Raw genomic sequence first — 53,250 nt, 5'->3', positions numbered from 1 at the left:
TTTTGATATTACCGGTAAAAACGAAGAAGAATTGCGTGCAGCTTGTAAAGATTTAGGAATAGAGGTAGATGATTCCATGGGGAAAGGAAAATTGATTGATGAGATTTTTGGAGAAAAATGTGAAGGAAACTATATTCAGCCAACATTCATTACAGATTACCCTAAGGAGATGTCTCCATTGTGTAAGGAGCACAGAGACAATCCTGAATTAACAGAACGTTTTGAGTTGATGATTTGTGGTAAAGAAGTAGCCAACGCTTATTCTGAATTAAATGACCCTATTGATCAAAGAGAACGTTTTGAAGCACAATTAAAATTAGCCGAAAGAGGAGATGATGAAGCATCGAACTTTATTGATGAAGACTTTTTAAGAGCTTTAGAATACGGAATGCCACCAACCTCTGGTTTAGGAATAGGAATGGATCGTTTGGTGATGTATTTAACCAACAATCAATCTATACAAGAAGTATTGTTCTTTCCGCAAATGAGACCAGAGAAAAAAGCTCCAACTGTAGAATTAAATGAAGATGAAAAAGCGGTGTTTGAGTTACTTCAAAAAGCAGAAAAAATTGCTTTGGCAGATTTAAAAACACAATCTGGTTTGTCTAATAAAAAGTGGGACAAAACGATTAAAGGACTTACAGGTAAAGATTTGGCTAATGTAAACAAAACTGATGAAGGTTTGTTTGTAACATTGGCATAATTCCATTACTTATATAAATAACAAGCAGGCTATATTTTTGTAGCCTGTTTTTTTGTGTCTAAACTTTTGTGTTTTCAAAAAAATAGCAATATAATAAACAAGAGCCCGTTGCTTTATATACAGCAATGCCTATCTTTAAATTAAGAAAAAAACAAAATCGATTTATGAAAAAAATAATCAAAATTACAGGAATTACTTTGGCAGTGCTTTTGTTGCTGCTATTGCTGATTCCGATGTTATTTCAAGGAAAAATAGAAGAAATAGTTAAAGCTCAAATCAACAAAAATGTCAATGCTACTGTTAATTTTGATGCGGTTTCCGTTTCTTTATTCCGAAGTTTTCCGAATGTTTCTGTAGATGTACAAAAACTATCGGTAGTAAACAAAGCTCCTTTTTTAGGCGATACTTTAGCTTCGGTAGGGCATACGTACATCAACCTTAGTTTGATGAGTTTGCTAAAAACGCCCAAGGTAAACAGCATTAAAGTTTCGGAGGTGTATGCCAACATCAAAATAAATAAAGACAGCGTAGCGAACTACGATATTGCCATTCCTTCAGAAACCAAAATTACTAAGGAAACAAGTTCAGAAACTGCTCCATTTTCGATGGCTATTCAAGATTATAGTTTGGAAAACATCAACATAACTTATGTAGATGAAACAGGAAATATGAGTGCAAAGGTGGTAGATTTTAACCATACAGGGTCTGGAGACTTGTCTAAAAATGTATTGCAGCTAGATACTCATACAAAAGCCAAAGCAATTTCGTTAATGATGAATGAAGTTGCGTATTTAAAAGATTTGCAACTTAAATACGATGCAAAAGTTGGGGTTGATTATAGCAAAGATTTACAACTAACATTTAAAGACAATGTGTTGCATATAAACGATTTACATTTGTTGTTCGATGGTGTTTTTACGCTGTTAGAAAACCAGTACGATTTAGATGTTACGTTTGCTTCGGAACAATCAAAGTTTAAAAGTTTATTGTCTTTAATACCCAATGCTTACACAACAGACTTTCCTAAGGTAAGCACCACGGGAGCTTTAGATTTAAAAGGAAAAGTAAAAGGAGTTTACTCCAACAAAACCATTCCAACATTAGATCTTGTGGTTAAAACACAAAATGCTAGTGTTAAATATCCAGATTTGCCCAACACCATCCAAAACATCAATTTAGACACTCATATAACCAATACAACAGGAAAGCTTGATGATACCAAGGTAGAAATAAAAGATTTTGGTTTTCAGATTTTAAAAGATGTTTTTAAGGCAAATTTAACAGTAACACAATTGGAATCTAACCCTAAAATTAAAGCCAATATAAAAGGGCAGATAGATTTGGCAAACGTAAAAAATGCTTATCCAATACCACCTTTGGAGTATGAGTTAAAGGGAGTTGTAAATGCAGCAATTGCCACCTCTTTTGATTTGAATTCTATAGAAAAAGAACAGTTTCAAAATGTACAAAGTAATGGAGTATTGGTCTTAAAAAAATTAATGTTAGGGTCTGACTTTACTCCAAATCCTATTTCTATAGAAAAGACCAAATTAACTTTTAACACCAAAAACGTTTCTTTGGATGAAACCTTAGTAAAAACAGGAACTTCGGATATAAGTTTGCAAGGAACTTTAGATAATTTATATGGCTATTTATTTTCTGATTCAAGCCTAAAAGGAAAGATGTCTGTACAATCAACCATGTTTAAGGTGAGTGATTTTTACCAAGCTGATACTACAGCTGTTGCAACAAAAGAAGACAAGAGTTCGCAACCAACAAAAGAGTCTGAGAAGACTACACAAATAAAATTTCCAAAAAATATAGAAGCAGAAGCAACAGTGGCTGCTAAGAAAGTAGTTTACGACAATATGGAGCTAACCAATTTTAAAGGAAAAGCCATACTAAAAAATCAAAAAATTACGTTTACTAAAGCCGATGCAAATGTATTTGGTGGAAGCATTGCAATAGATGGATCGGTAGATACCAAGCCTAGCAAAACTGCATACGATTTTGATATGCAATTAAAACAAGTAGACATAGCAAGTGCTTTTAGAGGCATGGGAATGTTGCAAAAAATAGCTCCAGTTATAGGAGCATTTAACGGACGATTTGATACCAAATTGGATATTAACGGAATACTAGGAAATGATTTTATGCCCGATTTGTCTAAGCTAACAGGAGATGCTTTTGCCAATTTACAAGTAGACAAAATAGATGCAAGTCAGAATAAGTTTTTGTCTTTGGCTGAAAATAAAATGAACTTTTTAGACTTTGATAAGTTTGATTTAAAAGATTTACAAACCAAAGTTACTTTTAAAAACAGCAAAGTAAACATACAGCCATTTACGTTTAAAATAAAAGATATTCCTGTTACAATAGATGGATCTCATAGCTTTGATAATCAGATGAATTATAACTTAAAGTTAGATCTTCCGGCTAAGTATTTAGGAAATCAAGCTGCTAGTATTGTAAGCAAATTATCGGGAGCGGAGCAAGATCAGTTACGAGTTCCCTTAAACGTTTCTGTAGGAGGAACAATTGGAAAACCAACGGTAGTACCCGATATGAAATCGGCAGTAACTTCATTAACAAAAGCAGCTTTAAACAATCAAAAAGAGCAGCTAAAAGAAAAAGCTGCAGATAAGATTAAAGATTTTTTGGGAGGTTCAACTAAAAAAGAGACAGACACTACAGCAAACGAAAAATCGTCTAAAGACAATTTAAAAAAAGCAGGAAAAAAAATATTAGAAGGATTGTTTGGAAACTAATTTTTCTTTGTATCCTCGGGCGAATTTAAAGGAACAGCTATATGTATGGTTGTTCCTTTATTTTTTTCAGAGCTAATTCTTAGTTTACCACCAATAAATCCCATGCGTTCTTTCATAAACCTAAGTCCGTTTCCAGTTCCTTTGAAGCTATCGCTAGAAGCATTGGGGTCAAATCCTGTTCCATGATCTTCAATCTTAATTTTTAGGTAAGATTCTGTGTGGCTTATAGCAATTAGAATATGATCAGAATTGGCATATTTAAGAGCGTTGTTTAAGGCTTCTTGTACAATTCTGTAAATGTTTACTTCCACATTTTTTTTCAAACGTTTGTCAAAACCTGTAGTATTATCAAAAATTACATTTTGTCCTGTAAAATTTCCTACCATTAAGGCTAGTTTTTTAATGGCAGAAGTTACCCCATGATCTGAAAGTTCAGGAGGGGCAAGGTTAAAGGTAACCGTTCTTACATCTTTTATTAGCTGACCAAATACTTCTTTTAAGGCATCTAAGCTTTGTTCTGCTCTTTGCTGATCGGATAAATCTATACTATCAATGTTAAAGCGAAGGGCAGTTAGCATTTGTCCAATTCCATCATGAATATCTTTAGCAATACGCTTGCGTTCATCTTCTTGTGCTGTCATAATTTGTTGTGAAAGATCTTTTTGTGATTGTACTTCGGCAACAAACTTGTTTCTGTTGGCTTTTTGGATTTCTAGTCCAGCTACTTTTCTCTGGGTAATGTCATGACAAACAATTAATCTACGTTTAGAATTTCGAATATTATCCATATTGATAATAGACATTTCCATCCAAATAACTTCTCCTTGATGATTGGTAAGTCGCAATTCTTTATTTACCAATTCTCCTTTAGCACTATTAAGAATTTTACGAATTCTGTGATGTTGGTTGTGTTTGTATGTAAGGACTTCTTCAAATTTTCTAAAGGTTAAATCTTCTTTGTGTCCCAGGTATTCTTCAAATTTTTTACTAATGTAAGCAATCCTGTTTTCATCAGTAATGGTAGCATATAAGACAGCATTGTTTACTGCAAAATTCAGTTCTCTAAAACGCAGCAATGTGTTTTCTCTAGAAGAAAGTGGTCGGTCTGTGTTGTGAATGTTATTTTTAATGGCCAATAAATCGGTAATCAAATCTAGATAGGTAATGTAAGTGGGTTTTATCAAACGGAATAAAATCCATCCTAAATAACCTAAAATAAATGAAGAAAAAATCCCCAAATAAATTTTTAGTTTTTTGATGTCATCTTGGGTCATTAAAACAGTATTCTCTTCAGAAAGTTGGTCATTGATAATATAACTTAACACAATAACAATAGCAAATAGTAAGAAAAAAGCTCCTCCTATTTTAGATCTTCTTTTTTGCAAAAGAGAACGTTCTCTGTCTGATAAATACGTGTCTAATAAACCCATAATTTATGCCAGTGCTTTTTGAATCAAGGCAAGTCCAGTTTCAGAAAAAGGCAGTTGCAAAGCAGCTTGATGACCTTTTTCAGACATTTTTGCCCAAGTTTTTTGAACAATATCTACTATTTTTTCTTCGCTGTGTTTTTCAGCAAAATCATCAAAATAGAACTCTAAAAATACCAAGCAAATTACATCTTCTAAGGCCTGAGTAAGTTCGTTCTTTTTTAGTTGCTTCTTTAATAACAAAAACTGGACTTCATCAATTATTTCTTGTTCGTATCCCACAGAATTCAAAATTTCTGAAGCCTTGCTAGCATGTAGTTTTTTTAACTCATTACGCCATTTTAGATAACCTACACGATCCATAGGATAGCTGTCTCTGGGAATTTCCCATCTACAAATATGTTGACATCTGGCAGCTAATTTTAAAGACTCTGGAGCATCGGGCATAAAATCTGCTAGTTTTTCGCTCATTCTAAGACCGTACAAATATTCTTTAGGAAAAACCTGTTCTTTGTATTTTTCTTGATTAGGATCCTTTTTGTTTTGGGCATCCATCAATGCTATGGCTTGATTGTATTTCATGCTAGTATAAGTTGTTTGCGAAAAAGCAAAGTTCGTTAAAACAATGTTGAATAAAAAAAGAATTGATACAGACTTCTAAAAAATTACGTATTTTTTGTTGTAGATTTACGTATATTCGTCGTAAATTTACGTATATTTTTTTAGTCACTGTTTTTTAGTACCCTAAGCAAAATTAAAATGAGTCAAATTAACATATTATTAGTAGATGATCACCTGTTGGTAAGAAATGGATTGCGTTCTCTTTTAGAAAGTGAACCAAATTTTACCGTAGTAGGTGAAGGAACTAATGGTCAAGAAGGTGTTGATATGACGCTAAGCTTAAAGCCTGATATTTTAATTATAGATGTCCGCATGCCTGTAATGAATGGAATTGATGCTGTTTCTGAATTAACCAAATTAAGCACAGAAACAAAATCCATTATCCTGTCAATGCACGATTCTGAAGAGTATATTCTAAAAGCGATTTCTGCAGGGGCTAGTGGTTATTTATTAAAAGATACCAATAAAGAAGAATTTGTAAAAGCAATTACAAGTGTATACAATGGAGGGAAATACTTTAGTGGAGATACGACCGATGCCATTGTAAAGAGTTTAATTAACGGAGGTGCTACTGTACCACAAAGACCCACACCTGTTTCTAGAAATGAAGTGTCTAAATTAACCAAAAAAGAAACTGAGATTTTAGAATTTATTTTAAACGGAAACACCAATCTAGAAATAGCCGAAAAGCTAGGAAAAAGCAAGCGTACCATAGAAACACATCGTTTTAATTTAATGAAGAAATTGGATGTGAAAAACTTGGTAGAACTATCTAAAAAAGCACAAGAGCTAGGGTTTTAATGTTTTTTTGATAACTAACATTTTTTAATATCTTTAAAAGATAAAGAAAATTGTTATGTTAGAAAAAGTATATGCTGCTGCCTTTTTGGGGGTAGATGCAACCGTTATTACCATTGAGGTAAATATAGATCAAGGAGTTGGATATCACTTGGTAGGACTGCCAGATAATGCTGTAAAAGAAAGTAATTTTAGAATACACGCAGCTCTAAAAAACAATCAATTTCACTTTCCTGGAAAAAAAATTACCATTAACATGGCACCCGCAGACATGCGAAAAGAAGGAACTGCTTACGATGTTTCCTTGGCAGTGGGGGTTTTAGCAGCTTCCAAGCAAGTTAATGCTAACAAACTGCAAGATTTTATTGTGATGGGAGAATTGTCTCTAGACGGAAGTTTACAGCCTATTAAAGGGGTGTTGCCTATTGCTATAGAAGCAAAGAAACAAGGGTTTAAAGGAATAGTACTTCCAGAAGAAAATGCAAAAGAAGCAGCATTGATTGATGGATTTGAAGTCTATGGTTTAAAAAATATTGTAGAGGTAATTGATTTTTTAGCTGGTAATAGAGAATTTCAGCCGTTAGTTTTCGATACACAAAAGTATTTAGATGAAATAGACAATCAGTTTTCGTTTGATTTTACGGATGTAAAAGGGCAAGAGTCTGTAAAGAGAGCTTTAGAAATTGCTGCTTCGGGAGGTCATAATATATTGTTGATTGGTCCACCAGGCTCAGGAAAAACAATGTTAGCTAAGAGGCTTCCAAGTATCTTACCTTCAATGACTTTAAACGAAGCAATTGAAACTACCAAAATCCATTCGGTAGCAGGAAATACAAAAAACAAAGAAGGACTTATTTTAGAAAGACCATTTAGAGCCCCACATCATACGGTTTCAGATGTTGCTTTGGTTGGAGGAGGACAATATCCCCAGCCAGGAGAAATATCTTTGGCTCATAACGGAGTTCTTTTTTTAGATGAACTTCCGGAGTTTAAAAGAAGTGTTTTAGAAGTAATGCGACAACCTTTAGAAGATAGAGAAGTTACCATATCTAGAGCCAAGTTTACCATTACTTATCCTAGTAGTTTTATGCTAATTGCAAGTATGAATCCATCACCTAGCGGAGACTTTATTAATGATGAAAATAAGATCCAATCTTCGTCGTTAGAGGTAAAAAAGTATTTAAATAAAATTTCGGGACCGTTATTAGATCGGATTGATTTGCATATAGAAGTTACTCCAGTTCCTTTTGATAAGCTTAGCAATGAAATACCAGCTGAAAGTAGTAAGTCAATCAAAAAAAGGGTGCAAAAGGCAAGAGACATTCAAGTCAAAAGATTTGAAAAAGATACCATCCACTACAATGCTCAGATGGATGTAAAACACATCAAGCTGCATTGTAAATTGCATCAAGAGACCAAAGAGTTGTTAAAAAAAGCAATGGAGTCTTTAAATTTATCTGCTAGGGCATATGACAGAATTTTAAAAGTTGCCAGAACAATTGCTGATTTAGAGCAGTCTAAGGATGTTAAGTCTCATCATATAGCAGAAGCCATCCAGTATCGTAGTTTGGATAGAGAACATTGGATTTGACAATATCATTCCTTTTTAGTAATTTAAAGAGGTACTTTTAAAAAAATAATAACCTTATGAAATACTTTAGAACCGAAATAAGAAATAGTCCTAAACGTCAAACAATAAAAGTATACGTACATGACATCAAGTGTGATGTAGAATGTAAGGAGTTGCTAGAACAATTATGTGGTGTTGATTTTGTAGAGATTCAAGAGTCGTTAAGCCGAGATCGAGTAAAAGAAAACGTAACCGTTTTTGTAAAAGACGATGCTGATGTAAATCGTGTTCAGCAATTGGTAGAAAACAAATTAGATGAACATTTTGCTTTTGATTGATTTGTTCTTTATTTATAAAAAAAAGCACCAAATCTGTACAGATTTGGTGCTTTTTTATGTGTATAGTGTTGTTTTATTGGTACACTTCTTTTACAAATTCTTCGTAAGTAACTTCTTTCTCATCAAAAGAAATTTTTTCTTTAAATAAGTCTAGCATTTTAGAGCTAATTAATTGAGATTGTAATCTTCTTGCTTCGTCTTGATTCTGTAAAACTTTCATGGCAATTTCTTCCAACTCTTTGTCTTCAGGGTTGGTTTGTCCGTATTGTGCCATTTGTTGCCTTATAAATCCAATTGCGTAATCTTTTAATTCTTGAAAATCAACTTTAATGTCATTTTCTTGCATTAATTTACCTTCTATCAATTGGTAACGCAATCCTTTTTCAGACTTGTCATACTCAGCAGTTGCTTCTTCTTCGTTCATTGGTTTTTCACCAGCAGTTCCTAACCATTTAATTAAAAACTCTTTTGGTAAGTCAAACGATGTGTTTTCAATTAAGTTTTCTGTAACTGCGTTTAGTAAGTGTTGGTCTGCTTGTTGTGCAAATTGCCCTTCTGCATCTGCTTTAATTCGGTCTCTTAATTCGCTAGCTGTAGCAACAACACCTTCTCCAAAAATTTTATCAAAAAGTTCTTGATCTAATTCGGCAGGTTCTGTATAACTGATTTCTTCTACTTTAAATGTCAAAGGAAAAGCATCTTCATTTTCTACTTCTTCTAACTTTAGCCCTAAAGAGCTAGCTAGCTTTATGTCTTCGTTAAATAGATTTTTAGATTTTAATTCTAAAACATCCCCTACTTTAGCACCTACAAACTTTTTGTTGTTCATTTTACCTTTAATGTCCTCTAAAGTAAAAGTTGCTTTGTTTTCAATTGCTTTTTCTTCGTTAGTAAAAACACCTTTAATGGTAGAGTTTTCTGCAATTTCTTCTTGGTTAATTACTTCACCAAAACGGTTTTGTAAGTTTTCTACCTCTTTGTCAATCAACTCATCGTTGGCAACAATATTGTATTTGGTAATTTTTGATTTAGATAAATCAACATTGATTTCAGGAGCCAATCCTAGTTCAAATTCAAAAGAGAAGTTTTCAGCATCCCAGTTAAAGTTTTCGTCCATTTTTGGAAGAGGATTTCCTAAAATATCTAATTTTTCTTCAACCAAATAGTTGTTTAAAGACTCTTGTAACAATTTGTTTACTTCATCTACCATTACTGATTTTCCGTACTGCTTCTTCACCAACCCCATTGGCACTTGTCCTGGTCTAAATCCTGGGATATTTGCCTTCTTACGATAATCTTTTAATACAGAAGTAACTTTATCTTGATAATCCTCTGCTGTAATATCAACCTTAACTACTGCATTTAATGCATCGATATTCTCTTTAGTAATGTTCATTTGACTTAATTTAATTTAAAATCTCTAAAAAATTGGGTGCAAAAATAGGCTTTTTTTTACGAATCAACAAAACTATAATCAATTCATGCTCAATGTCTTTGTTACAAGCTGTTGCTTATTTTAGAAAAGCAATCAGTTTGTTGTAAAAATCGGTCGGGTTTTCTGCATGTAACCAGTGTCCGGCATTGGGGACGGTTTCTAGTTTTGCTTTTTCAAAATGTGCTTGAATCAAAGCCATATCATTGTCTAAAATATAGTTAGATTTAGCACCTCTTATAAATAATGTTTCTCCGGAATATGTAGTAAAAGAAGGAAGTGCGGCTCCAACTTCTGGGTTGTTGTCTGTTAAGCTTTTTAGGTTGAATCTAAAGTCCATTTGGGTCTTTGTTTTTCGGTATACATTTTTAAGCAAAAACTGACGAACTCCTTCTTCTGAAATACTTTCTTTTAAAATATCATCTACCTCTGAACGGAGTTCTAGCTGGGAGAAATCTACAGTATTTAATGCATTAATAATGGTATCGTGATGCGGAGGATAATACTTTGGAGCAATATCTACAACAATAAGTTTTTCTACTAATTCTGGGTATTCTACGGCAAATAACATGGCTGTTTTTCCACCCATGGAATGTCCTAAAACAATGGCTTTTTTTAGTTGCTTTTGTTCAAAGTAAAAGTGTAAATCTTCTACCATTAATTCGTAGTTAAAGGCTTCCGAATGAAAACTACGTCCATGATTTCGTTGGTCTACTAAGTGAACTTCAAAATCTTCGGATAGCTTGTTAGCATGAGATTTCCAGTTGTCTCCCATACCAAAATATCCGTGTAATATAATCAAAGGTGTTCCGATTCCTTGAATTTTAGAGTGTAGTAATTCCATAGTTATAGTACGTCTTGAAGTTTGTATTGATACATTGTAATCACATTTTGCAAACCATAGTATAAGGCCTCGGCAATAAGGGCGTGGCCAATAGAAACTTCGCTTAATTCTGGAATGTTTTTGGCAAAAAAGTTAATGTTTTTTAAGCTCAAATCATGCCCAGCATTTACTTGCATTCCTAGTTTTTTTGCCAGTTGAGCCGCTTGTGCATATTCGGTTATAACTCTTGTGTTTCCTTTTTGGTATTCTACAGCGTATTTTTCGGTATACAGCTCAACCCTATCTGCTCCTGTAGTTGCTGCTGCTTCAATCAAATCAGGATTTCCTGTGTCTATAAAAATAGAAGTTCTTATTCCTGCTTCTTTAAATTCTGCAATCACATCTTTTAAAAAAGATTGATGGGTAATGGTGTCCCAACCCGCATTAGAAGTAATGTTGTCTATAGCATCAGGGACTAAGGTTACTTGATGAGGAACTACATCTAAAACCAGTTGTTTAAATTTAGGAATAGGATTTCCTTCAATATTTAATTCTGTAGTAACAATTTCTTTTAAGTCGTAAGCATCTTGATAACGTATGTGTCTTTCATCGGGTCTAGGATGTATGGTAATTCCTTGTGCTCCAAATTCCTCAATATCTTTAGCAACTTGTACTAAGTTGGGCACGTCTCCACCCCTAGAATTTCTTAGTGTTGCAATTTTATTCACATTTACGCTTAATACGGCCATATTCTGTATTTTTATGATGGCAAAAATATTTAAAATAGACCGAACTATATATAAAATTTAGTATTTTGAGTTTATGGAATTAATGGATTACATATCAACAGATCATATTACAATTTCTTTACAAGAAACGGTAGCACAAACTCTGGCTGTTTTTGAAGAAATCCCTTACTCACACATTCCGGTAGTAGTAGGACAAAAATTGTTGGGGAATATTCCCAAAGAGGACCTAAAAACAATAGAAGACAAAGAGCTAACTATTGAAGAAGTAGCCTATCTTTTTGAGTACTTTTTTGCTAAAGAAGAGGATATTTTACTAGAAGTATTCTCAAATTTTGCTGTAAACAATACAAGTATGTTGCCTATTGTAAACAAGGACAAGCAGTACATAGGTTATTTAGATTTAAATGACACGTTAGATTATTTTTCGGATACAGACTTTTTAAATACCGAAGGAAATATTTTGTTGTTAGAAAAAAAGACAACAGAATATACCATGTCCGAAATTTGTCAAATAGTAGAGTCTAACAATAATATGGTGCTGGGGTGCTTTATTTCTAAAAGAGAAGAGGAACACACTTTAATTACCTTAAAAGTAAAATCTATCAACATCAATCAGTTAATCCAGTCCTTTAGAAGGTATGACTATTATATTATCAATAATTTAACAGAAGATTCATATTTGGAAGGATTAAAAAAACGTTCAGAATACTTTATAAAATATTTAAACATTTAACTTCGCAGCCTAAAAGTAATCCGAATGAAAAAAGTAGCCATCTATGGGCAGGCCTATCATCAAGAGCATGAAAAATATGTAATTCAGTTGTTTGAAATTTTAGAACAAGCGAATGCAAGTGTTTGTGTTTTTGGTACTTATGCAGAAGAATTAAAACAAGCAGGATTGTCCGTTACAAATGGGTTACCTGTTTACGATGATGAAAACACATTAGACGCTTCTTTCCAAACACTAATTTCTTTAGGGGGTGATGGAACAATCTTAAGAGCATTGGACCAAATAAAACACTTACCAATTCCTGTTTTAGGAATCAACCTGGGAAGGTTGGGTTTTTTGGCCACAGTACAGAAAAATGAAATTCCACAAGCAATGAAAGCTTTTTTTAGTGGAGATTATAGAGTCGAGGAGCGAGTAATGTTAAATGTAAAAAGTAATGAAAACTCTAAAGAATTTGTAAGCATAGGATGTGCGTTGAATGATTTAACCATTGCCAAAAAAGACACAACTTCTATGATAGGAGTAGAGGCTTACTTAAACGGAGAGTATTTAACCACTTATTACGCAGATGGCTTAATTATTTCTACCCCTACAGGATCTACAGGATATTCTCTAAGCTGCCAAGGTCCAGTAATTATGCCAAACACAGACAATTTTTTAATCACACCTGTGGCACCGCATAACCTAAACGCAAGACCTATTGTTATTTCGCACAATACCGAAATTAAACTAAAAGTTTTGAGGAGAGAAGATCAATTTTTAGCATCTTTGGACTCAAGAGTCACCACGATTGATGTAGAAACAGAATTGATTGTAACCAAAGCAGATTTTACAGCCAAGATCGTTGCCTTAAAGAACCATGCTTTTATCAATACGTTAAGAGATAAGTTATTGTGGGGACAGGATACAAGAAATAAGTTTTCAATAAAATGAAAATAGAATCCTAATAATTTTATTGATCAATTAATTATATTTGACACGTTTAAACATTGAATATGAAAAAACTAATCTACCTACTCATCTTTATTTCTTTTCAAAACAGTTTTTCCCAAATCTATGAAGCTGGTTTTACTTTGAATATGCCAAACATCTTAACCGATAATAGCACTACTATGGATTTACTAAAACCAAAAATATCGCCAACAAGTATCGGTTTTGCTATTAAAAAAAATGCAAACCCCAGAATTGCATATCGTTTAACAGCCAATAGATTAAAACACGATAACATAAGTATTCTAGAAGGAACATTAGGTGTTGATTTCAATTTCTCAAAATACAACCTATTGCGTTTTAGAGAAGGTGAAAGAGGAACACCCTATTTTATTTTAGAAGCAGCAGCCCTTATTTACAATAACGGAGCTGGTTATAAACCCATGATAGCTTTGCCAGTTGGAATTGGATATAAAAGAGCAATTAATAGAGATTTCTTATTTTCATTAGAAGCAAAGGGAAGAGTTGCATTAACAGACGACTTGGACGGAATGGCTACTAATGGAAGTACTTATGATGCTTATTACTTTTTAGGAGGTAGTATTTATTATACTTTTGGATGGCCAAAAGATTATAAGACAAGAAGTAAGTTCTAAATAAAAAATACAATTTGTTAGATCAATTAAAAGAAAATAAGATTCCTAGACACATTGCAATTATCATGGATGGTAATGGTAGGTGGGCAAAAAAACAAGGAATGGCTAGGATTTTTGGTCACAGAAATGCGTTAACAGCAGTTCGAGAATCTGTGATAGCCGCCTCAGAAATAGGAGCAGAGGCAATTACTCTATATGCATTCTCTACAGAAAACTGGAAAAGACCTAAACTAGAAGTAGATGCATTGATGACTTTGCTAACCAAGTCTTTAAAAAAAGAAGTCCCTGATTTTATGAAAAACGGGGTAAAGGTTAATGCCATTGGTAAATTAAACGACTTGCCAGACAATGCGCAACAAACTCTAAAAGAAGTTATTAAAACCACCGAAAATAATTCAAAAATTATTTTAACCTTTGCACTTAGCTACGGAAGTAGAGAAGAAATTACTTCTTGTATCAAAAAAATAGCAGAAAAAGTAGAAAATAAAGAATTAAGTATTAACGAGATCAACGACTGCCAAATACAGCAGCATTTGTACACGCACAACTTGCCCGATGTAGATTTAATGATCCGAACTAGTGGCGAACAGAGACTTAGCAATTACCTTTTATGGCAAATGGCTTATGCAGAATTGTATTTTACCGATGTACTTTGGCCTGATTTTAGAAGAGAGGACTTGTACAAAGCAGTTGAAACGTATCAAAACAGAGAAAGAAGGTTTGGAAAAACCAGCGAACAATTAGACGGAGAACATGAACAAGTTACTTAAGAAATATATTTCTATCCTTTTTTTATTTATTAGCAATCTTATTTTTTCACAAGAAACCGAACCTGATTTAACAACTTCCAAACGATACTTGTTAGGAGGAATTACAGTTACGGGTACCAATCAGTTTTCTGAGGCTTCAGTAATTTCTTATTCAGGATTAAAAACAGGACAAGAGATTAAAATCCCAGGAGATAAGCTAACAAGTGCTATCAAAAAATTACACAAAACGGACAAGTTTAGCAATGTAGAAGTATACGCAACCAAATTAGAGGGGAATACAATTTATTTAGAATTTGCGATTCAAGAATTACCTCAGTTAGATAGAATTACTTATATAGGTGTTAGTAAATCCAAAGCCAAAAAATTTAGAGAAGATACCGATTTTGTAAAAGGTAAAATGCTTACAGAAAATTTGGTAAAATCAACAGAAAATTACATCAAACAATTTTACATAGATAAAGGATATTTAAATGCCAAAGTACGCATTAAAACCAATACTCCAGAAAATCCAAATTTAAGAAATGCTGTAGTTAGAATTGACAAAGGAAAGTTAGTTAAGATTGATGAAATCGTAATTGCTGGAAACGAACAGTTTGATGACAGAGATGTAAGAAAAGCCTTAAAAGATACCAAACAAAAATTTTGGGGAAGATTTTGGAAACGCTCTAAATACGTAGAAGATGCTTTTGAAGAAGACAAACAAAAACTGATTGAAAAGTATAGAAGAAAAGGGTTTAGAGATGCCAGAATTCTATCAGATAGTATAAGTTGGAACAAAGACGGAAAAACCATCGACCTGCACTTAAGTCTTGAGGAAGGAAAAAAATACTTTTATAAAGACATCTTGTTCTTAGGAAATAAAACCTATGCAAGTGATCAACTTCAAAAAATCTTAAAAATAGACAAAGGTGATGTATACGACTCCAAAACCTTAGAAGAACGTGTAAAAGGAGATGGAACACCAGATTCTGAAGATATCTCTACCTTGTACCAAAACAATGGATATTTGTTTTCTCAAATAAATTTGGTAGAAACCAAAGTAGAGAACGATTCTATCACTGTAGAAATCAGAATTCACGAAGACGATCCGGCAACTATTAGTCATGTTTCTGTAATAGGAAACGAAAGAACTAACGATCACGTAATCTTTAGAGAGTTAAGAACAAGACCAGGAGATTTGTATAGCAAAGACAATATCATCCGTTCCATTCGCGAGTTGGGGCAAATGGGATTTTTTGATGCAGAAAACATCACACCAGACCTAAAGCCAAATTACGCAGACAAAACCGTAGCGGTAGAATATAGTCTAGAAGAAAAAGGTTCTAGCCAAATAGAACTGCAAGGTGGATATGGTGGAGGATCTTTTATTGGTACATTAGGGCTTTCGTTTAACAACTTTTCTATTAGAAACATTTTTAATAAAAAAGAATACAAGCCATTACCTTTAGGAGACGGGCAACAATTGTCTTTAAGGTTACAAGCCAGTAGATTTAATACCTCTAATAGCATCTCTTTTACCGAACCTTGGTTGGGAGGTAAAAAACCAAGATCTTTTACCTTTTCTATTTACAATCAAAGACAATACGGATACGAAACCAATAGTTTGGGACAAATTACTTCGTACAACAATGTAGATAAAGATCAGTTGTTAAATATTTTTGGAGTTTCTGTAGGTATTGGAGAAAGATTAAAATGGCCAGACGATTACTTTACCATTAGCAATGCCATTAGTTACAGAAGATACGAGGCCAAAGATTTTAATTTTGGATCTTTAACTTTTGACAACGGAAGAGGAACTTCTCACAACCTATCTTACAACGTAACTTTACAAAGAAACTCAGCAGGACCAAGCTTAATTTTCCCAAGATACGGTTCTACATTTAGTGTAGAAGGTAAATTTACACCTCCTTACTCTATGTTTACTTCAGAAAGATTTGAAAGCAACAACGAACGTTTCAAATGGTTAGAGTATTACAAAGTAAACATCAAAGCAAAATGGTACACCGCTTTGGTTGATAAATTTGTATTAATGACCAACCTGCAATTTGGATACCTAGGACAATACAACAACAGAAAAGGAGAAATTCCTTTTGAGCGTTATTTCGTAGGAGGAGACGGATTAAATACCAACAATTTTGATGGTAGAGAAGTAATAGGATTAAGAGGATATCCAAACAGTTCTTTATCTGATGGAGCTGCAGGAGAATTTTTTGGAGCAACCGTATACGATAAAATGTCTATGGAACTACGTTACCCAATTACCTTAAAACCATCGGCATCAATTTATGCACTTGGATTTGTAGAGGCAGGAAACGCTTACAGCGGAATGGATAACTTTAATCCTTTTGATGTAAAAAAATCAGCAGGACTAGGAATCCGTATATTTATGCCAGCATTTGGTTTGTTAGGAATAGATTTTGGTCATGGATTTGACAATGTTCCAGGAGAAATACAAAAGTCAGGATGGCAAACCCACTTTATCATAGGACAACAATTTTAAAAACATGGCATGATTATTTCTAGATACATATCCAAACCCAAACATTTTTTTGTAACAATTTTTGTTTTTACAGTGCTAACCGTAACGGCACAACAAAGAGAACAATCTGTACAAAGAATAGGATTTGTAGATATGGAATACATCTTAGAACAAATTCCATCTTATGCCCAAGCACAGTCTAAGCTAGACTCTGAAACAACGCTTTGGAAAAGAAATTTAGACAAGATGTATCTAAAGCTAGAAACCATGAAAAAAGAGTTTCTAAATGAAAAACCCTTGTTAACAGAGGATTTAATCAGAGAAAGAGAAACAGAAATAGAATTGTACGAACGTGAAATATTAACCACAGAGAATACCTATTTTGGAGTTGAAGGAAAATTATATGACCTAAGAAAAAAATTAGTAACTCCTTACCAAGATTTAGTATTCAATGCGGTACAAGTGGTAGCTAAATTGCGTAAATTCGACATGATTTTTGAAAAATCTTCGTCCATCGTTATGCTCTATACCAATAACAATTACGATATTAGCGACCTAGTTTTAAAGTACATTCAAAAATCAGAGAAAGAAATAAAAGAAGAAGAGGCTGCTCTTAAAAGAGAAGAAGCCAGAAAAGCAAGAGAAGCTAGAATAGCAGAACAAAGAAAAAAACGAGAAGAAGCCCTTAAAAAAAGGCGAGAAGAAAGACAAAAACGATTAAACAAGAAAAACGATGAAACAAATTAAAACCACATTTTTAATTGCAATTATTGCACTAGGATTTACACAGTTTGCAAACGCTCAAAAAATTGCACATATCAACTTAGACGAAGTGGTAGCTTCTATGCCAGAAGCCAAAGCGATGCAAGCAGATATGGAAAAATTAGGAAAAACGTACGAATCTGAAATCAAAACAGCTTCAACTGCATTAAAAGCTAAGTTTGATAGATACACAGCAGAAGAGAAGTCTAAAACTCCTGAAGAAAATCAACAAAGAGCTGTAGAAGTACAACAAGAACAAGCTAAAATTCAACAATTACAAGCTGCTGCTCAACAAGAGTTACAAAAAAAACAAAACGAATTGTTGGCTCCAATCGTAAAGAAAGCTCAAGATGCTATCAAAGCATACGCTAAAGAAAAAGGAATCCAGTACATCTTAGATGCTAGAACCTTAATCTATTCTGAAGGTGGTGAAGACATCTCAGCAGCAATCAAAGCTAAGTTAGGAGTAAAATAAAATAGAAATACAAACACACAACTTAAAGCATTCCTTACAAGGAATGCTTTTTTTATATCTTTAATTTTTATTTGATTTTGTGCCATGACAACCAATCGTACAGCAAGTCCAATCGGAATTTTTGATTCAGGGGTAGGAGGAACTTCTATCTGGAAAGAAATTATCAAAAGATTACCCAACGAAGATACCATCTATTTTGCAGATAGTAGCAACGCTCCGTATGGCGAAAAATCCAAAGAAGAAATTATAGCAATCTGTATCAAAAATACCCAGTATCTAATAGACAAAGGTGCAAAAATAATTGTCGTAGCCTGCAATACCGCCACAACCAACGCAATCCATATTCTTAGAGATAAGTTTCAAATTCCCTTTATAGGTATAGAACCTGCCATTAAACCTGCTGCATTGGCCACTCAAACCAAAGCTGTAGGAATTTTAGCTACCAAAGGAACACTAAGCAGTGCGTTGTTTCATCATACGACACAAAAATTTGCAGCAAACATTACTGTGGTAGAGCAAGAGGGTACGGGCTTGGTACCTTTAATAGAAGCAGACAAAATAAATAGCCCCGAACTAGAACAACTGCTAACAAAGTATTTGCAACCTATGATGCAACACCAAATAGATTATTTAGTCTTGGGTTGTTCTCATTATCCTTATTTAATTCCTAAAATTAAACAGTTGCTAGGTACAACAGTTACCGTAATAGATTCAGGCTTTGCAGTTGCCAAACAAACAGAACGTATATTGGCAGAACATCATTTGCAAAATCCAAAAACAACAGCTGCAAAACACTTACTTATCAGTAATGGTAATTTAGCTATCTTACAAAAACTTACACAAGATGTAGCGCTGCATCAAAATGTTGTGTTTGCAAATCAATCGGCAATATAATGCTTTCAATAGTGTATTTATAGTTGCTTTTCTTTAGAATCTGCTTCTATATTTAGATTTCTAAAATCTAAAAAAATGAAAACAATACTTCGTCTTGCATTTGTAGTACTTACCTTTTTTTCTTGTTCTGCCAATAGCAATCCAATAGAAAAGCAATCTGATAAAGAAACAGAAGAAACCACAAAGCATTCACAAACCAAAGTAAATCCTGGAAACGTTTCAGATAGTAGTATGTATCCTGCTACTCCTTACAGTCAAGACGGAGCAGGTTACCAAGGCAAAGATTTTAAAGAACTTCCTCAAAATAGAATGCTAACATTTACTGCCGGAGAAAACGATACAGATCGATTGAATCAACTAATTACAGACCTAAATCAAAAAGGCGGAGGAACCATTCTCATCAAAAAAGGTGCGTATACCATTAAAGATGTTTGTCTAAAATCTAACATTCACATCACCATAGAACAAGGTACTACCTTTACCATGGATCATGATAAATGGCACAAAGGCATCAAAAATTTTTTGTTCAATATAGGAATGAAAGAAGGCAAGTCTTTAGTACAAAACGTAAAGATTACAGGTCTGGGCACTATAAACTCAAGACCAAAATGCATACTAACCCGACCCAAAAACACCTTTTACCGTGCCATTGCCATAGGTTATGTAAAAAATGTTCTTATCCAAAATCTTACCATACAAGATCATCTTACCAAAGGGGCAGCCATCGCTTTTAACCCTGTTAAGGTTAGCAACCAACATGCAAACATTGCCCAAAACGTTACCATTGCCAATATAGAACTTACCGGGGGTTCTATTGGTTATGGTTTGGCTCAAACCAATGTGGGTAAAAATATTTTGCTAAAAAACTTAGTCAGTCATGGGGGAATGACGTGCAGAATCGAAGCACACACAGGTAGGCAATACAATCTTGGGGTTTCTAACATTGTAATAAAAAACGTAGCAAGCATTCACGGAAAAGCAGCAGTACTTTTGCAACCCCATTCAGTAGTAAACGGAAGAATTTTGGTAGATGGAGCTAAATCCCAAGGAAGTACATGGACCTTATTTCTAAGAAGAGGTTTTGTGGCCAAAGATTCTAAAAGAAAAGCCAGAGGAAGCTTCTCTCAAAATTCTCAATTCAAAAACATCAGTCTAGCAGCTACAGATCATACAGCAACATTGTCATATAAAAACTTTGTGTACGTTCCAAAAGCACTACATCCTTTGTATAAAAATCCAGATTTTAACCCTGTGCTAAACGATGCCAATTATACGTTGGTAGATGGCGGGGGGTATGGCAAAGAAAGTGCCGTATTAGGGGCCTCTGTAGCCGTGGTGTTTACAGATGCAGATTACCCAATGCAACTACCCACAGAAAACCAATTGGTGCTTACAGGCAAAACAGAGGGCAGAATAAAAATAATGGACAAAAAATAAAACAAAAGCTCAGACCCAAAGTCTGGGCTTTCTTATTTTTTATACCAACTAGCGTATGTTAAATAACTCTCGGCAATCCTTTCTACTTCGCCTTTCAAAAGTGCTTCACTCAAATCTTTTATTTTCTTAGCAGGCGTACCAGCATACACACTGCCCGATGCAACTCTAGTTCCCTTAGTAACAACCGCACCCGCAGCAATAATACAGTTAGATTCCAACACACAGTCGTCCATTACAATAGCACCCATCCCCACCAAAACATTATCATAAATAGTGCATCCGTGCACAATGGCATTGTGGCCTACAGAAACAGAATTTCCAATTACCGTTGGGTGTTTTTTATACGTAGCATGTACCACAGCTCCATCTTGTATGTTTACCTTATTTCCCATCTTTATGCTATGCACATCACCTCTAATCACCGCATTGTACCATACGCTGCAATCATTACCCATTACCACATCACCAATCACAACACAGTTCTCTGCCAAAAAACAATCGTCACCAAACTGGGGTGTTTTTCCATTTAATTCTTTTATAATCATCCTCTATATTTTTACATAAAATTAAACCATTCAAACCAAACAAAAACATTCTCAACCACAAAGTTTATCATGCTTTACTTCCTTAGTTCCTCGTTTTAACAATCCGTCAAAAAGCCTATCTTTGCAGTTCACAAATTTGCAACCATGATCAAAATCAAAACCTTAGAAGAAATAGAGCTAATGAGAGAAAGTGCCCTAATCGTTTCTAAAACCTTAGGAATGCTTGCCAAAGAAGTAAAACCAGGGGTTACCACCTTGCAGTTAGATGCCTTGGCCGAAACTTTTATTAGAGATCATGGTGCAGAACCAAGTTTCTTAGGTTTGTATGATTTTCCCAACAGTTTGTGTATGAGTCCCAACGCTCAAGTCGTTCACGGAATCCCAAACAACGACCCTTTACAAGAAGGAGACATTATTTCTATCGATTGCGGTGCATACAAAAACGGATTTCACGGAGACCACGCCTACACTTTTCAAGTCGGAGAGGTAAGCGATGAAATCAAAAAACTATTAGAAGTAACCAAACAAAGCTTGTACCAAGGTATTGCCCAGTTCAAAGCAGGAAACAGAGTGGGAGACGTAGCGTACGCCATTCAAAAATATACCGAAGACCACGGTTACGGTGTCGTAAGAGAGCTCGTAGGTCATGGGCTAGGTAAAGTAATGCACGAAGACCCACAAATGCCCAACTACGGAAAAAGAGGTAGAGGTAAAAAATTTGTCGATGGAATGGTAGTAGCCATAGAACCCATGACCAACATGGGAACCAAAGAAATCATTCAGTTAAACGACGGATGGACCATACTAACCAAAGACGGAAAACCCTCAGCTCATTTCGAACACGATGTAGCCATTGTCAACGGAAAACCCGAAATTTTATCAACCTTCAAATACGTAAACGAAGCTCTAGGCATTCAAACCAACGTCGAAGATCAGTTCAGAGCAAAACCTTACGGTGCATAAATGGGCTTGTTCAAAACCATACTCAACACAGTACCCAGACCCTGGCTAATCAAAGCCAGTTATCTTGCCAAACCTTTGCTAAACCTATGGTACAAAGGAGCTACTTTCATAGACCCCATCAACCAAAAGTCCTACAGAAAGTTTTTACCTTACGGATACCAAAATCAAAGAGAAAACGTATTAGCTCCCGGAACCCTTTCTTTAGAAAGACACAGGCTCATGTGGCTTTACCTAACCCAAAACACCCATTTCTTTAACCAATCACTAAAAGTTTTGCACGTAGCTCCCGAACAGTGCTTCTACAAAAAATTTCGCAAACAAAACAACTTAGACTATACCACAACAGACCTAGAATCTCCTTTGGCCGATGTAAAAGCAGATATTTGCAATTTACCCTTTAAAGACAATACGTACGATGTCGTATTCTGCAACCACGTACTAGAACACATTCCCAACGATGCCAAAGCCATGTCAGAACTACACCGAGTGCTAAAACCTGGCGGATGGGGAATTTTTCAAGTACCTCAGAACACGGAATTAGAAACAACGTATGAAGATCATACCATCACCCAACCAGAAGACAGAAAAAAACACTTTGGCCAGTACGACCATGTACGCATCTACGGATTAGACTACTTTACCCGTCTAAAAAACGCAGGCTTCACCGTTCAACAATTCAAAGTCTCAGAAAACTTTACCCCAAAACAAATACAACAATACAGCCTTATGGCAAACGAAATCTTGCCTGTATGTTTTAAAAAGTAGCCCACACCCAAAAAACTTCTAAAACACAATTACCAACAGCAATCAATCAAACATACTGTTACCAAACACCCCAATCAACTCTTTCTTTTTTAGGTTGATGAGTTTCAAACACCACAAAACAACCAAAACAAAATAATTACAAATCTGTTACTCAGAACTCTATACATAATCACTTAGATTAACATATGATAATTAATTACTATATTAATCCTTATTAATTAATAAAATTGTTAGAATATGAGTCATCAATACGAAACAGGAAACGCAATCAATGTAGCAAACTTTCAAAAATTAATTCAGCAAATTAGCACCTATCCAGAATACAACCCTTCGGTAAACAATCTTCAACTTACCAACCTAGACACTCTGTACACCAAAGCCAACAATTGCATCAATCAAACCATACAATCAAAAACAGACAATAAAAATGCAATACATCAAAGACGATTAAACTTTCAAAACCTAAAAAAATTATGCACCAGAATTAGCAATTATTTAGGCATTCTAGAACTTTCTAACGGAGCATTAGACCAAGCAAAATCCATCAACCGAAGCATACAAGGCAACAAACGAAAAAGACAAACAACCCCCCAAAATACCACCAAAACCATCTCTACCTCCAGACAATCTTTTACCCAATTAACAGAAAACTTTACAAGACTTATAGAGTTTGTTAGCACCATACCCTCCTACAACCCCAATACCGAAGACCTAAAAATTGCCAGCCTAAACAACTACAAACAAACGCTTATAAACAGTACCATAACAGTAGACCAAACCGAAGCAATCTTAAACATAAAGCTAATAGAACGCAACAACGTGCTCTATGCTCCAAAAACAGGTTTGTATACCATTGCTCAAAATGTCAAAAAGTACATCAAAAGTCTCTATGGTCCCACCTCCGAAGAATATACCAAAATTGCAAGAATCAAATTCAGAAACAATTCTTAGCAATTAAACAAGGCAAACACAAATACCCAAAGCATTAAAAGCAAAACTTTTAATGCTTTTTTAAATAATCAAAAAATCTAACAAAAACACAAACAGCGTTATGTATAAAGCAAATACATCCAAAACAAGAATCCAAATACTATTTATAAAAAACAAAAGGTAAAATACAATACAGCAAAAACACTAAGCGGTTTTAGCAATGTAATTTGTAAAAACAACAAGTACATACATATACTTTCTAAAGTAAAACCCAAATATATAATTGTAAAAAAAGAAACCAATAACAACAACTACAAATAGGATGAGGTAACTAGTAAATTTTTAAAAGGATCTTAAGAATTTGCAAATGCAACATGCATATGTCTGTATCGCTAAAATAAAAAAAGGATGTGCTTAGTACATCCTTTTAAAGTTTTTACAGGTTTTTAAAACGTTTATTTTATAAACGTTAAGCCCTTGCTAGCATAAGTCTTAACCTCGTTATTATCTAAATAAATAAAAAACACTTTTAGCTCTGGGTGTTTTGCAACTACAGAGGTTGCTTTTTCATATCCCATAGACATCAATCCAGTTGCATAAGCATCGGCCTCAGCACAAGACCCATTGGTAATTACAGACACGCTTAACAAGTCTGTTTCCGATGGCGATCCCGTTTTTGGATTCAACGTATGTGCTATCTTTTTCCCCGTATTTGGGTCTACCCTAAACTTTCTATAATTCCCAGAAGTGGCAATAGCTTCATTCTGCAAACGGGTAACTTTTTGCAGGCTTCTTGTACCATCAAAATTAGGCTCTTCTATACCTATAGACCAAAATTGTCCTTTATCGTTCGTTCCTCTTGCTCTTACCTCTCCACCAATCTCTACCATATAATCCTGAATCCCTAATCCTTCTAACAAAACCCCTACAGCATCTACCCCATACCCTTTGGCAACTGCATTAAAGTTTAGGTAAATCTCCTTGTTCTCTTTTAGCAATACATTGTTTTCTACATGCACCTTGTCAAACCCAACGTATTGCAACAAGCTGTCTATTTCGTTCTGTGTAGGCTCTTGGGTAATTTTTTTTGCTCCAAAGCCCCAAACACTAGCCGTTTTTCCTATAGTAGGATCAAAATATCCATCCGTATCTAAGTAAACTTTTTTAGAAACCTCCATTACTTTTAAAAAATGTTCGTCTATGGTTACAGACGCTAAAGGTTGGTTATTCAACTGGCTAATAACCGACTCTTTGTGGTACGTAGATAAAGAGTGATTAATTTTTTCAAACAATTGGGCAATATCTTCCTCAATGTTGCGTTCTATAGTCTCAGCATACTTAATGTGAAATGTAGTTCCAAAAACATTTCCTTGTAGCGTTTTGTATACATTTTGTTTAGAATTACATCCGGTAGTTAAAAAAAATATACAAAAACTATAAAAAAGTGTTTTTAGCGTACTGATATAGTTAGATATATGCATAATCATTAGGTATTAGTAGGAAAGTTTTTATATTTGTTCAAAACAAAAATACAATTTATAGACCATGAAAAAAGTTTTATTAGGAATCGTTTCTATTTCTTTAGTAGCAACATCTTGTGTATCCAAAAAAAAGTATTCTGATTTACAAACAGAGCAAGCAACTGTTCAAAATAAGTTAGCTTCTGCTCAAAAAAACTTATCTGCTTCTAAGGTAGATTTAGGAAAAGCAGAAAACGAGATCGCTGCTTTAAAAGACAGAATTGCTTTTCTAGAAAAAGGGAATGAAAAATATTTAGAGAACGTAGATAACTTAATCGCAATGTCTAAATCTGCAACAGACAACATGCGTTCTACTTTGTCTCAATTAGAGCAAAAAGATGAATATATTAAATACATCAGAGAAGCAAACTCTAAAAAAGACTCTATCAACTTAGCAGTTGCCTTTAGTTTAAAGAAAATCTTACCTAACGGATTAAATGATGATGACATTTCTGTAAACATCGAGGGAACTAAAGTATTTATTTCTATTGCAGATAAATTATTATTCAACTCAGGTTCTTACAGAATCTCTTCAAGAGCAGCAGCAATCTTAAAAAAGGTAGGTACTGTTGTAAACCAATATCCTAAAATGGATGTAATGGTAGAAGGACATACAGACAACAAGTTGGTTAAAGAAGGAGCAGCTATTAAAGATAACTGGGACTTATCAGTACAACGTGCAGCTGCTGTAGTGCGTGAGTTAGAAACTAAATACGACGTATTGCCAGAAAGATTAATTGCAGCGGGTAGATCTCAATACGCACCTGTAGTAGACAACGATACAGCTGCAAACAGATCTAAAAACAGAAGAACTAAAATCATCATCATGCCTAAGTTAGATGAGTTCTTCGACTTATTAGACAGCGACAAATAAGATACAAACCACTCCTTTTAAGGACATAGTAAAAAAGGTAGCAACTTAGTTGCTACCTTTTTTTGTATCACTACAGCAAATCCATAGTTTTCTAAAACTATATTTTAATAGTTCGTTGCAGATACTTACATTTGCATTCTGTTAATAAATGATGATTTACTGAATAACAGTAATTTAAAACTATAGAGCATGAAAAACATTGTATTGTTTGGCCCTCCAGGTGCAGGAAAAGGAACACAAGCCGAAGTATTAAAAGAAAAGTACAACTTGGTACACATTTCTACTGGAGATGTCTTTAGATACAACATAAAAAACGAAACCGAATTAGGTTTATTAGCAAAGTCTTACATAGATAACGGAAACCTTGTGCCAGATGAAGTAACTATTAACATGTTAGAAGCAGAGGTAGAAAAAAATACCGATGCCAAAGGGTTTATCTTTGATGGATTTCCAAGAACAGAATCTCAGGCAGAGGCATTGGATGCTTTTTTAGCAAAAAAAGGAGCAACTATCAACGCTATGATTGCTTTAGAAGTAGAAGAAGATATTTTGGTTACCCGCTTGCTAGAAAGAGGAAAAGTTTCAGGAAGAGCAGATGACCAAGACGAAACTAAAATTAGAAACCGTTTTAATGAATACAATACCAAAACCGCTATTGTAAAAGATTACTACGAAAAACAAAACAAATACTACGGAATTAACGGAGTAGGTTCTATAGAATCAATCACTGCATTAATTTCCCAAGTAGTTGACACATTATAAAACGTTGTGCCTTAATCCATAGGCTATCAAAGCTATTAGTAATTCAAAGATTTACTAATAGCTTTTTTTATTTTTGTAATTTAATACAGCTACAAGCATAATGCTTAAAGCCTAAAGTATCTAAAAATGACTGACGGAAATTTTATTGATTATATTAAAATCTACGCTTCCTCTGGAAAAGGAGGAAGAGGTTCTGCACACTTACATAGAGAAAAGTACATAGAAAAAGGAGGTCCAGACGGAGGTGATGGAGGTCGTGGAGGACACGTAATTCTTCGTGGAAATAAAGGAATGTGGACTTTGCATCATCTACGTTTTTTAAAACATAGTAGAGCAGGGCATGGTGGTGATGGTGCATCAAGCCGTAGTACAGGTGCTGATGGAGAAGACAAATATTTAGACGTGCCATTAGGAACCATTGTAAGAAATGCTGATACACAAGAAGTTTTATTTGAAATAACCGAAGACGGTCAAGAAAAAATCTTGTGTGAAGGAGGTAAAGGAGGATTAGGAAACTGGCATTTTAAATCTGCAACCAATCAAACTCCAAGATATGCACAACCTGGAATGCCAGCAGTAGACGGATGGTTTCAAATAGAATTAAAAATATTGGCCGATGTTGGTCTAGTAGGGTTTCCAAATGCTGGAAAATCAACCTTATTGTCTGTTGTAACCGCTGCAAAACCCAAAATTGCAGACTATGCTTTTACCACACTAAAACCTAATATTGGAATTGTAGAGTACCGAAACTTTCAGAGTTTTGTAATGGCTGATATTCCTGGAATTATAGAAGGAGCACACGAAGGAAAAGGGCTAGGGCATTACTTTCTTAGGCATATAGAGCGTAACTCAGTCCTACTGTTTATGATTCCTGCAGATGCTAATGATGTAAAAGAAGATTATAAAGTATTGCTAAACGAATTGGAGTTGCACAATCCTGAATTGCTACACAAAGATCGTTTGTTGGCTATTACCAAGTCTGATTTATTAGATGATGAACTAAAAGAAGAAATGCAAAAAGAACTGCCCGAAGGCATAGAAACCTTATTTATTTCCTCCATAACACAAACTGGAATTGTAGCGTTAAAAGATGCACTTTGGAAAGTAGTTAACAAAGAAATATAAATGCAATACAGCTGCTTAAAAATACCCGATTTAGAAATTTCTGAATCGGGTTGTTTATTTTTGTAAGCATCTTTAATTTTTATTTTGGAAACTTTCTCTACATCCCAGCGTAAAATAATCCACGTAGATATGGATGCTTTCTTTGCTTCAGTAGCTCAGTTAGACCACCCAGAATTGCGAGGAAAAGCTATTGCAGTAGGTGGAGATGGTAAAAGAGGGGTAATAGCGGCAGCCAGTTATGAAGCCAGAAAGTTTGGAGTAAAATCTGCCATGGCAAGTTCTTTAGCCAAAAAAATGTGCCCAGAACTTATTTTTGTACGTTCTGATTTTGCCAGATACAAAGAAATCTCTAATCTGGTAAGAAGTATTTTTAGGGAATACACAGATTTAATAGAGCCTTTGTCTCTAGACGAAGCTTATTTAGATGTTACTTTTAACAAAAAAGAATGTCCGTCTGCAACATTAATTGCTCAAGAGATTCGAATTAAAATAAAAGAGCAAACAGGACTAAATGCTTCTGCGGGAATTGCACCTAATAAATTTGTTGCTAAAATTGCTTCGGATATTAACAAGCCTAACGGACAAAAAACTATTGCTCCTGATGAGGTAATCGACTTTTTAGAAGTTTTACCCATACGTAAGTTCTATGGAGTGGGAAAAAAGACGACAGAGAAAATGTATCGTTTGGGGATTTTTACAGGAGCAGATTTAAAAAGTAAAAGCATAGCGTTTTTAGAGCAGCATTTTAAAAGTGCTGCACAGCATTACTATTCCATTGTTAGAGGCATACATAATAGTCCTGTAAAACCCTTTCGAACTCGAAAATCGGTAGGGGCAGAACATACATATTTAGAGAACTTAACTTCCGAAGTTTTTATGCTAGAAAAACTACAACAACTGTCTAGAGAAATTGAAGGGAGATTGCAAAAAAATCAAGTAAAAGGAAGAACAGTAACCCTAAAAATTAAATACAGTGACTTTAGTCAGACCACCCGTAGCAAAACTTTAGATACTTTTGTAAGTACTCATCAGCAAATTTACAAAGTGATAAAAGAACTGTTGTATCAACAAAAGGTAAGCAATTCAGTAAGGTTGTTGGGTATTTCCATCAACAACTTAGATAATGAAGAGCCTAAAAATTTAAAACAATACATTCAACTTAAACTAGAATTGTAATGATAGACAAAAAAGAGCTATTGGCAGTTTGTGTAGGACAAGTAATGCAAAAGTTACAATCCATACAACTGGTTTTAGAAGGTTATAAAACAGATTTGTTGTCTGAATCTAAGAGTACGGCAGGGGACAAACACGAAACGGGAAGAGCAATGTTACAGTTGGAAATGGAAAAGTTAGGACAGCAATACCAGACTGTTTTGCAACAAAAACAAGCTTTACAAAGATTAGATAACTATGCCACAGAAATAGTACAAATAGGTTCTTTGGTATTGTTAAATCAGCAGTACTATTACTTAGCTACAAGTTTGGGACAAGTAGCGTGTATGCAACATACGGTATTTGTTATTTCTTTTAATGCACCTATAGGAAAGTTGTTGTTGGGTAAGAAACAAGGAGATACCATTGTTTGGGATGGGAAAGTATTAGAAATTAAAGCAGTTGTTTAAGAAGGTTTAATAAGTAATTATTTTTTAGGTTTTCTTCTTTGAGGTTTTTTGTATTTAGCTGCTAACTTTCTACGATAGCTACCTCCTAAATTTACTTTTTTGTTTTTATCTTTTTTCTCGTGAAAAGCAGGGCCAGGGGCAAATTCTTTAGATCCTAATTTTTGATAAGGAGTGATATCATCTTTTTCTATTTCATCGTCAATCAAACGGCTGTCTACAAAAACTTCATCAGGAAGGCTGTACTTTGGAATTTCATAATTCATTAATGTTTCTATTTCGGCAATAATTTCTGCATCTCTTTCGGTTACAAATGATAATGCAAAACCTTCATTTTCTGCCCTACCTGTTCTTCCAATTCTATGCATGTATGCTTCTGCTTCTTTAGGAAAATCAAAATTAATTACATGGCTAACGTTGGGGATGTCCATACCTCTAGACAATACATCGGTAGTAATTAAAACTCTGTGTTTTCCAGCCTTAAAATTTTCTACAGATCGCAAGCGATAATTTTGGGTTTTATTAGAGTGTATTAAAGCAAAAGTATCTTCCGGATAATCGGCCATTCCTTGAATTTCAGTAAATACCAAGTCTGCCAAGTATTTGTGTTTGATAAATACCAACACTCTAGAAAACTCTTCGTCTTCTTGTAGTAAATAGTTTAATAGATTAATTTTGGTATAAAAGTTTGGTACTTCAAAAGCAATTTGCTCAATATTTTCTAAACGAGTTCCCGATGCAGCAGATTCTACCGAAATAGGATGGTTAAAAAAGTCTTGAATAAGAGTCGAAACTTCATCTGTCATGGTTGCAGAAAACAAGATGGTCTGTTTTTTTTGTGGCAATAAGTCAATAATATCAATTAACTGAAGCCTAAAACCTAAATTAAAGATTTCATCTACTTCATCAATTACAAATTTTTGTATGTTTTTTAGTTTTAAAGCTCCAGACATTCCTAAATCAATAACACGTCTTGGGGTAGAAACCAGAATATCCAAACCATTACGAATCATTTCTTTTTGTTTGTTGATGTTGGCACCCCCATAAATTCCACCAAAGCGAATATTGATATATGGAGTTAGTTTTTCTAAAGCATCAATTACCTGTAAAACCAATTCTCTAGTAGGAACTACTACCAATACTCTTGGATGTTTTTGTTCAGAAAACGGTAGCATGCGCAAAATAGGCAACAAATAAGCAAATGTTTTTCCGGTACCTGTTTGTGCAATTCCTACAACATCTCTACCAGACATAATACATGAAAAAGCTTGTTCTTGTATTTTGGTAGGTTCTGTATAGCCTAAATCTGTAAGAGCGTTACGTAAAGGAGTGTTTAGGTTTAGCGTATCGAAAGACATAATTCCATGGTTTTAAGACTGCAAAGATAGTCAAAACCCTTTGATGGAGTGGGATTTAAGATTTATTGTCTTTTTTCCATTGTTTGTTTAGTTCGTCTTGTAGTTTGCGGTTAACTTCTTGGTAACGTTTTAAAGAATTTTTTTTATGATTTTCAAACTCATCCTCTAAGTGCTTTAAGTTGTTGATGGCGTTTTTAGTAGTGCCAGCATTTCCTTTGTATTTGTAAGCAAAAAATAACACTAAAGCTATCAATATGGTGTGCGAAATGATTAAGATAATGGTAAAAGTAGACTTGTTTACAGGAATTCCAAAAACAGATCGATTGTCTCTATTTTGTTGAGCAGAAGTCAGCCTGCTCTCTAAAGAAGAAAGTTTTTTTTGTAAAGCACTTATTTGCTGTTGATTTTTAGCAATGATTGTATTTTTAGAAGACAAAGAAGATTGTAAGGTAGTAAGGCTGTCTACCACATTATTTTTTAGTTGATTGTACTTATTGATTTTAATAACCTTATAATCTTGGTACGTGCTAGAACTAGAGTAAACTTCCTCAAACTGATTTAAAATATTTTGATTTGTTTCCTCTTGAGCAAAAGAGAAAAGACATGTGGTAAATATGGTTAGGGTACATAGGAGTTTCTTGTAATCTTGCATGCTTATAGTTGAATTTATACAAAAGTAACAAAAATCACAAGGTTTAAAAGCACTACGAATTAAGAATTTATTAAGCTTAAGTTTAGTATCTTTACGTTTCTAATTAAACAAGAAAGTATTTATGGATTTTGGAAAAGAATTCGAAAAGTTCGCAATAAAAGATCAAGGAATCAGTAGCATACACTACGATAAAATCGTAAGTTCTTTAACTCCATATATCATGGAAGAACGTCAGTTAAACATTACTCAAATGGATGTTTTCTCTCGTTTAATGATGGATAGAATTATATTTTTAGGAACAGGAATCAACGATCAGGTAGCTAATGTAATACAAGCACAGTTGTTGTTTTTAGAATCTGTAGATGCAACCAAAGATATTTCTATCTACATCAATTCGCCAGGAGGAGGAGTTTATGCTGGTTTGGGTATTTATGATACCATGCAATTCATTAAACCCGATGTAGCAACAATTTGTACGGGTATGGCCGCTAGTATGGGAGCAGTTTTAATGTGTGCTGGTGCCGAAGGAAAACGCTCTGCTTTGCCACACTCTCGTGTGATGATTCATCAACCTTTGGGAGGGGCACAAGGACAAGCTACTGATATGGAAATTACCGTAAGAGAAATCAACAAATTAAAAGAAGAGTTGTACAATATTATTTCTAAACATTCGGGGCAATCTTACGAAAAAGTAGCTCACGATTCGGATAGAGATTATTGGATGAAAGCAGAAGAAGCTAAAGCTTACGGAATGGTTGATGAAATTTTAACCAGAAAGTAAAAATTCTACTAGACAAAAAATAAGATTATGTCAAAAGACGGAATGGAATGCTCTTTTTGTGGAAGAAAAAAAGAGGAAACTAATTTATTAATTGCAGGAGTAGATGCACACATTTGTGATAGCTGTGTGACTCAGGCTTATGGAATTATTTCTGAAGAGGCAGCATTTCTTGGTGATGATGAATTGGTAAAACAGGCTGATTTAGAAGTTAAAAAACCTAAGGAAATAAAAGAATTTTTAGATCAGTATATCATAGGGCAAGACCAAACCAAAAAAACAATGGCAGTAGCAGTCTACAATCACTATAAAAGATTGCAACAGCCAGACACTCTAGAGCAAGAAGTAGAAATAGAAAAAAGTAACATGATTTTGGTGGGTGATACCGGTACAGGAAAAACTCTAATAGCAAAAACAATTGCCAAAATGCTAAATGTACCTTTTACTATTGTTGATGCAACTGTGCTAACCCAAGCAGGTTATGTAGGAGAAGATGTAGAAAGTATTTTAAGCAGATTGTTGCAAGCTGCAGACTACGATGTTGCAAGTGCAGAAAGAGGAATTGTATTTATAGACGAGATAGATAAAATTGCTCGTAAAGGAGACAACCCATCCATTACTAGAGATGTTTCTGGAGAAGGAGTGCAGCAAGCTTTGCTAAAATTGTTAGAAGGTACGGTGGTAAATGTAGCTCCAAAAGGAGGACGTAAACATCCCGATCAAAAATTTACAGAAGTCAACACCAAAAATATACTATTTATTGCTGGAGGAGCATTTTCTGGAATTCAGAGAAACATCAGCAAACGATTAAATAGACAAGCAGTTGGTTTTGGAGCTTCGTTAAGCGAAGATCAAATAGATGAAGAAAACTTGTTAAAGTACATCATTCCTACAGACTTAAAAACCTTTGGATTGATTCCTGAAATTATAGGACGTTTGCCTGTGCTTAGCCATATGAATCCTTTGGATAAAAAGACTTTAAGGGCTATTCTTACAGAGCCTAAAAACTCGTTGGTAAAGCAATATACCAAGCTTTTTCAAATGGATGGAATAAACTTAAAGGTACAAGACAATGCCTTAGATTATATTGTAGAAAAAGCATTAGAATATAATTTAGGAGCTAGAGGATTGCGTTCTTTATGCGAGGCGATTCTTACCGATGCGATGTTTGAAATGCCAAGTACCAAGGAATCTAAGTTTGTAGTAGATCAAGAATATGCAGAAAGCAAACTAAGCAAAACCATGCTTAGACAGTTAAAAGCGGCCTCTTGATAAAAGAACAACAACAGTAAGTTGACACAAGTACATAAAAGCCTGATTAAGAATTCAACTCTTTTTCAGGCTTTTTAAACCCTAAAAAACAACCCAATCAATGATTTCAAGAGAAACCATAGACAAAGTTTTTGAAACCGCTAGAGTAGAAGAGGTTATAGGGGAATTTGTAACCTTAAAAAAAGCAGGAAGCAATTTTAAAGGGCTAAGTCCTTTTGTTGATGAAAAAACACCATCTTTTATGGTGTCTCCTGTAAAAGGAATTTGGAAAGACTTTAGCACGGGAAAAGGAGGAAATGCCATTTCTTTTTTAATGGAACATGAACACTACTCGTATCCAGAAGCCATTCGGTTTTTAGCAGAAAAATATCAAATAGAAATAGAAGAAACCGAACAGACGGATGCTCAGAAAGAAGCAGCAGACGAACGAGAAAGTATGTATTTGGTTTCTAAATTTGCGCAAGAGTATTTTCATAAAACCATGTTAAACACTCAGAATGGAAAAGCTATCGGAGGTTCTTATTTTAAAGAACGTGGTTTTACAGACGAAACAATTCAAAAATTTCAACTGGGTTACTCTTTGGACGAATGGACCGCTTTTACCGATGCAGCCTTGTCTAAAGGTTACGAACTACAATATCTAGAAAGTACGGGGTTAACCATTGTAAAAGAAGATGGAAAACAGTTTGACCGCTTTAAAGGAAGGGTAATGTTTCCTATTCATAGTATGAGTGGACGTGTGCTTGGTTTTGGAGGTAGAATTTTAACCAACGATAAAAAAGCAGCCAAATACTTAAACTCTCCAGAGAGTGATATTTACCACAAAAGCAAAGTCCTTTATGGAATTTATCAAGCAAAAAAAGCCATTTCTAAAGAAGACAATTGCTATTTGGTAGAAGGGTATACAGATGTAATTTCTATGCATCAAAACGGAATTACCAATGTAGTAGCATCATCGGGTACGGCATTAACTCCCGACCAAATACGGTTGGTTAAAAGACTTACACCTAATATGACGGTTTTGTTTGATGGCGATGCTGCAGGACTTAGAGCTTCTGTAAGAGGAATTGATTTGATTTTAGAGCAAGGAATGAATGTAAAAGTGGTTACTTTTCCTGATGGAGAAGATCCTGATTCTTTTGCTAAGAAAAAATCGACTGAAGAAATAAAAGAATACCTGTCGGAGCAACAGCAAGATTTTATCAGTTTTAAAGTTTCTCTTCTGATGGGAGAAGCTCAAAATGATCCTATAAAAAAATCAGCTTTAATACGCGATATTGTACAAAGTATTTCTAAAATTCCAGATAGTATCAAACAAGAAGTATACATTCAGGAATGTGCTAGAATGCTAGAGATTTCTGAAACGGTTTTGTTTAACGAGCTAGCTCAGATGCTAGATAAAAATGCCAGAGAAGCAGATAGAAAAGCCAAACCATCATCACCTAGAATGTCTATTGCCTCTTCTAAAAAAGGAACGTCTTCGTTATCTAATACTGGTAGTCAGCCTCCTGAAGACATGCCAGATGAAGCTGCTTTTCAAGAAATGATGCTGGCACAAGAGGCTGCTATGTTGGGGCAACAGGCACCAGTTCGGCAATCGGATGTGGTAAAAAGTGCAGGGCAATTAGCTTTCTTTGAAAAAGAGATTATAAAAATCTTGTTGCTTTACGGAAATTACGAAGTCTGTTTTATAGATTGGGTAGAAGAACATGACAAAAATGGAAAGGTAATTATGGTGAAAGAAGAGTATTACAATACGGTTGGTAATGAATTGTTTTTGCAATTACAGGATGATGAAATAGAGTTTACACATCCATTATTTCAAAAAATATACAAGGAAATTAGTTATCAAATCAACCAAGAAGAAAAGCTAAATGTAGATTTTTTAACCAGTCATAAAGATCAAGAAATAGCAAAAGAAGTTACAGATATTTTGATGGATGATGAGCGTTATGTGTTAAGTAATTGGGCTTCTAAAGAGATTGAAGTGGCTAAGAAAACTGATGCATTGCAAAAATTGGTACAGGATGTAATCTTAAACTTAAGAAGAGTACTTATAGACCAAAAAGTAAAAGAGCTAACACAGCAAGTTGCAGAGGAAGATAAACGTATGGAAGCTCTACAAGATGTGATGGATTATACGCACTTAAAAAAATTATTGTACGAAAAGCTGTACAGAGTTGTTTAAAAAAAAATACAAATGGAGAATATACATTTTTATAGAAAAGAATGGTTGCTAAGCCTATTGGCCTTTGTGTTAATGTGGTTTGTGTTGCTATTGTTAAAGGGAGGTTTAAAAAAGTTTTCTACAGCAAAATCTATTGATGCTAACCGAAGAAAAGTAATTTTTATATTAATTTATGTTGTGCTTTACTTTTTATTTGGAGCTGTTTTAGCCATTATATGGGGGGTAGATTTAAACAAAGTATCGGTTTTTGTTTCCTCGGTATTGGCAGTTTTAGGAGTTGGTTTTTTTGCACAATGGTCTTTACTATCTAACCTTACAGCCAGTGCGATTTTGTTTTTTAGCCATCCAGTAAGAATAGGTAGTAGAATTAGAATTTTAGATGCAGACCCAGATTTGATTGGAAAAGTAACAGACATTACTAGTTTTTATTTTTTTATAAAAACAGATAAAGGACAAACAATTACATTTCCTAACAATTTAATTGTACAAAAAGGGATTGAAATTTTAGACGATGGAATAGAAGAGGAAGTATAAATTCATGACAAATCAGGTTTTTTTTTCGGTAATTGTTACTCTTTTTAACAAAGAAAAATATATCTATCAAACCTTAAAAAGTGTTTGTTGTCAAACCTATGCACCTTCAGAAATTATTGTGATTAACGATGGTTCTACAGATGCCTCTTTGCAAGAGGTTGCTAGGGTTCATCACTCTGCAATTCGTGTGATTTCTATTGACAATCAGGGAGTTTCAAAGGCTAGGAATTTAGGGGCTTCGTTAGCTAAATATCCTTGGTTGGTTTTTTTAGATGGGGATGATCTTTGGAAAGAAAATCACCTAATTACACTTTGCCAGTTAATCGCAAAATTTCCTTTGGCAAAGGTGCTTTCTACAGCATCAGAAGTTAAAACAAAAACCAGTATTCGTTTTTACAGATATCAAATTTCAAACAAGAAATACCAAGAATTAGATTATTTTAAAGGAAGTTTGGGGCACTCCATCATCAATTCTTCTTCGGTAGCAATCTGTGCAGAATTGTTTTCCAAATTAAAAGGTTTTAATCCAAATTACGCACATTATGAAGATGTAGCGTTTTGGTTTCAATTGGGTTTACATCACTCCATAGCCTTTGCCAACACAGTTACTGTTACGATTTTGGCTACATCAAATAGTTTGTCTCGTGGCAATATAAACTATCAAAAAGCCTGTTTGTTTTCAGAGTTTGATGCAGTTGATACTAACAATAAAGCCTTTTATCGGTTGCTAGACAATAATCGTTTCTCTTTGGCAATTCTTAGTAAGATTGATGGGGAAAAAGCAATTTTTAAGGATTTATATCAAAAAATAAAGTTAAAACACATCGGGTTAAAAAGGTCGTTACTACTTTTATTGCCTGTTTATTTTCTTCGTTTTTTGGTGCGTTTTAAAAAAGTGATTTAATCAATTTTTGCTAAATATTCGTTCCACTCATCTTTAATTTTATGGTAAGATAAGTGTGCAATGCTTGGCAAGCAGTTTTGTTTGCAGTACAGCCATAATTCTTTATTCACAATCATCTCTGTAAGGGCTCTAGCAAAAATGTCTAATTTTTTTGAAACCAGTAATCCATTGTATTGATGTACAATAATTTCTCTAGGACCGGATTCACAATCTACAGAAACAACAGGAGTTTTACACGCTAAAGACTCAATAATAGACATCGGAAAACCTTCATAGTTACTGGTAAGCACAGTAAATTTTGCCTGCTGAATAATAGGAAACGGATTGGGGTTGTAATCTAAAAAAAGAACCGAGTCTTTCAAGCCAAGATCCTGTACCAGTTTTACAATCATAGCTTTGTCGTTTCCATCACCCATTAAATATAACGAAATTCCTTTGTTGTATAATTGTGATTTTTGATAGGCATAAACTAAAAAACGAAGGTCTTTGGCATGTTCGTCAAACCGACCAAAATAAAGAATATAATTGGCCGTTTTTACACTAACTGGTTGATGCGGAATTGATACACAATTGTAAATAGTTTGTATTCTTTTAAGTTGATAGCTAGATGTAACCTTTTGCTCAATAGCTTTTGAAACCGTAACCAAGTTGCTTTTTTTATAAAGGAACTGAGCCCAATAAACTCCTTTAGGAAACGATTTTAAAAGATGATGGCTATGAACTACAAAAACACAAGAATAAGAACTAAAAATATAAAAATGATAAACCAGTTCTTTAAAAAGGAGATTGCGAGATCGATGATCTATAAGTACCTGAATCTGATTTTTTTTTAGAAATTTTTTTAGCAACCAAAGGCTTTTTAGTTTACCAATAACAGGATGTTGTTTTTTATAGGCTCCTAGGTTTAGCAACTTACCTGCGTACGAGTACTGTAGGTCGTCTACAATGCTAACTACAAAAACCCGATGTCCCGCATCTGATAGCATTTTAGATTGCAATGCAGCCACTTTTTCTGCACCACCACCTCCTAAAGAATACGTTAAAATGCAAATATTTTGGGTTGTTGTTGGCATGTGTAATATTTGTCTAAAAATAGAAAAAATGAAATAGTTGTTCAGAAGGTTTTTACAAAAAGAGTTTGCGTACTTACAAATTATACGCATCTTAGCATACAAAAGCCAAGAGATTGAAATCAACTTTGTCAACTATCTGTAATGGCATTCAAATAGTTTCTTTTGATGTTCCTGATCCTCCAAACTATGGAGGAGTGATAGATGTTTACTACAAGCTAAAGGCACTTAGCCATTTAGGAGTGACGATTTACCTACATACATTTGAATACGGAAGAGGAACGTCTTTGGAATTAGACAATTTATGTGAAAAAGTATATTACTACCCACGAAACTCCTTTGTCAACTCTTTTTTTTCTCGAAGCCCCTTTATTGTAAAGTCTAGAGATCAACAGTTGTTGCAACAAAGATTGCAAAACACTAATTTGCCTATTTTATTCGAAGGCATCCACACGGTATCAGGATTAAAAAATCAATGTTTCAAGGTGAAAACTTTGGTAAGAATGCACAATATAGAACATGCATATTACTGGGGGTTGGCAAAAAGTGAACAAAATTGGTTGAAAAAACTTTTTTTTGGTTTTGAAGCATTTAAATTGAAACATTACGAATCAGTATTGACACATGCAGATGTGATTTTATCAATCTCATCAAATGAACAAGCGTATTTTGATAAACATTTTGGAAAAAAATCAGTGTATGTTCCGGTGTTTACCCAAACCGAATTCAGTCCTTTGCTACCAGCAGAACCTTTTGTGTTGTGGCATGGAGATTTGCGTGTAAGCGATAATGTAAAATCTGCTTTGTGGGCTTTAGAAATTGTAAAAAACACTCCTTTTTCGTTAGTAATTGCTAGCAATACAAAACATCCCAAAGTTGTAGCAGCCTGCAAAAAAAACTCAAAAGTAAGGTTTGATGCTTTGGAACAATCAAACTCTTTAGAAGCACTAATTGCCAAAGCTCAAGTAAATTTTTTGTTTACGTTTCAGGCTACGGGAATTAAGTTAAAGTTATTAAATACTCTTATCAAAGGTCGTTTTGTGATTGCCAATCAAAAAATGATTGCGCATACAGGCTTGGAAAGTCTTTGTGTAGAGGCCAATACAATTGCCCAAGTAAAGTACCAATTATCGTTGTTAATGAGTACTCCTTTTAGCAAAGAAAAAAGACAGCAAAGAAAGCAGTTGTTGCAAGACTTTAATGCGGTAGACAATGCAAAAAAAATTATTCGTTTGTGTTCTGATTAGATTTGTTTTGATGTGCTACTTCAAACACTTCTCCGTTTTCTACCTTAAAAGTTCTTTGTGGATATTTTAAAATTAATGCATAATCGTGGGTAGCCATTAAAATGGTTTTTCCACTTTGATGAATTTCGTTTAGCAACTCCATTACCTCCATAGATGTTTTAGGGTCTAAGTTTCCTGTGGGTTCATCGGCAATAATTAATTCAGGATCGTTTAACAGAGCACGTGCTATAGCAATGCGTTGCTGCTCTCCACCCGAAACCTGAAAAGGCATTTTATATCCTTTTTCTTCTAGTCCTACTTTGTTTAAAACTTCACTAATTTTTTGTTTCATTTTCTCTTTGTCTTTCCAGCCAGTAGCCTTAAGTACAAAGAGCAAGTTGTCGTGAATGGTACGATCGTTTAGTAATTTAAAGTCTTGAAACACAATTCCAATTTTTCTTCGTAAAAAAGGAATTTGTTTTTCTTTTAGCGAAGGCAAATCAAAACCTACAACCTCTCCAATCCCAGATTTTAGGGACAAATCACCATACAAGATTTTAAGCAGGCTACTTTTTCCGCTTCCTGTTTTTCCTATCAAGTAAAAAAAATCACCTGATAGAATTTCAAAATCAACATTTTTCAAGATCAACACATCGTCCTGAAAAACGTGAGCATCTTTTAAATAAAGTACAGGTTGTGCCATGCTTTTTGTTTTGTACAAACTTATTTAAAAATAGGGGAATCCTAAAATTTACCTATTTGAATATCGGTTTTAAATTCAAATCAAATAAATGAATGATATTTTCGTTAATTCATTGGGATATTGCGTAATTTTAATTGCCCAAAATTAATGGAACATATGAAAAAACAACTTCTGATTGTGTTTAGTTTTTGTGCTTTTGCTTGGAGTTTTGTGCAAGCTCAAAACAGTTACAAAGAAAACCACATTGCCAAATGGTACAATAAAGCAATTTATGCGTTTGACAGCGAGAATTATGCCTTGGCTGCTGCTTATTTTGATAAAGTAAACGTGCCAGACTACAAAAAGTCTTTGGTAGAAACGTATTTGCTAGTCATTGCCTTAGAGCTAAAAAAATCGGATGCCGATGCTGCTGCAATTGCTTACTTACAAACACATCCTTTTTCTCCGAATAAGAATACGTTAATTTTAGCGTTATCTAACTATTATTTTGACAAAGGGTACGAAGCAAAAGCTTTAAAATGGTTTGATCAGATTGATGTAAAAATGCTGACCTCGGATCAAGAAACCAACTACAACTACAAACAAGCTTTTGCCAATTACAAAAGAAAAAATTACAGCAAAGCCAAGCAATATTTAATCCCTATGGCTCAACAAGGGGCTTATCAAAAAGAAGCTACCTATTATTTGGGAAATATAGCTTTAGAAAATAAAGATTATGCAACAGCTAAAGAGTATTTTGATCAAATTCAAGATCAACGTCAATATCAAAAAGAGATTAACTTTAACAATTTGGTGATTTTGTACCATCAAAAAAAGTACAAAGAGGCAATTGAATTAGGAGCTAAAAATTTTGAAAGAGCTAGAGGGTTAGAACAGTCTCAAATGGCGAAAATTATAGGAGAGAGTTACTTTTATTTGGGAGATTACCAACAAGCAATTTCGTACCTGTTACAATACCGAGGAAAGTTAAAACAAGGGCTAACAGAGGTTGATTATTATTTTTTAGGATATGCGTATTACAAAACGCAAGATTATGACAAAGCGATAGAGAATTTTAATAAAATTACCGATCAAAAAACGGCTGTTTCTCAAAATGCACACTATCATTTAGGAGATTGTTATCTAAAGAAAAATCAAAAAGCCCAAGCGTTGAATGCGTTTAAAAATGCTTCGGAAATGGATTTTGATGCACAAATACAGCAAGATGCTTTTTTAAACTATGCCAAGCTAAGTTACGACATCGGAAACCCATACCAAAGTAGTTCGGAGGTATTGCAGGCTTATGTGGATGCGTATCCAAATAGCAAAGCCACAAGTTATATAGAAAAGTTAATAGTAAACGCCTATTTGCAGTTTAAAGACTACCAAGGTGCTATTGATTATTACCAAAAACAAAGATTGATAAAAGATGAATTGTATCAAACTTTGTTGTTAGAAAAAGGATTTGAATATTTTAACAATAGAAAATATACAGAAGCAAGCCGATTGTTTGCTGAAGCTTCTAGAATTTATGCCAGTGATGAGCTAAAAAACAGAGCCTTGTTTTGGAAAGCTGAAAGCTTATCAGAGCTAAATGATTTTCAATCTGCCTTGTACGATTATCAGTCTTTTGTACAGCACGATGCTAATAAAATGTTAGAAGAATATCCTGATGCGGTTTATGGTTTGGCTTATGCTTACTATCAACAAAAACAATACGAAAATGCCATACGTATTTTTCAAGAATATGTGCAGTTAGCCAATAACAATGTAAAACGTAGAAATGCAATTTTAAGAATTGCTGATTGCTACTTTGTAAGCAAATCTTACTGGCCTGCTTTAGAAAATTATAACCAAATTATTAATGAAAACAAAGAAGAGGTAGATTATGCTTTGTATCAAAAAGCATTAGGATATGGTTTTTTATCTAGAAACGATAAAAAAATAGAGACACTAAAAGCATTGCAGAATCAGTTTACAAGATCACCTTACTTAGATGATTCTTACTACCAATTGGGAAATTTATATGTAAATCAAAATAAAAATAATTTGGCCATTGCCGCTTATAATGATTTGATTCAGAAATATTCTAAAAGCCCTTTGGTTGCTAAAGCCAAGTTAAAAAAAGGAACGGTATTGTTTAATACAGGTGCGAATCAAAAAGCAATAGCAGTGTTAAAAGAATTGGTGGCAAGTTATCCAGGAACTGCAGAAGCTATACAAGCGGTAAAAATAGGAGAACAAGTATACAAAGATATGGGGCAAGTAGAGGCTTATGCTGCTTGGGTAAAAGAGTTAGAGTTTGTAAACATTACAGATGCTGATATAGACAAAACGATGTTCGAGACTGTTGAAAACAAGTTCTTGACGAACGATATGGGAGGCACTATTAGCAATGCAAAAAAGTACCTGATTAATTTTCCAAACGGTATTTATGCACTTACGGTACATTTTTATTTGGCACAAGCGTATTATGCCATAGATGCAAAAGATCGTGCGGTTCCGGAATACCAAGAAGTGCTAAAAGTAAAAAACAGTGAGTATACCGAAGTAGCTTTAAGCAGGCTTTCGCAAATTTATTTAGAAAACGAACAGTGGGAACAAGCAAGCCCTTTGCTACAACTAATAGAAACACAGGCAGTAAATGCCCAAAGCATTGTGTATGCCCAAAGTAATTTGATGAAATATTATTACAAAAAAGAAAACCATGAAAAAGTACTAAGCTATACAGAAAAGGTGCTAAATGCCAAGCAGAGTAGTAAAGAAGCCATTGCAGATGCTTATGTTTTTGGAGCCAGAAGTTCAGTAGCGTTAAAAGACTACAGCAAGGCTAAAACCTATTATGCAAAACTTGAAACCACAGGAAAAGGAGAAATTCAAGCCGAGGCAAATTATTACAAAGCGTTTTGGTTGCATCAAGATAAAAAGTACGAAGCATCTAACAAGCAAATACAATTGTTGGCTAGTAAATTTCAAAAGTACAAGTATTGGGGAGTAAAAGGTTTGTTGTTAATGGCTCAGAACTTTCATGAATTAGAAGATGATTTTCAAGCCAATTTTATTCTAAACAATGTTGTTAAAAATGCCAAGCAATACCCAGAGGTAATTGCCAAAGCACAGGAGTTGTTAAAAGACTATGCTCCTAAAAATCAAACTGAAAAAGCTTCAACTATAAAAAACGTAAAAAATGCAGCAGATGAATTTTAAGAAATCTAAAAAATGGATGACTTGCTTTGCGGTTTTATTGGGCCTTAACTTATCTGCTCAGCAAGAGCAACCAGAAATAAAAAAAGAAGACGTTGTGGTAGAGTTCTCTTTCAACCCTACTTTGTCTAATGTTTTTAAGTTAAAGAGCATACCAAACCCAACCGAAGAGTTCCCTAAAAAAACGGTACAATACCAAATTAACTCTAAAGAAGTAGCTTCAGATTTTGTACCTGTGGCAAAAAAGGCTGTTTATGTTCCTATAGAAAAAGACCAAGCAAAGCAATATTCTAGCTATGTATACGGTGCTTATGGTTTGTACGGAAATGGAGAGTTTGAGTTGATGTTTAGACCTGAAGCTTCTAGGTCAGGATATCAATACGGAATTGATTTGTCTAGTTACAATGCCCAAAATGGAATTGATGACGAACGAGTGGCTAACGGACAGTGGAACGCTGGAGCAGAATTATTTCTTTCCAAACAAAATCGTTATTCGGACTGGATAGCCCGTGTCAACTATCAAAGAAATCAAACCCATTGGTATGGTTTGGATGCTAATGTGCCAGAAACAAACTACCAACAAGCAGACGTACAACAGTTGTATAACAAAGTAGATGTTTCGGTAGAGATGTCTTATCAAAAAGCGATTGTTGAAAGTATTCGTCCTAGCATTCAGTTGTTTTCAGATGCTTTTGATAGTTCTGAAGCCAACATACAAATAGCTACATCTTTTAACAAATCTATGTTGGCAGATTTAATTGCTTTAGATGTAGATTTTCAATACTTAAACGGAAGTTTTGAGCAAGGCTACAGTTCTCCACAAGTGGTTAACTATAGTTTTATCAATGCAGGTATTACACCAAAGTACAATTATCAATCCGATTATTTTCAGTTGAGTGCTGCTCTAGGATTGTTTGTTAATTTAGACCAAGAAGCATCTAAATCTAACTTTGTTTTTTTACCCAAAGTGCAAATAGATTTTCCTTTGGTTGATGAGATTATGGTGTTGCATGGAGGTATCAGAAGTCAGTTAAACCAACACACCTACGCTAGCTTATCAAAAGAAAATCCTTGGATTTCGCCAACCCAAAATATACAAACAACTAGAGTTCCTGTAGATGTTTTTGTAGGATTGGATGGAAAACTAACCAAAACAACGACTTATGCTGCTGAGGTAAGTTATCAGCAAGCAAAAGATTACAGGTTGTTTGTAAACAACACCGTAGTATTAAGTAACCCAAAGGCTTATGAAATGGGGAATAGTTTTACAGCTCTTTACGACGATCTTTCTGTTTTTTCTTTTAAAGGTTCTGTAGAAACTAATTTTGTAGAAAAGGTTACAGGAGGACTATCGGCTGCTTTTAACTCGTATCAAACAGACCAACAAGATGAAGCTTGGAATCTGCCAAGTTTTGAGTTAGAAACCTACGTTAACTATACCTATCAAAAGTTCTTTTCTCAGTTAGGAATTAATTACATAGGAGCTAGAAAAGATTTTGTAAACGCTGCTACTACTACTGTAGATGGCTTTTTGGATTTGAATCTAAAAAGCAATTATGCAATATCTAATCGTTTTCATGTACATTTGAACTTGTACAATTTATTTAACAATCAATACCAATCGTATCAAAATTATCAGGTACAAGGGTTACAAGCAGTAGGAGGTTTGTCCTACAAATTTTAAATATGAAGTGGGAACAACTATTATCACTAAAAAGAGCAGGAGACACGGTAGAAAGAAAAAGAAAAGAACAAGATGAAATCCGACTAGGTTTTGAGGTAGACTTTGATAGAATTGTATTTTCGTCGGCATTTAGAAGCATGCAAGACAAAACACAGGTTATTCCTTTGTCTCAAACAGATTTTGTTCATACAAGGCTAACACACAGTATGGAGGTTTCTGTAGTAGGACGTTCTTTGGGAAGAATGGTAGGAAAAGAATTGTTGATAAAACACCCACATTTAAAAGAGTTAGGATATACGTTTAACGATTTTGGAGCTATTGTAGCTGCAGCTGCATTGTCTCACGACATTGGAAATCCGCCTTTTGGACACAGTGGAGAAAAGTCAATAGGAGAGTATTTTAATTCAGGAAAAGGGCGTGTTTTTCAATCTGATTTAACCGATAAAGAATGGCAAGACTTGATTGACTTTGAAGGAAACGCCAATGGTTTTAAAATATTAACACAAGATGGAGGTGGAATAAAAGATGGCCTACGTTTGTCTTATGCCACTTTGGGTGCTTTTATGAAGTATCCTAAAGAATCTTTACCCAAGAAATCCACAAGACATATTGTAGACAAAAAGTTTGGATATTTTCAATCTGAAAAAGAAAAGTTTTTAGACGTAGCTAGCTCCTTGGGGTTAAAAGAAATGCGATCAGGAGAAAACATTGCACATCACAGGCACCCATTAACGTTTTTAGTAGAAGCAGCAGACGATATTTGTTATACTGTTATCGATTTTGAAGATGGAATAAATTTAGGCTTGATTGATGAGGAATTTGCTCTAGAAAACATGATTCGAGTGGTAGAAGGTAAAATGGATATAAAAAAATACCACTCCTTAAAATTTAAAAAAGATCGTGTTAGTTACCTCCGTGCTTTGGCAATAAGTACTTTAATTCAGGAGGCAGTAGTTGTGTTTATGGAAAACGAAACAGCAATTTTAAATGGAGAATTTGCTTACTCTTTGTTAGACAAATGCAAATACAAAGCTCAAATTGATGATATTATAAGTTTAAGCATAGCTAAAATTTACCATAGTCGAAGTGTTATAGAAAAAGAAGTAGCAGGATACAAAATAATTGCAGATTTACTAGATGTGTTTATAGGAGCTGTAAACAACACTTATTTAGGAAAAGACTCTAACTACGATAGGTTGGTTATGCAGCTTTTGCCACATGAATATCAGGGTTTATCAGAAAGTAAATACCAACGTATTATGAATATTTGCAGTTACATAGCTAGTATGTCGGATAGTTTTGCTATTTTAACTCATAAAAAAATAAGCGGGGTTATAGTCTAACCTTTTTTTTGCTTTACAACCCTTTTACATGAAAAGAAAACTACTTATTACAAGCCTATCATTAAGCATTATTGCTGCATGGTTCTTGGTTCAAAATCAAACATCTCATCAAACATCTTACAGGGCATTGATTAAAAATCATCCTTTACAGGCAAGATTAAAAATGACAAAAAAAGAGCGTAAGAAAAATGGAATTCCACCCAACGCTTATTTTGATGCTCAGTATTTGTTAGAAATGAATCCAAAAACGGGAAAAACAAACCCTAAAAGTTTAGAAGCTGTAAAATCACAAGCCAAAAGTTTGGTAAGACTTTCTGTGGCTCCTGGGCAAGATGCAAACAATAATTGGACAGAAAGAGGTCCAAACAACATAGGAGGAAGAACAAGAGTGGTTTTTTACGATCCAAACGATTCTACAGGTAAAAGAGTTTTTGCAGGAGGTGTTTCAGGGGGTTTGTGGGTAAATGATGATGTAAGCAACTCAAACTCATCATGGAGTCGGGTAGGGATTGATGAAAATCTTTCTGTATCTTGTTTTGCAATAGATCCCAATGATTCAGACATTTGGTATGTAGGAACAGGAGAAGCTTATACGGGGAATGATGGTGTCGGAAATGGAATTTGGATTTCTACTAATGGTGGTAACTCATGGTCAAAATTTTGGTCGGTAGATTTAGAAAACGATGCTATTTTCCGCCCTTATTACATCAACCAAATTGTAGCTTGGAATGTAGGAGGAACTACACAGCTTTACTTTGCGGTAGACGGAGGAATAGATTATGATTTTGTTGGTTATGGTCTATCAGGATGGTGGAAAGTAGAAGGAAATGATATCAATCGAATAGACTTTTTTACGCCAGACCTAGATCCAGACCCCGAGGTAACCAATGCAACTCCCTATGTTTTTAGTGATATAGAAATAGCACCAGACAATTCTTTATGGTGTGCTACCAAAAACAATGTTTACGGTAGAGGAGGAGGAAAAGTGTTTAGAACAACGGATGGAGAAAATTTTACGGAAAAGTATTCTTTTTCAACAGGTAAAAGAGTAGAGCTATCGGTTTCTAAAACCAATGCTAATAAAGTTTATGTTTTGGCAGAGGTAAATAATGGAGTAGAGCTAGTAAAAACAACAAACGGACAAGATTTTACAAGCATTGCCAAGCCCAACGATGTAGATCAAGGGATTTCAGCTAATGACTTTGCAAGAAATCAAGCCTTTTACAATTTAACCCTAGAGGTAGATCCAAGCAATGATGAAATTCTATATGCTGGAGGAATAGATTTATTTCGATCTACAAACGGAGGTAGTAGTTGGCAACAAATTTCTAAATGGTCTAACAATAACGACTTAGAAAATTTTGATGTTTCTTTGGTACATGCAGATCAACATGCAGTAGCTTTTAATCCTTTAGATAGTAACAAAGGAGTATTTGCTAACGATGGTGGAATTTATTACGCAAATAGCTTAAGTGCAAGTCCAACCAGCGAAACCGCTATTCAAAGCCGAAACAATAATTATAATATTACTCAGTTTTATTCAGGAGCTATTGCTCAAAGCACCACCAACCCAATGTTGCTAGGAGGTTCTCAAGACAATGGTTCTTTATTGGCATTAGATGCAAGAAATGGAGTCAATTCCTTTTTTGATATTTATGGAGGAGACGGAGTAGAAACCTTTATAGACAAAGACAATGCTTATGTAGTGGTATCTTATGTGTTTAATACTTATGGAGCCTATACGTTGCCTTTAAGTAACGAAAGCAGGCCTATTGAAATAGAAAGTGATGAAGACACAGGAAGCTTTATTAATGTAGCAGACTTAGATGACAACTTAGATATTTTATACACTAATGGCTCAGAAGGCGAAACTTATCGTATTTCTAGATATTCTGATTTAACCACCAGTCCTAGTCGAAGAAATTTTACGAGTCTAAAGTTGGAAGATGAACCCACTGCAATAAAAGTTTCTCCATACACCACAACTTCATCAACAGTATTTATAGGAACCAATAACGGAACCATTTTAAAAGCGACAACTTTTAACACAGTTCCTTCTTTTACAACCATTGGAGGTTTTGGAGCTTTAGAAGCAGACCGATTAGATACCGATATTAACATTGGAGCTATTTCTGATATTGATTTTGGAACCAATGAAAATGAAATTTTGGTAACGCTTCATAATTACGGAATCAATAATATTTATTTTACCAATGATGGGGGTACTACTTGGCAGGTAAAAGATGGAGATTTTCCCGATATTCCTGTCAAAGCGATTAAGATGAACCCCTATGATGAAAATGAAGTTATTATAGGAACGAACTTAGGAGTTTGGAGAACAGAAAATTTTCTAGACGATTCGCCTAGTTGGGTACAATCTCAAAACGGAATGTCTAACGTAAAAGTTACTAAATTTGACATGCGATTGTCCGATACCACAGTGTTGGCTTCTACTTACGGAAGAGGACTTTTTACAGGAACTTTTAGCGAGTCTTTATCTGTTTCTAATCCAATAGGTCAAGGAGGTTTAAAATCTAAAGTAATTTTAAAAAATACCATTGTTAATACAGAGGAGTTAAAGGTAGCATTGAAAGAAATAGAAGGAAATGTAGATTTTATGTTTTTTGCAATTAACGGGCAAAATGTTTATCAACATACATTAAACAGTTCCGAAGGAAGTTTGCAAAACATTCCGTTAACATTAAACCCAGGAGTGTATATTGTAAAAGTATCTAACAACTTTAGCTCTTACAGCCAAAGAATTGTGGTTAGCAATTAAAACACATAACTAACCCCAACACCCAAAATTTGTTTTAACTGTACTTTGGGACCTCCTTGGGTTCCATCGTCGTTTGGGGTTTTGGTATCATCATCATACAATAGATGAGAACTAATGGTTGATTGAATATATTTGTTAACTTTCATGTTAATGTTAAGTTCTATGTCACTATCCACATTACCAAAACGGTTTAAGTAATCGGAGTAAAAAGAACTTTTAACGGCAAAGTTTATGTTTTTCATAATCAGGGTTTTGTACTCTATGCTAATCAATGTACCAAATTCTGAATTGACATTTTTTCCAGGTTCAATAATGTTTCCTTCTCCGTCTTTCTTAGCAGGTTCTACCCCAAATGCTCCTTTATTAGCAAGTTCTTGATCTATAACAAAAGTAACCTGATTGGTTAATGGTGATATGTTGAGCTTAAAGTTATCGTCTTTATCACTATACGCAGCACCCAAACCAATACGCATTCTGGCAGGGGCAAAGAAATTGGAAATTACAGTGGTTTTCTTTTTGTCGTTATATCCTTTAGCAATCTGTGTTGTTAGACTAAAATCACCTGAATAATACCACCTAGATTCAATCCCTTTTTTATATCCTACTGCCGATTTGATATCAATAATATCATCTGTTTTTAAAGCATGGTCTATATCGTCTTCTTTGCTAAGCCCGTATTTAATCAAAAAATCATTTTTCCAAAAAAACTGTCCTCTTTTGTAATCGTAGTCACCTTTAAATGATGCAATTCCAGCAATCGTATTATTTCCCCCTTTGGTCCAGTTTACAAAAGAAGTTTGGGTAAATAAAATTCCGGGTTTGTTTTGATGTGTCCAGTAATTTCTCTTAACGCTCTCTTTAAGTATTTTCTGAATAGAGTCTTTAGAAGAGGCTATGCTATCTTTCTGCTTTTTTGTAAATATTTTTTTGATACTAGATTTTATCTTTGCAACCGATTTTGGAACAGGTACTGTATCCAATTCTGTAGCTGCATAAGACGTTTGAATACCAAGGCAAATAAAGCCAATCAAACACAAAATTCTGAAGTTTGTTTTAAAAAAAGGGTTCATCAATAGTTGCATGGGCTTGTTTATAATATTTCTTTAAGAGTGTTAACAATAGCTGCTTGATCTAGTTGACAAAAACTTTTTAAGATTTCTGTTTTTCCATGATTGACAAAAACATCATCGATACCTTTTACTACAATTAAATTTTTATAGTGGTATTGATTAGCAAAAGCTACAATACTCGTACCAAAACCTCCAATCTTTACTCCATCTTCGTAGGTAATAATTTGTTTGTATTCTTTAAAGATAAAATGCAACAATTTTGTGTCTAGGGGTTTGATAAAGCCAAGGTAGTAATGTCCCAGCTGTTCTTGTTGTTTGGTATTAAGTTCTTGAATGGCTAAATTAACAGTATTTGCAATTGTACCTGTGCTTACAACGGCAATTTTAGAACCTTTTTTTAGCTGGGTTCCTTTTCCAATTTCTATTTTTTTAAAAGGTTGTTGCCAATTTACAGTAACCCCTATTCCTCTGGGATATCGGACAGCTATAGGCAATTCTAAGCCCAGTTGTGCAGTGTACATTATGTTTCTTAAATCGAGCTCGTTCATAGGAGCGTAAAGCAATAAATTGGGAATACAGTTTAAGTATGAAATATCAAAAACTCCATGATGCGTTGCTCCGTCTGCACCGACTAATCCAGCACGGTCTAGGCAAAAAATAACGGGTAATTTTTGCAAAGCCACATCGTGTATTACCTGATCGTAGGCTCTTTGTAAAAAGGTAGAATACACATTGCAAAAAGGCACTAGCCCTTCTTTGGCCATTCCAGCAGCCAAAGTAACCGCGTGTTGTTCTGCAATTCCTACATCAAATGCACGTTGTGGAATTTTTTCTATCATGTATTTTAAAGAGCTTCCGGTGGGCATAGCAGGGGTAATTCCAACAATTTTAGGATTTTGTTCTGCTAATTCTACAATTGTTTTTCCAAATACATCTTGATATTTAGGTGGACTTACAATAGGATTAGTTTCTGTAATTCTATCTCCTGTTTGGGGATCAAATTTTCCAGGAGCATGGTAAGTAACTTGATCCTCTTCGGCTTGTCTTAGTCCTTTTCCTTTTACAGTGATGAGGTGTAAAAATTTAGGCCCAGATACGTTTTTTAAACGTTCTAATTCCTGAATTACTTTGAGTAAATCGTGTCCGTCTATAGGACCAGAATAATCAAAATTTAAGGCCTCAAAAATATTATCACCTTGTTTTTTTTCTCCCTTTTTGGTAGTCGTTAAATATTCTTTTAATGCACCAACACTTGGATCAATCCCTATGGCATTGTCGTTTAAAATTACTAACAAATTGGCATCGGTAACCCCAGCGTGATTTAAGGCTTCAAAAGCCATTCCCGAGGCAATAGAAGCATCTCCAATAACGGCAATATGTTGTTGTTTGTTTTTTCCTTGTATTTGGGCAGCCATGGCCATTCCTAAAGCTGCAGAAATAGAAGTAGAAGAATGTCCTGTTCCAAAAGCATCGTATTCGCTTTCAAAAATATTAGGAAAACCTGCAATCCCATTCCACCTTCTATTGGTGTGAAAATTAGCCCTTCTACCTGTCAATATCTTATGACCGTAAGCTTGGTGTCCTACATCCCATATTAACTTATCATCCGGAGTATTAAAAACATAGTGCAATGCAATGGTAAGCTCTACCACCCCCAAACTGGCACCCAAATGGCCTTCTTTAGTAGAAACAATATTAATGATAAAAACTCGCAACTCATAAGCTAGTTGTGTTAGTTCATCAACAGACAATTGTTTTAAGTCTTGTGGGCTATTTATTTGATCTAATATTTTTTTCACAAAGCAAAATTACAATTTTGTGAGTTGTCCTTGTAATTTATCGTTGAATAAAGTAGTTTCGTTTACAATTAATCACACTCAGATGATTCAACCTTTTGATGACGAATATTTTATGAAAAAAGCCTTAAACGAGGCTTATATCGCTTTAGAAAAAGGAGAGGTTCCTGTTGGGGCAATTATTGTGATGAATGATCAAGTTATAGCAAGAGGTCACAATCTTACAGAGCAATTAAACGACGTTACAGCCCATGCTGAAATGCAAGCTTTTACAGCGGCTGCTAATTTTTTAGGTGGTAAGTATTTGCCTCAATGTACCTTGTATGTAACGCTAGAACCTTGTCAGATGTGTGCAGGTGCTAGTTATTGGGCACAATTAGGAAAAATAGTGTACGGAGCGGCAGATTTGCAAAGAGGGTATCGAGTGTTAAACACCAAATTGCACCCTAAAACAAAGGTGGTTTCTGGAGTGTTAGAACAAGAATGTGCAGATTTACTAAAAGCGTTTTTTTTAACCAAGCGAAACAAAAACTAATCTTCTACCTTACTGGCATCAGGGTCGTTGTGTTTTAAAGAATATTGAGTTAAGTCTTTTCCTTTGTATCGATGGTAAATAAACAAAGGCATCAATATTAAAGCCAAAAGAATTACCCCAAAACCAATAAATTTAGTGCTATTGGGATTTTTGCTAAAATGTAGTATAGCACCTATTGCCCACAAAGCAAGTACTAGAAAACCTAAAATTCTTAAAAGTATTTTCATTTAATCTTCTTACAAAACAAAGTAAAATTAGTTAATTTGAACCCGAAAATAAAGAACAGGTATTATGAATGTGAAATATTTTTTAATTCTAATAGGATGTTTAAGTGTTTTGTCTTGTAGCAGTTCTTCCGAATCGGACATGTTAGTCATCGCTCACAGAGGTGCTTCTGCTTATTTACCAGAACATACTTTGCCCGCAAAAGCTTTGGCTTACGGAATGCAACCTGACTATATAGAACAAGATGTGGTGTTGACCAAAGATGACATTCCTATTGTAATTCACGATATTTGTTTGGAAACCACCACAAACGTAGAAGATATTTTTCCGGATAGAAAAAGAGAGGATGGTAAATATTACGTAATTGACTTTACTTGGGAAGAGTTAAGTTGCTTAAATGTTTCAGAACGTTTTGATGCACAAACCAAACAACCTGTTTACAAAGAAAGATTCCCAATACATACATCGTACTTTAAACTACATCG

The 53,250-nt window shown here is 34.4% G+C and carries 48 protein-coding genes (1 of these 48 only partly in view); 34 read left to right on the top strand and 14 right to left on the bottom strand.

Annotated elements, in window-relative coordinates:
* Together FS85_RS0102395 and FS85_RS0102390 are read left to right on the top strand one after the other, a co-directional pair.
* Positions 1 to 703: amino acid--tRNA ligase-related protein (locus FS85_RS0102395; protein ID WP_010134397.1), on the top strand; the 703-nt coding region annotated here is incomplete at its 5' end.
* Positions 704 to 867: 164 nt separating this feature from the next.
* Positions 868 to 3,471 (top strand): AsmA family protein, encoded by a 2,604-nt coding sequence (locus FS85_RS0102390; protein ID WP_010134396.1) that lies wholly within the window; start codon positions 868 to 870, stop codon positions 3,469 to 3,471.
* Here the strand turns inward: FS85_RS0102390 and FS85_RS16035 are convergent.
* Both FS85_RS16035 and FS85_RS0102380 read right to left on the bottom strand, forming a co-directional pair.
* On the bottom strand, positions 3,468 to 4,901 hold the full coding sequence (locus FS85_RS16035; protein WP_010134395.1) for a PAS domain-containing sensor histidine kinase: 1,434 nt from the start codon (positions 4,899 to 4,901) through the stop codon (positions 3,468 to 3,470). The genes FS85_RS0102390 and FS85_RS16035 overlap by 4 nt on opposite strands.
* A gap of 3 nt (positions 4,902 to 4,904) precedes the next feature.
* The gene (locus FS85_RS0102380) at positions 4,905 to 5,480 is read right to left on the bottom strand and encodes a DUF4202 domain-containing protein (RefSeq protein ID WP_010134394.1); all 576 of its coding nucleotides are present in this window, start codon (positions 5,478 to 5,480) and stop codon (positions 4,905 to 4,907) included.
* A gap of 177 nt (positions 5,481 to 5,657) precedes the next feature.
* On the opposite strand from FS85_RS0102380, the gene FS85_RS0102375 reads away from it, so the two are divergent.
* From FS85_RS0102375 to FS85_RS0102365, 3 genes are read left to right on the top strand one after another with little or no spacing between them, the layout of a single operon-like run.
* A complete protein-coding gene (locus tag FS85_RS0102375) occupies positions 5,658 to 6,320 on the top strand; it encodes a response regulator transcription factor (RefSeq protein WP_010134393.1) in 663 nt (220 codons plus the stop codon).
* Positions 6,321 to 6,375: 55 nt separating this feature from the next.
* On the top strand, positions 6,376 to 7,908 hold the full coding sequence (locus tag FS85_RS0102370) for a YifB family Mg chelatase-like AAA ATPase (RefSeq protein ID WP_010134391.1): 1,533 nt from the start codon (positions 6,376 to 6,378) through the stop codon (positions 7,906 to 7,908).
* A gap of 56 nt (positions 7,909 to 7,964) precedes the next feature.
* Complete coding sequence (locus tag FS85_RS0102365) at positions 7,965 to 8,225, top strand: hypothetical protein (protein ID WP_010134389.1); 261 nt, start codon at positions 7,965 to 7,967, stop codon at positions 8,223 to 8,225.
* A gap of 73 nt (positions 8,226 to 8,298) precedes the next feature.
* Here the strand turns inward: FS85_RS0102365 and tig are convergent, their stop codons facing one another.
* The 3 genes from tig to FS85_RS0102350 form a co-directional block, all read right to left on the bottom strand.
* On the bottom strand, positions 8,299 to 9,621 hold the full coding sequence (gene tig / locus FS85_RS0102360) for a trigger factor (RefSeq protein WP_010134388.1): 1,323 nt from the start codon (positions 9,619 to 9,621) through the stop codon (positions 8,299 to 8,301).
* Positions 9,622 to 9,736: 115 nt separating this feature from the next.
* A complete protein-coding gene (locus FS85_RS0102355; RefSeq protein WP_010134387.1) occupies positions 9,737 to 10,501 on the bottom strand; it encodes an alpha/beta fold hydrolase in 765 nt (254 codons plus the stop codon).
* 2 nt (positions 10,502 to 10,503) lie between these two features.
* Positions 10,504 to 11,229: a pyridoxine 5'-phosphate synthase gene (locus tag FS85_RS0102350; RefSeq protein WP_010134386.1), complete on the bottom strand. Its 726-nt coding sequence runs from the start codon at positions 11,227 to 11,229 to the stop codon at positions 10,504 to 10,506.
* 73 nt (positions 11,230 to 11,302) lie between these two features.
* Here FS85_RS0102350 and FS85_RS0102345 point away from each other — a divergent pair, with 73 nt between their 5' ends.
* The 9 genes from FS85_RS0102345 (at position 11,303) to FS85_RS0102305 (ending at position 20,362) form a co-directional block, all read left to right on the top strand.
* Positions 11,303 to 11,962, top strand: coding sequence for a CBS domain-containing protein (locus FS85_RS0102345; RefSeq protein ID WP_010134385.1), 660 nt, complete (start codon positions 11,303 to 11,305; stop codon positions 11,960 to 11,962).
* A gap of 24 nt (positions 11,963 to 11,986) precedes the next feature.
* Positions 11,987 to 12,892 carry an NAD kinase gene (locus FS85_RS0102340; protein WP_010134384.1) on the top strand — a complete coding sequence of 302 codons (906 nt, stop codon included), beginning with the start codon at positions 11,987 to 11,989 and terminating at the stop codon, positions 12,890 to 12,892.
* Between the two features lie 62 nt (positions 12,893 to 12,954).
* A complete protein-coding gene (locus FS85_RS0102335; protein WP_010134383.1) occupies positions 12,955 to 13,545 on the top strand; it encodes a DUF6089 family protein in 591 nt (196 codons plus the stop codon).
* Between the two features lie 65 nt (positions 13,546 to 13,610).
* Positions 13,611 to 14,315 (top strand): isoprenyl transferase, encoded by a 705-nt coding sequence (locus tag FS85_RS0102330; RefSeq protein WP_050809604.1) that lies wholly within the window; start codon positions 13,611 to 13,613, stop codon positions 14,313 to 14,315.
* Positions 14,299 to 16,815, top strand: coding sequence for an outer membrane protein assembly factor BamA (bamA, locus tag FS85_RS0102325; protein WP_010134381.1), 2,517 nt, complete (start codon positions 14,299 to 14,301; stop codon positions 16,813 to 16,815). The genes FS85_RS0102330 and bamA overlap by 17 nt, the downstream gene beginning before the upstream one ends.
* A 9-nt stretch (positions 16,816 to 16,824) precedes the next feature.
* Positions 16,825 to 17,541 carry an OmpH family outer membrane protein gene (locus FS85_RS14970; RefSeq protein ID WP_010134380.1) on the top strand — a complete coding sequence of 239 codons (717 nt, stop codon included), beginning with the start codon at positions 16,825 to 16,827 and terminating at the stop codon, positions 17,539 to 17,541.
* Complete coding sequence (locus FS85_RS0102315; protein ID WP_010134379.1) at positions 17,528 to 18,031, top strand: OmpH family outer membrane protein; 504 nt, start codon at positions 17,528 to 17,530, stop codon at positions 18,029 to 18,031. Before FS85_RS14970 ends, FS85_RS0102315 begins: the two co-directional genes overlap by 14 nt.
* An 84-nt stretch (positions 18,032 to 18,115) precedes the next feature.
* The gene (gene murI / locus FS85_RS0102310) at positions 18,116 to 18,925 is read left to right on the top strand and encodes a glutamate racemase (protein ID WP_010134378.1); all 810 of its coding nucleotides are present in this window, start codon (positions 18,116 to 18,118) and stop codon (positions 18,923 to 18,925) included.
* Between the two features lie 75 nt (positions 18,926 to 19,000).
* A complete protein-coding gene (locus tag FS85_RS0102305; RefSeq protein WP_010134376.1) occupies positions 19,001 to 20,362 on the top strand; it encodes a glycoside hydrolase family protein in 1,362 nt (453 codons plus the stop codon).
* Positions 20,363 to 20,394: 32 nt separating this feature from the next.
* On the opposite strand, the gene FS85_RS0102300 is transcribed toward FS85_RS0102305, so the two are convergent.
* Positions 20,395 to 20,907, bottom strand: a complete 513-nt coding sequence (locus FS85_RS0102300) for a gamma carbonic anhydrase family protein (RefSeq protein WP_010134374.1) — start codon at positions 20,905 to 20,907, stop codon at positions 20,395 to 20,397.
* Between the two features lie 144 nt (positions 20,908 to 21,051).
* On the opposite strand from FS85_RS0102300, the gene map reads away from it, so the two are divergent.
* From map to FS85_RS0102285, 3 genes are all read left to right on the top strand, one after another.
* Positions 21,052 to 21,870, top strand: a complete 819-nt coding sequence (gene map / locus FS85_RS0102295; RefSeq protein WP_010134373.1) for a type I methionyl aminopeptidase — start codon at positions 21,052 to 21,054, stop codon at positions 21,868 to 21,870.
* Positions 21,871 to 22,635: a class I SAM-dependent methyltransferase gene (locus FS85_RS0102290; RefSeq protein WP_010134372.1), complete on the top strand. Its 765-nt coding sequence runs from the start codon at positions 21,871 to 21,873 to the stop codon at positions 22,633 to 22,635.
* Between the two features lie 237 nt (positions 22,636 to 22,872).
* Positions 22,873 to 23,586: a hypothetical protein gene (locus FS85_RS0102285; RefSeq protein WP_010134371.1), complete on the top strand. Its 714-nt coding sequence runs from the start codon at positions 22,873 to 22,875 to the stop codon at positions 23,584 to 23,586.
* A gap of 434 nt (positions 23,587 to 24,020) precedes the next feature.
* Here the strand turns inward: FS85_RS0102285 and FS85_RS0102270 are convergent, their stop codons facing one another.
* On the bottom strand, positions 24,021 to 25,046 hold the full coding sequence (locus FS85_RS0102270; protein ID WP_029489205.1) for an FAD:protein FMN transferase: 1,026 nt from the start codon (positions 25,044 to 25,046) through the stop codon (positions 24,021 to 24,023).
* A gap of 64 nt (positions 25,047 to 25,110) precedes the next feature.
* Between FS85_RS0102270 and FS85_RS0102265 the strand changes: the two genes are divergently transcribed.
* The 5 genes from FS85_RS0102265 to FS85_RS0102245 all read left to right on the top strand — a co-directional run bounded on the left by FS85_RS0102265 (position 25,111) and on the right by FS85_RS0102245 (position 29,468).
* Entirely contained in the window at positions 25,111 to 25,959 is an 849-nt protein-coding gene (locus tag FS85_RS0102265) for an OmpA family protein (protein ID WP_010134369.1), read from the top strand.
* A 189-nt stretch (positions 25,960 to 26,148) separates the two neighbouring features.
* Positions 26,149 to 26,721 (top strand): adenylate kinase, encoded by a 573-nt coding sequence (locus FS85_RS0102260; RefSeq protein WP_010134368.1) that lies wholly within the window; start codon positions 26,149 to 26,151, stop codon positions 26,719 to 26,721.
* 126 nt (positions 26,722 to 26,847) lie between these two features.
* The gene (obgE, locus tag FS85_RS0102255; RefSeq protein ID WP_010134367.1) at positions 26,848 to 27,846 is read left to right on the top strand and encodes a GTPase ObgE; all 999 of its coding nucleotides are present in this window, start codon (positions 26,848 to 26,850) and stop codon (positions 27,844 to 27,846) included.
* An 84-nt stretch (positions 27,847 to 27,930) separates the two neighbouring features.
* The gene (dinB, locus tag FS85_RS0102250; protein ID WP_033194506.1) at positions 27,931 to 29,022 is read left to right on the top strand and encodes a DNA polymerase IV; all 1,092 of its coding nucleotides are present in this window, start codon (positions 27,931 to 27,933) and stop codon (positions 29,020 to 29,022) included.
* Positions 29,022 to 29,468 (top strand): GreA/GreB family elongation factor, encoded by a 447-nt coding sequence (locus tag FS85_RS0102245; RefSeq protein WP_010134364.1) that lies wholly within the window; start codon positions 29,022 to 29,024, stop codon positions 29,466 to 29,468. The genes dinB and FS85_RS0102245 overlap by 1 nt, the downstream gene beginning before the upstream one ends.
* Positions 29,469 to 29,485: 17 nt before the next feature.
* Here the strand turns inward: FS85_RS0102245 and FS85_RS0102240 are convergent, their stop codons facing one another.
* Together FS85_RS0102240 and FS85_RS0102235 are read right to left on the bottom strand one after the other, a co-directional pair.
* Positions 29,486 to 30,823, bottom strand: coding sequence for a DEAD/DEAH box helicase (locus tag FS85_RS0102240; protein ID WP_010134363.1), 1,338 nt, complete (start codon positions 30,821 to 30,823; stop codon positions 29,486 to 29,488).
* Between the two features lie 55 nt (positions 30,824 to 30,878).
* Entirely contained in the window at positions 30,879 to 31,475 is a 597-nt protein-coding gene (locus FS85_RS0102235; protein WP_010134362.1) for a hypothetical protein, read from the bottom strand.
* A 121-nt stretch (positions 31,476 to 31,596) separates the two neighbouring features.
* On the opposite strand from FS85_RS0102235, the gene clpP reads away from it, so the two are divergent.
* From clpP to FS85_RS16030, 5 genes are all read left to right on the top strand, one after another.
* Complete coding sequence (gene clpP, locus FS85_RS0102230) at positions 31,597 to 32,256, top strand: ATP-dependent Clp endopeptidase proteolytic subunit ClpP (protein ID WP_010134361.1); 660 nt, start codon at positions 31,597 to 31,599, stop codon at positions 32,254 to 32,256.
* Positions 32,257 to 32,283: 27 nt separating this feature from the next.
* Complete coding sequence (clpX, locus tag FS85_RS0102225; protein WP_010134360.1) at positions 32,284 to 33,525, top strand: ATP-dependent Clp protease ATP-binding subunit ClpX; 1,242 nt, start codon at positions 32,284 to 32,286, stop codon at positions 33,523 to 33,525.
* A 100-nt stretch (positions 33,526 to 33,625) separates the two neighbouring features.
* Positions 33,626 to 35,713 (top strand): DNA primase, encoded by a 2,088-nt coding sequence (gene dnaG, locus FS85_RS0102220; protein ID WP_010134359.1) that lies wholly within the window; start codon positions 33,626 to 33,628, stop codon positions 35,711 to 35,713.
* A 12-nt stretch (positions 35,714 to 35,725) separates the two neighbouring features.
* Positions 35,726 to 36,247, top strand: coding sequence for a mechanosensitive ion channel domain-containing protein (locus tag FS85_RS0102215; RefSeq protein ID WP_010134358.1), 522 nt, complete (start codon positions 35,726 to 35,728; stop codon positions 36,245 to 36,247).
* 4 nt (positions 36,248 to 36,251) lie between these two features.
* On the top strand, positions 36,252 to 37,151 hold the full coding sequence (locus FS85_RS16030; protein WP_010134357.1) for a glycosyltransferase family 2 protein: 900 nt from the start codon (positions 36,252 to 36,254) through the stop codon (positions 37,149 to 37,151).
* Here FS85_RS16030 and FS85_RS0102205 read toward each other — a convergent pair.
* A complete protein-coding gene (locus FS85_RS0102205) occupies positions 37,148 to 38,224 on the bottom strand; it encodes a glycosyltransferase (RefSeq protein ID WP_010134356.1) in 1,077 nt (358 codons plus the stop codon). The genes FS85_RS16030 and FS85_RS0102205 overlap by 4 nt on opposite strands.
* Before the next feature lie 113 nt (positions 38,225 to 38,337).
* On the opposite strand from FS85_RS0102205, the gene FS85_RS14960 reads away from it, so the two are divergent.
* Positions 38,338 to 39,468 carry a glycosyltransferase family protein gene (locus FS85_RS14960; RefSeq protein ID WP_010134354.1) on the top strand — a complete coding sequence of 377 codons (1,131 nt, stop codon included), beginning with the start codon at positions 38,338 to 38,340 and terminating at the stop codon, positions 39,466 to 39,468.
* On the opposite strand, the gene FS85_RS0102195 is transcribed toward FS85_RS14960, so the two are convergent.
* Entirely contained in the window at positions 39,446 to 40,150 is a 705-nt protein-coding gene (locus FS85_RS0102195) for a cell division ATP-binding protein FtsE (protein ID WP_010134352.1), read from the bottom strand. The two genes, FS85_RS14960 and FS85_RS0102195, sit on opposite strands and share 23 nt — an antisense overlap.
* 156 nt (positions 40,151 to 40,306) lie before the next feature.
* On the opposite strand from FS85_RS0102195, the gene FS85_RS14955 reads away from it, so the two are divergent.
* Genes FS85_RS14955 through FS85_RS0102175 form a run of 4 tightly spaced genes read left to right on the top strand, consistent with a single transcriptional unit; the run spans position 40,307 to position 49,139 of the window.
* Complete coding sequence (locus tag FS85_RS14955) at positions 40,307 to 43,336, top strand: tetratricopeptide repeat protein (RefSeq protein WP_010134351.1); 3,030 nt, start codon at positions 40,307 to 40,309, stop codon at positions 43,334 to 43,336.
* Positions 43,326 to 45,017 (top strand): TonB-dependent receptor, encoded by a 1,692-nt coding sequence (locus FS85_RS0102185; protein WP_010134350.1) that lies wholly within the window; start codon positions 43,326 to 43,328, stop codon positions 45,015 to 45,017. Before FS85_RS14955 ends, FS85_RS0102185 begins: the two co-directional genes overlap by 11 nt.
* A 2-nt stretch (positions 45,018 to 45,019) precedes the next feature.
* Positions 45,020 to 46,360, top strand: a complete 1,341-nt coding sequence (dgt, locus tag FS85_RS0102180; RefSeq protein ID WP_010134349.1) for a dGTP triphosphohydrolase — start codon at positions 45,020 to 45,022, stop codon at positions 46,358 to 46,360.
* A gap of 28 nt (positions 46,361 to 46,388) precedes the next feature.
* The gene (locus tag FS85_RS0102175) at positions 46,389 to 49,139 is read left to right on the top strand and encodes a T9SS type A sorting domain-containing protein (protein ID WP_010134348.1); all 2,751 of its coding nucleotides are present in this window, start codon (positions 46,389 to 46,391) and stop codon (positions 49,137 to 49,139) included.
* Here the strand turns inward: FS85_RS0102175 and FS85_RS0102170 are convergent.
* Positions 49,136 to 50,170, bottom strand: a complete 1,035-nt coding sequence (locus tag FS85_RS0102170; RefSeq protein WP_160162379.1) for a DUF3078 domain-containing protein — start codon at positions 50,168 to 50,170, stop codon at positions 49,136 to 49,138. The genes FS85_RS0102175 and FS85_RS0102170 overlap by 4 nt on opposite strands.
* Positions 50,171 to 50,229: 59 nt before the next feature.
* Positions 50,230 to 52,008: a 1-deoxy-D-xylulose-5-phosphate synthase gene (locus FS85_RS0102165; RefSeq protein ID WP_010134345.1), complete on the bottom strand. Its 1,779-nt coding sequence runs from the start codon at positions 52,006 to 52,008 to the stop codon at positions 50,230 to 50,232.
* Between the two features lie 82 nt (positions 52,009 to 52,090).
* Between FS85_RS0102165 and FS85_RS0102160 the strand changes: the two genes are divergently transcribed.
* Complete coding sequence (locus FS85_RS0102160) at positions 52,091 to 52,540, top strand: nucleoside deaminase (protein WP_010134344.1); 450 nt, start codon at positions 52,091 to 52,093, stop codon at positions 52,538 to 52,540.
* Here the strand turns inward: FS85_RS0102160 and FS85_RS14950 are convergent.
* A complete protein-coding gene (locus FS85_RS14950) occupies positions 52,537 to 52,767 on the bottom strand; it encodes a hypothetical protein (protein WP_010134343.1) in 231 nt (76 codons plus the stop codon). The genes FS85_RS0102160 and FS85_RS14950 overlap by 4 nt on opposite strands.
* Positions 52,768 to 52,831: 64 nt before the next feature.
* Here FS85_RS14950 and glpQ point away from each other — a divergent pair, with 64 nt between their 5' ends.
* Positions 52,832 to 53,250 carry the start of a glycerophosphodiester phosphodiesterase gene (gene glpQ / locus FS85_RS0102150; RefSeq protein ID WP_010134342.1) on the top strand. Its footprint extends 586 nt past the window's final position, so the window shows 419 of its 1,005 coding nt (coding positions 1-419); its start codon is at positions 52,832 to 52,834; its stop codon lies beyond the right edge, outside the window.

It is taken from the genome of Ochrovirga pacifica (assembly GCF_000220525.1).
Classification (GTDB): domain Bacteria; phylum Bacteroidota; class Bacteroidia; order Flavobacteriales; family Flavobacteriaceae; genus Ochrovirga; species Ochrovirga pacifica.
Note: the sequence above shows the minus strand (reverse complement) of the source record. Positions and strands in the feature narration are given on the sequence as shown.

Bases quoted from the DNA above. Each gene is read 5' to 3' on its own strand.
- FS85_RS16030 (WP_010134357.1), top strand. From the start codon at position 36,252: ATGACAAATCAGGTTTTTTTTTCGGTAATTGTTACTCTTTTTAACAAA.
- FS85_RS0102185 (WP_010134350.1), top strand. From the start codon at position 43,326: ATGAATTTTAAGAAATCTAAAAAATGGATGACTTGCTTTGCGGTTTTA.
- clpP (WP_010134361.1), top strand. From the start codon at position 31,597: ATGGATTTTGGAAAAGAATTCGAAAAGTTCGCAATAAAAGATCAAGGA.
- FS85_RS0102195 (WP_010134352.1), bottom strand. From the start codon at position 40,150: ATGGCACAACCTGTACTTTATTTAAAAGATGCTCACGTTTTTCAGGAC.
- FS85_RS0102235 (WP_010134362.1), bottom strand. From the start codon at position 31,475: ATGCAAGATTACAAGAAACTCCTATGTACCCTAACCATATTTACCACA.
- FS85_RS0102390 (WP_010134396.1), top strand. From the start codon at position 868: ATGAAAAAAATAATCAAAATTACAGGAATTACTTTGGCAGTGCTTTTG.
- FS85_RS0102260 (WP_010134368.1), top strand. From the start codon at position 26,149: ATGAAAAACATTGTATTGTTTGGCCCTCCAGGTGCAGGAAAAGGAACA.
- FS85_RS0102160 (WP_010134344.1), top strand. From the start codon at position 52,091: ATGATTCAACCTTTTGATGACGAATATTTTATGAAAAAAGCCTTAAAC.
- clpX (WP_010134360.1), top strand. From the start codon at position 32,284: ATGTCAAAAGACGGAATGGAATGCTCTTTTTGTGGAAGAAAAAAAGAG.
- FS85_RS0102205 (WP_010134356.1), bottom strand. From the start codon at position 38,224: ATGCCAACAACAACCCAAAATATTTGCATTTTAACGTATTCTTTAGGA.
- dnaG (WP_010134359.1), top strand. From the start codon at position 33,626: ATGATTTCAAGAGAAACCATAGACAAAGTTTTTGAAACCGCTAGAGTA.
- FS85_RS0102245 (WP_010134364.1), top strand. From the start codon at position 29,022: ATGATAGACAAAAAAGAGCTATTGGCAGTTTGTGTAGGACAAGTAATG.
- FS85_RS0102270 (WP_029489205.1), bottom strand. From the start codon at position 25,046: ATGCATATATCTAACTATATCAGTACGCTAAAAACACTTTTTTATAGT.
- FS85_RS0102365 (WP_010134389.1), top strand. From the start codon at position 7,965: ATGAAATACTTTAGAACCGAAATAAGAAATAGTCCTAAACGTCAAACA.
- FS85_RS0102240 (WP_010134363.1), bottom strand. From the start codon at position 30,823: ATGTCTTTCGATACGCTAAACCTAAACACTCCTTTACGTAACGCTCTT.
- FS85_RS0102215 (WP_010134358.1), top strand. From the start codon at position 35,726: ATGGAGAATATACATTTTTATAGAAAAGAATGGTTGCTAAGCCTATTG.
- FS85_RS14970 (WP_010134380.1), top strand. From the start codon at position 16,825: ATGATTATTTCTAGATACATATCCAAACCCAAACATTTTTTTGTAACA.
- FS85_RS0102370 (WP_010134391.1), top strand. From the start codon at position 6,376: ATGTTAGAAAAAGTATATGCTGCTGCCTTTTTGGGGGTAGATGCAACC.
- FS85_RS0102355 (WP_010134387.1), bottom strand. From the start codon at position 10,501: ATGGAATTACTACACTCTAAAATTCAAGGAATCGGAACACCTTTGATT.
- FS85_RS0102300 (WP_010134374.1), bottom strand. From the start codon at position 20,907: ATGATTATAAAAGAATTAAATGGAAAAACACCCCAGTTTGGTGACGAT.
- FS85_RS0102290 (WP_010134372.1), top strand. From the start codon at position 21,871: ATGGGCTTGTTCAAAACCATACTCAACACAGTACCCAGACCCTGGCTA.
- FS85_RS0102265 (WP_010134369.1), top strand. From the start codon at position 25,111: ATGAAAAAAGTTTTATTAGGAATCGTTTCTATTTCTTTAGTAGCAACA.
- FS85_RS14955 (WP_010134351.1), top strand. From the start codon at position 40,307: ATGAAAAAACAACTTCTGATTGTGTTTAGTTTTTGTGCTTTTGCTTGG.
- FS85_RS0102175 (WP_010134348.1), top strand. From the start codon at position 46,389: ATGAAAAGAAAACTACTTATTACAAGCCTATCATTAAGCATTATTGCT.
- FS85_RS0102340 (WP_010134384.1), top strand. From the start codon at position 11,987: ATGAAAAAAGTAGCCATCTATGGGCAGGCCTATCATCAAGAGCATGAA.
- FS85_RS0102330 (WP_050809604.1), top strand. From the start codon at position 13,611: ATGGATGGTAATGGTAGGTGGGCAAAAAAACAAGGAATGGCTAGGATT.
- FS85_RS0102380 (WP_010134394.1), bottom strand. From the start codon at position 5,480: ATGAAATACAATCAAGCCATAGCATTGATGGATGCCCAAAACAAAAAG.
- FS85_RS0102335 (WP_010134383.1), top strand. From the start codon at position 12,955: ATGAAAAAACTAATCTACCTACTCATCTTTATTTCTTTTCAAAACAGT.
- obgE (WP_010134367.1), top strand. From the start codon at position 26,848: ATGACTGACGGAAATTTTATTGATTATATTAAAATCTACGCTTCCTCT.
- FS85_RS0102375 (WP_010134393.1), top strand. From the start codon at position 5,658: ATGAGTCAAATTAACATATTATTAGTAGATGATCACCTGTTGGTAAGA.
- tig (WP_010134388.1), bottom strand. From the start codon at position 9,621: ATGAACATTACTAAAGAGAATATCGATGCATTAAATGCAGTAGTTAAG.
- FS85_RS14950 (WP_010134343.1), bottom strand. From the start codon at position 52,767: ATGAAAATACTTTTAAGAATTTTAGGTTTTCTAGTACTTGCTTTGTGG.
- FS85_RS0102315 (WP_010134379.1), top strand. From the start codon at position 17,528: ATGAAACAAATTAAAACCACATTTTTAATTGCAATTATTGCACTAGGA.
- FS85_RS16035 (WP_010134395.1), bottom strand. From the start codon at position 4,901: ATGGGTTTATTAGACACGTATTTATCAGACAGAGAACGTTCTCTTTTG.
- FS85_RS0102345 (WP_010134385.1), top strand. From the start codon at position 11,303: ATGGAATTAATGGATTACATATCAACAGATCATATTACAATTTCTTTA.
- FS85_RS0102350 (WP_010134386.1), bottom strand. From the start codon at position 11,229: ATGGCCGTATTAAGCGTAAATGTGAATAAAATTGCAACACTAAGAAAT.
- FS85_RS0102285 (WP_010134371.1), top strand. From the start codon at position 22,873: ATGAGTCATCAATACGAAACAGGAAACGCAATCAATGTAGCAAACTTT.
- murI (WP_010134378.1), top strand. From the start codon at position 18,116: ATGACAACCAATCGTACAGCAAGTCCAATCGGAATTTTTGATTCAGGG.
- FS85_RS0102305 (WP_010134376.1), top strand. From the start codon at position 19,001: ATGAAAACAATACTTCGTCTTGCATTTGTAGTACTTACCTTTTTTTCT.
- bamA (WP_010134381.1), top strand. From the start codon at position 14,299: ATGAACAAGTTACTTAAGAAATATATTTCTATCCTTTTTTTATTTATT.
- dgt (WP_010134349.1), top strand. From the start codon at position 45,020: ATGAAGTGGGAACAACTATTATCACTAAAAAGAGCAGGAGACACGGTA.
- map (WP_010134373.1), top strand. From the start codon at position 21,052: ATGATCAAAATCAAAACCTTAGAAGAAATAGAGCTAATGAGAGAAAGT.